The organism is Streptomyces sp. NPDC015032 (assembly GCF_043080425.1).
Lineage (GTDB): Bacteria > Actinomycetota > Actinomycetes > Streptomycetales > Streptomycetaceae > Streptomyces.
On sequence record NZ_JBIBVN010000001.1, the window covers coordinates 529266 to 586238 of the forward strand.

50 protein-coding genes, 1 tRNA gene and 4 pseudogenes (2 of these 55 running past the window's edge) are annotated in these 56973 nt (G+C 69.1%); 15 read left to right on the forward strand and 40 right to left on the reverse strand.

Translation table 11 applies throughout. From position 1 onward, the window contains the following. The 3 genes in view from ACF08M_RS02370 to ACF08M_RS02380 are tightly spaced (at most 12 nt apart) and all read left to right on the forward strand, a layout consistent with a single transcriptional unit that may run on beyond the window. A protein-coding gene (locus tag ACF08M_RS02370; RefSeq protein ID WP_392183355.1) for a helix-turn-helix domain-containing protein crosses the window boundary here: on the forward strand, positions 1-468 show its 3' portion. 141 nt of this gene lie to the left of the window's left edge; only the last 468 of its 609 coding nucleotides appear in the window; its start codon lies off the left edge, out of view; the stop codon is at positions 466-468. A 12-nt stretch (positions 469-480) separates the two neighbouring features. Then, positions 481-678 (forward strand): hypothetical protein, encoded by a 198-nt coding sequence (locus tag ACF08M_RS02375; protein WP_392183356.1) that lies wholly within the window; start codon positions 481-483, stop codon positions 676-678. A 4-nt stretch (positions 679-682) separates the two neighbouring features. Then, positions 683-2107, forward strand: coding sequence for an MFS transporter (locus ACF08M_RS02380; RefSeq protein ID WP_392183357.1), 1425 nt, complete (start codon positions 683-685; stop codon positions 2105-2107). Here the strand turns inward: ACF08M_RS02380 and ACF08M_RS02385 are convergent. The 4 genes from ACF08M_RS02385 to ACF08M_RS02400 all read right to left on the reverse strand — a co-directional run bounded on the left by ACF08M_RS02385 (position 2037) and on the right by ACF08M_RS02400 (position 7660). Continuing rightward, on the reverse strand, positions 2037-2825 hold the full coding sequence (locus ACF08M_RS02385; RefSeq protein WP_392183358.1) for a S16 family serine protease: 789 nt from the start codon (positions 2823-2825) through the stop codon (positions 2037-2039). The two genes, ACF08M_RS02380 and ACF08M_RS02385, sit on opposite strands and share 71 nt — an antisense overlap. A 53-nt stretch (positions 2826-2878) precedes the next feature. Continuing rightward, positions 2879-3520 carry an IclR family transcriptional regulator gene (locus ACF08M_RS02390; RefSeq protein WP_148838225.1) on the reverse strand — a complete coding sequence of 214 codons (642 nt, stop codon included), beginning with the start codon at positions 3518-3520 and terminating at the stop codon, positions 2879-2881. 337 nt (positions 3521-3857) lie between these two features. Further along, entirely contained in the window at positions 3858-5825 is a 1968-nt protein-coding gene (locus ACF08M_RS02395) for a hypothetical protein (protein ID WP_392183359.1), read from the reverse strand. A gap of 206 nt (positions 5826-6031) precedes the next feature. Beyond that, a complete protein-coding gene (locus tag ACF08M_RS02400) occupies positions 6032-7660 on the reverse strand; it encodes a hypothetical protein (RefSeq protein ID WP_392183360.1) in 1629 nt (542 codons plus the stop codon). 293 nt (positions 7661-7953) lie between these two features. Here ACF08M_RS02400 and ACF08M_RS02405 point away from each other — a divergent pair, with 293 nt between their 5' ends. Further along, positions 7954-8523 carry a hypothetical protein gene (locus tag ACF08M_RS02405; RefSeq protein WP_392183361.1) on the forward strand — a complete coding sequence of 190 codons (570 nt, stop codon included), beginning with the start codon at positions 7954-7956 and terminating at the stop codon, positions 8521-8523. 255 nt (positions 8524-8778) lie between these two features. On the opposite strand, the gene ACF08M_RS02410 is transcribed toward ACF08M_RS02405, so the two are convergent. The 4 genes from ACF08M_RS02410 to ACF08M_RS02425 all read right to left on the reverse strand — a co-directional run bounded on the left by ACF08M_RS02410 (position 8779) and on the right by ACF08M_RS02425 (position 12816). Further along, entirely contained in the window at positions 8779-10560 is a 1782-nt protein-coding gene (locus ACF08M_RS02410; protein ID WP_392183362.1) for a DEAD/DEAH box helicase, read from the reverse strand. 151 nt (positions 10561-10711) lie between these two features. Continuing rightward, positions 10712-11101, reverse strand: coding sequence for a type II toxin-antitoxin system death-on-curing family toxin (locus tag ACF08M_RS02415; RefSeq protein WP_392183363.1), 390 nt, complete (start codon positions 11099-11101; stop codon positions 10712-10714). Next, on the reverse strand, positions 11098-11298 hold the full coding sequence (locus ACF08M_RS02420; protein WP_026290595.1) for a ribbon-helix-helix protein, CopG family: 201 nt from the start codon (positions 11296-11298) through the stop codon (positions 11098-11100). The genes ACF08M_RS02415 and ACF08M_RS02420 overlap by 4 nt, the downstream gene beginning before the upstream one ends. Positions 11299-11337: 39 nt before the next feature. Further along, a complete protein-coding gene (locus ACF08M_RS02425; RefSeq protein WP_392183364.1) occupies positions 11338-12816 on the reverse strand; it encodes an MFS transporter in 1479 nt (492 codons plus the stop codon). Positions 12817-13025: 209 nt separating this feature from the next. On the opposite strand from ACF08M_RS02425, the gene ACF08M_RS02430 reads away from it, so the two are divergent. Next, positions 13026-13097: transfer RNA gene (locus ACF08M_RS02430), tRNA-Cys, on the forward strand. A gap of 82 nt (positions 13098-13179) precedes the next feature. Here ACF08M_RS02430 and ACF08M_RS02435 read toward each other — a convergent pair. From ACF08M_RS02435 to ACF08M_RS02455, 5 genes and pseudogenes are all read right to left on the reverse strand, one after another. Then, the gene (locus tag ACF08M_RS02435; RefSeq protein WP_392183365.1) at positions 13180-13908 is read right to left on the reverse strand and encodes a hypothetical protein; all 729 of its coding nucleotides are present in this window, start codon (positions 13906-13908) and stop codon (positions 13180-13182) included. Between the two features lie 52 nt (positions 13909-13960). Beyond that, positions 13961-14206: pseudogene (locus ACF08M_RS02440) on the reverse strand (hypothetical protein); the annotation flags it as partial. A gap of 102 nt (positions 14207-14308) precedes the next feature. After that, positions 14309-14923, reverse strand: a complete 615-nt coding sequence (locus tag ACF08M_RS02445; protein WP_392183446.1) for a hypothetical protein — start codon at positions 14921-14923, stop codon at positions 14309-14311. 87 nt (positions 14924-15010) lie between these two features. Then, positions 15011-17371 carry a hypothetical protein gene (locus tag ACF08M_RS02450; protein ID WP_392183366.1) on the reverse strand — a complete coding sequence of 787 codons (2361 nt, stop codon included), beginning with the start codon at positions 17369-17371 and terminating at the stop codon, positions 15011-15013. Positions 17372-17392: 21 nt separating this feature from the next. After that, a complete protein-coding gene (locus ACF08M_RS02455) occupies positions 17393-17827 on the reverse strand; it encodes a hypothetical protein (protein WP_392183367.1) in 435 nt (144 codons plus the stop codon). Between the two features lie 492 nt (positions 17828-18319). On the opposite strand from ACF08M_RS02455, the gene ACF08M_RS02460 reads away from it, so the two are divergent. Further along, a complete protein-coding gene (locus ACF08M_RS02460; RefSeq protein WP_392183368.1) occupies positions 18320-18862 on the forward strand; it encodes a hypothetical protein in 543 nt (180 codons plus the stop codon). Positions 18863-19390: 528 nt separating this feature from the next. On the opposite strand, the gene ACF08M_RS02465 is transcribed toward ACF08M_RS02460, so the two are convergent. The 4 genes from ACF08M_RS02465 to ACF08M_RS02480 all read right to left on the reverse strand — a co-directional run bounded on the left by ACF08M_RS02465 (position 19391) and on the right by ACF08M_RS02480 (position 21913). Continuing rightward, positions 19391-19906 (reverse strand): DUF1269 domain-containing protein, encoded by a 516-nt coding sequence (locus ACF08M_RS02465; RefSeq protein WP_392183369.1) that lies wholly within the window; start codon positions 19904-19906, stop codon positions 19391-19393. Positions 19907-20004: 98 nt separating this feature from the next. Then, complete coding sequence (locus tag ACF08M_RS02470; RefSeq protein WP_392183370.1) at positions 20005-20610, reverse strand: AAA family ATPase; 606 nt, start codon at positions 20608-20610, stop codon at positions 20005-20007. Between the two features lie 236 nt (positions 20611-20846). After that, a complete protein-coding gene (locus ACF08M_RS02475) occupies positions 20847-21095 on the reverse strand; it encodes a DUF397 domain-containing protein (protein ID WP_392183371.1) in 249 nt (82 codons plus the stop codon). Beyond that, on the reverse strand, positions 21092-21913 hold the full coding sequence (locus ACF08M_RS02480) for a Scr1 family TA system antitoxin-like transcriptional regulator (RefSeq protein WP_392183372.1): 822 nt from the start codon (positions 21911-21913) through the stop codon (positions 21092-21094). Before ACF08M_RS02480 ends, ACF08M_RS02475 begins: the two co-directional genes overlap by 4 nt. Positions 21914-21990: 77 nt before the next feature. On the opposite strand from ACF08M_RS02480, the gene ACF08M_RS02485 reads away from it, so the two are divergent. After that, entirely contained in the window at positions 21991-22416 is a 426-nt protein-coding gene (locus ACF08M_RS02485) for a hypothetical protein (protein WP_392183373.1), read from the forward strand. Between the two features lie 209 nt (positions 22417-22625). On the opposite strand, the gene ACF08M_RS02490 is transcribed toward ACF08M_RS02485, so the two are convergent. From ACF08M_RS02490 to ACF08M_RS02515, 6 genes are all read right to left on the reverse strand, one after another. After that, positions 22626-22823, reverse strand: coding sequence for a hypothetical protein (locus ACF08M_RS02490; RefSeq protein ID WP_392183455.1), 198 nt, complete (start codon positions 22821-22823; stop codon positions 22626-22628). Beyond that, positions 22771-23151 carry an alpha/beta hydrolase gene (locus ACF08M_RS02495; RefSeq protein ID WP_392183374.1) on the reverse strand — a complete coding sequence of 127 codons (381 nt, stop codon included), beginning with the start codon at positions 23149-23151 and terminating at the stop codon, positions 22771-22773. The genes ACF08M_RS02490 and ACF08M_RS02495 overlap by 53 nt, the downstream gene beginning before the upstream one ends. A gap of 51 nt (positions 23152-23202) precedes the next feature. Further along, positions 23203-24618, reverse strand: coding sequence for a type VII secretion-associated serine protease mycosin (gene mycP / locus ACF08M_RS02500; RefSeq protein ID WP_392183375.1), 1416 nt, complete (start codon positions 24616-24618; stop codon positions 23203-23205). A 1518-nt stretch (positions 24619-26136) separates the two neighbouring features. Further along, positions 26137-26625 (reverse strand): hypothetical protein, encoded by a 489-nt coding sequence (locus ACF08M_RS02505; RefSeq protein ID WP_392183376.1) that lies wholly within the window; start codon positions 26623-26625, stop codon positions 26137-26139. Positions 26626-26803: 178 nt separating this feature from the next. Beyond that, complete coding sequence (locus tag ACF08M_RS02510) at positions 26804-29140, reverse strand: xanthine dehydrogenase family protein molybdopterin-binding subunit (RefSeq protein ID WP_392183377.1); 2337 nt, start codon at positions 29138-29140, stop codon at positions 26804-26806. Then, entirely contained in the window at positions 29137-29709 is a 573-nt protein-coding gene (locus ACF08M_RS02515) for a (2Fe-2S)-binding protein (RefSeq protein WP_392183447.1), read from the reverse strand. The genes ACF08M_RS02510 and ACF08M_RS02515 overlap by 4 nt, the downstream gene beginning before the upstream one ends. A gap of 131 nt (positions 29710-29840) precedes the next feature. Here ACF08M_RS02515 and ACF08M_RS02520 point away from each other — a divergent pair. Next, positions 29841-30989, forward strand: a pseudogene (locus ACF08M_RS02520) (pentapeptide repeat-containing protein); the annotation flags it as partial. A 399-nt stretch (positions 30990-31388) separates the two neighbouring features. Here ACF08M_RS02520 and ACF08M_RS02525 read toward each other — a convergent pair. From ACF08M_RS02525 to ACF08M_RS02555, 7 genes are all read right to left on the reverse strand, one after another. Next, a complete protein-coding gene (locus tag ACF08M_RS02525) occupies positions 31389-32285 on the reverse strand; it encodes a xanthine dehydrogenase family protein subunit M (RefSeq protein ID WP_072484141.1) in 897 nt (298 codons plus the stop codon). A 321-nt stretch (positions 32286-32606) separates the two neighbouring features. Continuing rightward, on the reverse strand, positions 32607-34268 hold the full coding sequence (locus ACF08M_RS02530) for a beta-N-acetylhexosaminidase (protein WP_392183378.1): 1662 nt from the start codon (positions 34266-34268) through the stop codon (positions 32607-32609). Positions 34269-34272: 4 nt separating this feature from the next. Then, positions 34273-35121 (reverse strand): carbohydrate ABC transporter permease, encoded by an 849-nt coding sequence (locus ACF08M_RS02535; RefSeq protein WP_392183379.1) that lies wholly within the window; start codon positions 35119-35121, stop codon positions 34273-34275. After that, entirely contained in the window at positions 35118-36086 is a 969-nt protein-coding gene (locus ACF08M_RS02540) for a carbohydrate ABC transporter permease (RefSeq protein ID WP_392183380.1), read from the reverse strand. Before ACF08M_RS02540 ends, ACF08M_RS02535 begins: the two co-directional genes overlap by 4 nt. 2 nt (positions 36087-36088) lie before the next feature. After that, a complete protein-coding gene (locus ACF08M_RS02545; RefSeq protein WP_392183381.1) occupies positions 36089-37393 on the reverse strand; it encodes an extracellular solute-binding protein in 1305 nt (434 codons plus the stop codon). A 308-nt stretch (positions 37394-37701) separates the two neighbouring features. Beyond that, the gene (locus ACF08M_RS02550; RefSeq protein WP_072484142.1) at positions 37702-37995 is read right to left on the reverse strand and encodes a DUF3039 domain-containing protein; all 294 of its coding nucleotides are present in this window, start codon (positions 37993-37995) and stop codon (positions 37702-37704) included. A 29-nt stretch (positions 37996-38024) separates the two neighbouring features. Then, a complete protein-coding gene (locus ACF08M_RS02555) occupies positions 38025-38624 on the reverse strand; it encodes a YqgE/AlgH family protein (RefSeq protein WP_392183382.1) in 600 nt (199 codons plus the stop codon). Positions 38625-38913: 289 nt separating this feature from the next. Between ACF08M_RS02555 and murA the strand changes: the two genes are divergently transcribed. Beyond that, positions 38914-40254, forward strand: coding sequence for a UDP-N-acetylglucosamine 1-carboxyvinyltransferase (murA, locus tag ACF08M_RS02560; RefSeq protein WP_093900252.1), 1341 nt, complete (start codon positions 38914-38916; stop codon positions 40252-40254). A 195-nt stretch (positions 40255-40449) separates the two neighbouring features. Here the strand turns inward: murA and ACF08M_RS02565 are convergent, their stop codons facing one another. The 4 genes from ACF08M_RS02565 to ACF08M_RS02580 form a co-directional block, all read right to left on the reverse strand. Further along, positions 40450-40731, reverse strand: coding sequence for an HU family DNA-binding protein (locus ACF08M_RS02565; RefSeq protein ID WP_003968811.1), 282 nt, complete (start codon positions 40729-40731; stop codon positions 40450-40452). 389 nt (positions 40732-41120) lie between these two features. Further along, entirely contained in the window at positions 41121-42557 is a 1437-nt protein-coding gene (locus tag ACF08M_RS02570; protein WP_392183383.1) for an NAD-dependent malic enzyme, read from the reverse strand. Positions 42558-42991: 434 nt separating this feature from the next. Further along, a complete protein-coding gene (locus ACF08M_RS02575; protein ID WP_392183384.1) occupies positions 42992-45433 on the reverse strand; it encodes a HelD family protein in 2442 nt (813 codons plus the stop codon). A gap of 109 nt (positions 45434-45542) precedes the next feature. After that, positions 45543-46199, reverse strand: a complete 657-nt coding sequence (locus ACF08M_RS02580; RefSeq protein ID WP_392183385.1) for a CGNR zinc finger domain-containing protein — start codon at positions 46197-46199, stop codon at positions 45543-45545. 120 nt (positions 46200-46319) lie between these two features. Here ACF08M_RS02580 and ACF08M_RS02585 point away from each other — a divergent pair, with 120 nt between their 5' ends. After that, positions 46320-46892, forward strand: coding sequence for a GNAT family N-acetyltransferase (locus ACF08M_RS02585; protein ID WP_392183386.1), 573 nt, complete (start codon positions 46320-46322; stop codon positions 46890-46892). Positions 46893-47181: 289 nt separating this feature from the next. On the opposite strand, the gene ACF08M_RS02590 is transcribed toward ACF08M_RS02585, so the two are convergent. Further along, complete coding sequence (locus ACF08M_RS02590; RefSeq protein WP_392183387.1) at positions 47182-47748, reverse strand: GNAT family N-acetyltransferase; 567 nt, start codon at positions 47746-47748, stop codon at positions 47182-47184. A 251-nt stretch (positions 47749-47999) separates the two neighbouring features. Continuing rightward, positions 48000-49250 carry an FAD-dependent monooxygenase gene (locus ACF08M_RS02595; protein ID WP_392183388.1) on the reverse strand — a complete coding sequence of 417 codons (1251 nt, stop codon included), beginning with the start codon at positions 49248-49250 and terminating at the stop codon, positions 48000-48002. A gap of 78 nt (positions 49251-49328) precedes the next feature. Between ACF08M_RS02595 and ACF08M_RS02600 the strand changes: the two genes are divergently transcribed. Continuing rightward, positions 49329-50021 (forward strand): TetR/AcrR family transcriptional regulator C-terminal domain-containing protein, encoded by a 693-nt coding sequence (locus tag ACF08M_RS02600; protein WP_392183389.1) that lies wholly within the window; start codon positions 49329-49331, stop codon positions 50019-50021. A gap of 43 nt (positions 50022-50064) precedes the next feature. Here the strand turns inward: ACF08M_RS02600 and ACF08M_RS02605 are convergent. Both ACF08M_RS02605 and ACF08M_RS02610 read right to left on the reverse strand, forming a co-directional pair. After that, positions 50065-50298 (reverse strand): annotated as a pseudogene (locus ACF08M_RS02605) (IS30 family transposase); the annotation flags it as partial. Next, complete coding sequence (locus tag ACF08M_RS02610) at positions 50288-51040, reverse strand: glycosyltransferase (protein ID WP_392183448.1); 753 nt, start codon at positions 51038-51040, stop codon at positions 50288-50290. The gene ACF08M_RS02610 and the pseudogene ACF08M_RS02605, both read right to left, overlap by 11 nt. Positions 51041-51111: 71 nt before the next feature. Here ACF08M_RS02610 and ACF08M_RS02615 point away from each other — a divergent pair, with 71 nt between their 5' ends. Further along, complete coding sequence (locus tag ACF08M_RS02615; protein ID WP_392183449.1) at positions 51112-52740, forward strand: IS200/IS605 family accessory protein TnpB-related protein; 1629 nt, start codon at positions 51112-51114, stop codon at positions 52738-52740. Between the two features lie 241 nt (positions 52741-52981). Next, positions 52982-53161, forward strand: a pseudogene (locus ACF08M_RS02620) (LysR family transcriptional regulator); the annotation flags it as partial. Here the strand turns inward: ACF08M_RS02620 and def are convergent. After that, entirely contained in the window at positions 53136-53798 is a 663-nt protein-coding gene (gene def / locus ACF08M_RS02625) for a peptide deformylase (RefSeq protein WP_392183390.1), read from the reverse strand. The pseudogene ACF08M_RS02620 and the gene def sit on opposite strands and share 26 nt — an antisense overlap. 110 nt (positions 53799-53908) lie before the next feature. Between def and ACF08M_RS02630 the strand changes: the two genes are divergently transcribed. After that, positions 53909-54490 (forward strand): winged helix-turn-helix domain-containing protein, encoded by a 582-nt coding sequence (locus ACF08M_RS02630; RefSeq protein WP_392183391.1) that lies wholly within the window; start codon positions 53909-53911, stop codon positions 54488-54490. 1049 nt (positions 54491-55539) lie between these two features. Here the strand turns inward: ACF08M_RS02630 and ACF08M_RS02635 are convergent. Further along, positions 55540-56196 (reverse strand): hypothetical protein, encoded by a 657-nt coding sequence (locus tag ACF08M_RS02635; protein WP_392183392.1) that lies wholly within the window; start codon positions 56194-56196, stop codon positions 55540-55542. Between the two features lie 414 nt (positions 56197-56610). Here ACF08M_RS02635 and ACF08M_RS02640 point away from each other — a divergent pair, with 414 nt between their 5' ends. Beyond that, on the forward strand, positions 56611-56973 hold the beginning of the coding sequence (locus tag ACF08M_RS02640; RefSeq protein WP_392183393.1) for a GNAT family N-acetyltransferase. 741 nt of this gene lie beyond the right edge of the window; 363 of the gene's 1104 nt are visible here — the first part of the coding sequence; it begins with the start codon at positions 56611-56613; its stop codon lies off the right edge, out of view.

A 56973-nucleotide genomic window follows, 5' to 3' on the forward strand; every position in this document is an offset into this window, starting at 1 on the left:
GCCTCCGGCCTCGCGGACCGGCTCGGCGAGTCCAGCGGCGCCACCAGCTACCACCTCCGGCAGCTGGCGGCGTACGGCTTCGTCGAGGACGACCCGGAGCGCGGCAAGGGGCGCGAGCGCTGGTGGCGGGCGGTCCACACCGGCACCGCCTTCAACAGCGACCGGTTCCTGAGCCATCCGGACCCCGAGGTGCGCGGCGCCGTCGGCGTCGTACTCCACGAGATCGCCACCGCGCACGCCCAGGAGCTGAACACCTGGCTCGGCACGATGCACGAATGGCCCGAGGAATGGTGGCGCGGCTGGGAAGTCAGCGATTTCAAGATGCGCCTCACCCCGGAGCTCTCACTGGAGCTGGCCGAGAAGATCCACGACCTGGTCGACAGCTACCGCGACCGGGTCCCCGAAGGCACCGAGGGCTCGGCTGTCGTCCGCACCCATCTGCACGTGTTCCCCCGCCCCACCGACTGAGAGGAACCCATCATGCACCCCGACACGCACCTGCAGCTGCACGCCTTCCGCTCCACCGAACTGCGCCACCAGGCTGCCGAGTTCAACCTCGCACCCCGCATCCCGCGGGGGGACCTGCGGGCCCGACTCGGCTGGACCATGGTCGAGTTGGGCCTGCGCCTGATACCGGACCGGCCCACACCGGCACTCCACTCGCCGCGTACGGCCTAGCACGATGGACGGGGGGAGGAACGCGCAGGACACCACACCCGCGGGCATCCGTGACCGCAGGCCGCTCACTTCCGTGCTGGCGGCCAACTCCATATCCACAGCCGGGACTTCACTCACCCTCATCGGCGTCCCGTGGTTCGTGCTGGAGACCACGGGAAGTGCGGGAAGGGCCGGTGTCGTCGCCTTCTGCGCGACACTGCCGATCGTCGTCTCGGCACTGATCGGCGGGCCCGTCATCGACCGGATCGGGCGCCGCCGGGTCTCCGTCGCCTCCGACCTGGTGTGCGGCGCGGCCGTCGCCGCCATACCGCTGCTGCACTACGCGCACGCACTCGAATTCTGGATGCTCTGCGCACTGATGGCGGTCGGCGGACTCCTGCACACCCCGGGAAGCACGGCCCGCTACGTCCTCGTACCGGATCTCGCCGAGCACGCCGGCACCACCCTCGCCCGCGCCGCCAGCCTCTTCGACGCCGTCTCGCGCGGGGCCAGGATGGTCGGGGCGGCGCTGGCCGGCGTGCTGATCGCACTGGTCGGCGCCGAGACCGTCCTGCTGCTGGACGCCGCGACGTTCCTGACGTCCGCGCTGCTGATCGCGACGGGGGTACGCGGGGTACGCGCGGCCGAGCCGCGCAAGGCCGTGACACCCGTCTCGCTGCGGGCGTACCGCACCGAACTGCGCGAGGGTTACACCTACTTGCTGGGCAACCGGCTGCTGCTCGCGGTCGTGGTGATGGTCCTCTTCATGAACGGCACCGACCAGGGCTGGAACGCCGTCCTGCTGCCGGTGCACGCCTCCGCCGAGTTGGGCGGGGCCCGGGACATCGGGCTGCTCACCGCACTGTTCGGCGCGGGCGGACTGACCGGGGCGCTGTTGTACGGGGCGTTCGGACACCGCTTCTCGCGGCGGGCCGTGTTCACGGTGTGCGTGCTGCTGAGCGGCGCACCCAGGTACCTGATCGCGGCGCTGACCGGGACGACGCTGCCGCTCGCCGTGACCATGGCGCTGAGCGGCATCGCGGGCGGGGTACTGAACCCGATCCTGACCACGGTGATCTACCAAAGCGTGCCCGAGGAGCTCCGCAGCCGGGTCTCCGGGGTCCTCACGGCGGGCGGCGAACTGGCCATGCCGGTGGGTGGTCTCGCGGCCGGCCTGCTGGTGGAGAGCGCGGGTGTGCGGGATGCGCTGCTGGCGATGGGCGGGGTGTACCTGCTGGCGACGCTGAGCCCCATGGTGTTCCCGGTCTGGCGCACGATGGACGCGGCGGGAACCGGGGACGCGGCGGGAACCGGGGGCGCGGCGGGAACCGGGGACGCGGCGGCGGAGGCTGCCATACCGTCGCCGCCGGCCCCCGTGGTCAGCAGCTCGGGACCTTGCGCCCCTGATCCAGCGCCTGGAGCGAGGACACCGCGCTCTTCAGGGTCGTGACGGGGATCAGCTGGAGCCCCTTGGGCAGCTCGGCGCCCGCCTCCCTGCACTCGGCCTTCGGGACGAGGAAGACGGTCGCACCGTCACGGCGCGCGGCCTGAGTCTTCAGCGACACCCCGCCGACCGCCCCGACCTCGCCGTTCGCCTGGATCGTGCCGGTGCCCGCGACGGTGCGGCCACCGGTGAGATCGCCGCCGGAGCTGTTGCCTTCGAGCTTGTCGACGATGCCGAGCGCGAAGAACAGGCCCGCGCTGGGGCCGCCCACATCGGCGAGGTGCAGGGTGACGTCGACCGAGCCCTTGGGCCTGCCGAGGTAGTTCAGAGCCGCGTCGACGGCGGAGTTCTGCGACTTCTGCATGTCTTCGAGGTTGTGCTTCTCGATCTCCTTCTCGGAGCCGCCGGTCGGGTAGACGGAGCCGCGGGGCAGGACCGCGCGGTCCGTACGGAACCAGCCGTCGATCACATCGCCGACACCGACGTCGGCGGTGGGCCCGGTCGCGAGGATCGTCGTCATCCGCAGCTCGCCCTCGGTGGTCCGGGTGGGCGCGCCCTTGATGCTGATCACAGGGGTGCCATGATCCTTCCCGAGCACGTTCGCGGTCGTACCGGGCTGCGCCAGTGTGAACGGCAGCGGCGCGAAGGCGGCCACAGCGAACAGGGCCACTACGGGCAGGGCGCACAGGACGAGGGTGCGGGAGCGCGAGAGACGAGTGAGCACCCGCCCAATCTAACCACCGGGGCGGGTGATGCGGGCCGTGCCCCGCTCCGGCCCTACCTCAGCGCGTCCGCCACCTCACGGGCCGCGTCCACCACCCGGGGGCCGACCCGCTCGGGTACGGAGTCGGCGAGCATCACCACGCCCACGCTGCCCTCGACCCCGGTCACCCCCACCAGCGCGGCCGCCGCCCCGCTCGCCCCTGCCTCCAGCTCGCCGTGGGTGAGGGTGAAGGCCGTCTCGCCCACCGGCTTCTGGCGGGCGGCGAGGATCGCGCGGCCCGCGGCACCCCGGTCCAGCGGGTGGCGGAACCCGGCCCGGTAGGCCACGTGGTAGTCGGTCCAGGTCGGTTCGACGACCGCGACCGCCAGCGCGTCGCTGCCGTCGACCAGCGTGAGGTGGGCGGTGGCACCGATGTCCTCGGCGAGGGACCGCAGCGCGGGCAGCGCGGCTTCCCGTACGAGCGGATGCACCTGGCGGCCCAGGCGCAGCACGCCCAGGCCCACCCTGGCCCGGCCACCCAGATCGCGGCGCACCAGGGCGTGTTGCTCCAGGGTGGCGAGCAGACGGTAGACCACTGTGCGGTTGACGCCGAGTCTGTTGGACAACTCGGTGACGGTCAGACCGTGGTCGGTGTCGGCGAGCAGCTTGAGGACCCGTAGTCCCCGGTCGAGCGTCTGGGAGGTCTCCGCGGTCACGACGCCCTCTCCTCTTTTGGTGAGCGGCGGCGGCTGGTTCCCACGGAAGGTGCGCCGCCGGTCCCAGCGGCGACGCACGGAAAGGCCGCCGGCCTGGCCAAGGCACCGGCTGCGCTCCGCGGCGGCATTGCCACGGAGCGTTCATTTTTTGGGACAGTAGCGAGCCAGTCCGCTCAGCGGAAGACCTCGTCCAGAATCCGGGCGCCGGCGGAAGCGGAGTTGCGGTGAAGAAGCATAAGCGCCGGTCAGTGAGACACCGGCCGAAACCTGGACGTCTACGCGCGTCCAGGTCGGCCGACGCCTCGGCGACGCTCCGTATACCGGCAGTGAACGGGCGTTAGCTCACCGTGAACGACTGTTGCACAATTTTTCCGTTCACGAGCACCTCGCAGGCCCTGATCGCCCTCGTCGCCGGATCGCGGACGGTGAAGTTGAGGGCGAACGTGCCGTCGAGTCCGATGACCCGGGTGACATACGAGTCCGAGGTCTGCTTCCCGTCGGCGGTGCGGCCGGTCACCGACACCGTGGCGACGGGGGCGAAGCCCCGGCCGGTCACCTGGACCACCGTGCCGACGGGCCCCTCGGGCGGCGAGAGCGCGAAGGCCGGCCCGGCGGGGACGGTGCCGTCCTTCACGGTGAACGCCGCCGTCTCGGTGCGCGGGTTGACGAGGACCTCCCGGACCCGGATCGCGACCGTGTCGGCGGCGTTCACCGTGAAGGTCTGGGAGAACGCTCCGTCCAGCCCGACGACCTTCGTGCGGGCCGGGTCGGACGTCTGCGACCCGTCGGCCCGCAGTCCGACGATGGACACGGTGGCGACCTTCGCGAAGCCCTGGCCGAGGACGGTGACGGCGGTCCCCTTCGGCCCGGCCGACGGGGTGAGGACGACGAAGGAGGGGGCGACGGTCAGCGGAGTGAGGGCCTGCGCTCCCCCGGCGGTGACCTGGAGCGCGTACACGGCACGCGGGGTGGATCCGGCCACGGCGACCGTGCCGGCGAGTGTTCCGTCGGCGCCGATCCGGAGGGTGGAGCCGCTGATCCGCGCGCTGTCGCAGGCGGTGCCGTCGGCGGCGCAGAGCGCGGCGGCGGGCGTGGTGCCGGTCGGCCAGTCGCCGCCGGAGAGGGTGATCGTTCCGCCGGGTTTGACCTTCGCGGCGCCCGCGGAGAGCGTCGCGGAGGCATCGGTCACGGTGAACGGGGTGGTCAGTACGGTGGCCGGGTCGTTGCCCTCGTCGACCTGGATCGCGGCGATGGCCGGATCGGAGACGGTGAAGTCGGCGCTGAACGTGCCGTCGGAGGTGCTCTTCGCATAGACGGCGGTGTCGTCGAGCGTCGCCCCGTTCGCATCCAGGCCGACGGTGTTGATCCACCGGTCCTGGAAGTAGTTGCTGCCGGTGACCCGGATGATGCTGCCGACCGGCGCACCGGAGCTGGAGAGCGCGATGGCCCGGGGCCCGGTGGGCAGGTACGCCTTGACGGTCAGGGGTGCGGTCGCCTCCTTCGTACCGTCACCGACCTTCACCAGGTACGAGCCGTCGGGCACCGCGCCCGCCGCGGCGAGCACCGCGCTTCCGGTCAGCTCGCCCGAACCGCTGATCGTGAGGGTGCTGGAGGCGAACTTGCCGGTGTCGCAGCCGCCGCCGTCCGCCGCGCACAGCGAGGGCACGGGGGTGGCGCCGACGGTCCACAGGCTGCCGGACAGGGCGACCCCGGTGGACGGTCGCACGGCGGCGGTGGGCGCGTTCAGGGTCGCCGGATGGCCCGCGGTGCCCTCGGCGGTGACGGTGCCGATGGAGCCGCCGCCGCCCGTCACGTTGCACGGGGTCTCGTAGGTGGAGCCGAGCACCTTGGTACGCGTCAGATTGCGCACCGGGGTGAAGGAGATCGGTCCGCTCGCGTCGGCGGGGATGATGAAGTCCCCTTCGTACGGCGGGATCTCGATGGGTTTCCCGGACGGGATGTCGAGGTTGATCTGGGGGCCGGTGACGGTGACCGTGCCGGTCGCACCGCCCGACATGGCGAAGTCGATGCTGGGGGTGGTGGGCACGTTGCTCAGGCTGAGTCCGCTGGTGGCGGGCGACGGGCCGAGGGTGACCTTGGCGTGGACCTTGCCGCCCGGGTCGACGATGCCCGGCGAGAGGTCGACGCTCATCTGCTGCGGCCCGGTGGCCTCGCCCTGACCGGCGGGCAGGGTGCAGTGGACGGTCGGGGTGACGGTGCCCGCGTGGGCTACGGGGGCGAGGGCGACGGTTCCGCCGGTCCAGACGAGCACCGCCCCCGCGGTGAGGGCGACGGCCCGGCGCACCAGCGCGCCCGGCCGTCCCGGTCTTCTCGACGGCTTTCTCGACGGTCTTCCCGACGGTTTTCTCGGTCTCGGCCGTACAGACATCTGGCTCCTCCACGACTGCGGGAATTCTGCGCATACGATCTGCGCATACAAAAGGGCGGCGCCCGCCCGCTCCCTGCGATACGGAGCGGGCGGGCGTCTCCGGGTCCTTCTCCTGACGGCTCTCAGAGAAGAGTGAGGGTCAGGGTGGCGCTGTAATCTCCGGGCCGGGTGAATCCGGGCACCGTCAGCACGAGATCGGCGTCGGCGTCGAACCGGCCGCCGGTGAACGGGCGGGACCCGTCCGGATTCATCCGGCAGAGGCTCGCCGCCTCGCTGCCGAGCGCGGCGGGCGATCCGGCCACCGGCACTCCCTTGCTCCCGTTCTGCGCCGTGCACTTGGGTGTCCACCGGACGGCGCCGGCCGGGATGGTGCCCCCGTCGGCGCTGGTGAAGCCGGTGAGGGTGGCGGTCAGGGACCAGCCGCTGTTGACACCGCGGGCGTCCTCCACCTCGACCCGGTTGAGCCGGGAGCGCTGCACACCGCTGCCGGTGCCCAGGACCGTCGTACCGAAGTCGACGGTGTCGCCGTCCTGGACCATGGAGAGCGTCCCGGCCCGGACCGAGGTGTTCAGCTTCTGGTCGGCGGTGCCGCCACCCCCTCCCCCGTCCGTGGTGACGGTGAACGGGGCGGTCCGTACGGTGGCCGGGTCGTTGCCCTCGTCGGCCTGGACGGCGACGACGGCATCGGAGATCACGGTGAACTCGACGGCGAAGGTGCCGTCCGGGCCGCTCTTGACGTAGACCGCGCTGTCGTCGAGCCCGGTGCCCGTCGCATCGAGGCCGACGACATTGATCCAGCGGTCCGGGTTGTAGTTCTTTCCGCCGACCGTGATCACACTGCCGACCGGTCCGCTGCTCCGTGACAGGGAGATCTCGCGGTCGCCGGCCGCGACGGCCTTGACGGTGAGGGCGGCGGTGGCTTCCTTCGTACCGTCGTTGACCTTCACCTGGTACGCACCGTCCGGCACCGCTCCGGCCTCCGCGAGGGTGGCGGTGCCGTGCAGTGTCCCGTAGCTGTCGATGGTGAGGGTGTGGCTCTTGAACTTCAGCGGGTCACAGCCGCCACCACCCGCCGCACAGAGCGAGGGCACCGGGGTACCGCCCGGCGTCCAGCCCGAACCCCCCAGCTTCACCGGGGTGTTGGGACGTACGGGATCGGCGGGGGCGGTCAGGGTGGCGGGCTCGGAGCCGGTGCCCTCCGCCGTGACGGTGCCGATGGAGCCGCCCCCGCCGACCACGTCGCAGGGTGTCTCGAAGACCGAGCCGAGCACCTTGGTCTGCGTCAGCGTACGGACCGGGGCGAAGGAGATCTCCCCGGAGGCGCCCGCCGGGACCAGGAAGTCGCCCTCGTACGGCGGAAGTTCGATGGGCTTCCCGGCCGGGATGTCCATCGTGAACTCGGCCCCCCGCACGGTGACGGTGCCGGTGGCCCCGCCGGACATGGCGAGGTCGAGGCTGGGGATGGTCGGCACGTCGTCCAGCGCGAGAGCACTGGTGGCGGGGGACGGGCCGAGAGTGACCTCGGCATGGACCTTGCCGCCCGGGGCGACGACCGCGGGCGACAGCTCGACGGTCATCTCCTGCGGCCCGGTCGCCTCGCCCTGACCAGCCGGCAGGATGCAGTGGACGGTCGGGGTGACCGTACCGGCGGCCTGTTGCCCCGTCTGTCGCACGTCCGGCGGTGCGGCCTGGGCGGTGGCCCCGACACAGCTCAGGGACAGTACGAAGCAGGCAGCGAGCAGACCGGTCACGCCGGGTCTTCGTCGTCGGATCACCAGACACCCCTCCATGGCCCATTGATTGCGCACATTGAGGAGGTCGCGTGCGGAGAAGTCAAGAGAAAACCGAATGATCCTTGCCTGAAATGCCCGAAAGGCATTTCAGCACGCACTTTTCACTCACCTGCTGACATCTCTTGACATCTCCGAAGACCACCGTTTCACTGCACCCGACATGCCGGGCCCGGCACGCAGATCCGCAAGAAGATCGCACACGCCCATTTCTTCGAATCTGCGGAATTCAACCGGAAGGAGTTCTCCCCGTCATGTCAATCATTTCCGTACGGCCGCCGAGAGTACGGCCGTCGAACCGAAGACACATCCGCGTCCCGCTGGTACTGGCCGCGGCCTGTTCCGCGGCCGCCGCGCTCGCCCTGGCACCGACGGCCCAGGCGGTGACCCCGCCGACCGCGACGGCCACGTACGACTGCGGAACCTGGGGCAGCGGTCTCGCCACCCTGACCGCCGTCGACTCGGGCACGGCCAAGACCATCAAGATCACATCCTCGGCGATCACGATGCCGCCGGGCACCAGTGCCGACCCGAACAGCATCACGACGACGCTCAAGCTCACCAAGACCTCGGGCGGCATCACCAGCCAGGTGCAGTTCTCCGGAAAGACCAACCCCGGCATGACCAGCCCCAACCCGATCACCCTGGGGCCCCTGAAGCTCACCTCCGGCACCCTCGCGGCGGGCGACCGCACCGATTCCGCGGTGCTGCCCGGCCCGCCGAGCGCCACCAACTGGTCCCTGCAGATCGTGGCCTCGTCCCCGACGTCGGCCACGGTTCCGTGCGTGGCCACGGCCATCCAGTCCGCGGCGTTCGTCTGGTAGCCGTTCGCCCGGCATCCCGGCATCCCGATATCCCGGAAACTCCGGTACTCCGATAATCCGGCGTCCGGCAGTCGTGCATCCGCGCATCCGCCCGGTATCGATCCATCGGGTACCCGTTCATTCATCCGGGTACCGGACCGTCCGGCGCCCGACCCGCACCCGATCCGCACCAACGACGCCGGCCCGGGGCAGGACCGCAGTCCTCGCCCCGGGCCGGCACGTCACGTCACGTCACGTCACGTCACGTCAGCGCCCTCACGTCATCCGCGTGGCCCACTCCTGCACCTTCTGGATCCGCTGCTGGATCTGCCCCGCTGTGGCCTCCGCACTCGGCGGCCCGCCGCACACCCGGCGCAGCTCGGTGTGGATCACTCCGTGCGGCTTGCCGCTCTGGTGGGTGTACGCCGACACCATCGTGTTGAGCTGCTTGCGCAGCCCCAGCAGCTGCTTGTGGGTGACCACCGGCCGTGCCTCGGCCGGCTTCTCCAGCAGATCGGCGTCCTCGGCCGGCTTCTGGCGGCTGTGCGCGATCTGCCGGGTCTGCCGCTTCTGGAGCAGCAGCTGCACCTGGTCGGGTTCCAGCAGCCCCGGAATCCCCAGGTAGTCCTGCTCCTCCTCGCTCCCGGGGTGTGCCTGCATGCCGAATTCGGCACCGTCGTACAGCACCCGGTCGAAGACCGCGTCGGATTCGAGGGCCTCGAAGGGCAGCTGCTCCTCGGTCTCCTCGTCCTCCAGCTTCTCGGCGTCGGCGAGGAGCTTGTCCTCCTCCGCGAACGGGTTCTCCTCGTCGCTGCCCTTCTTGGGCTTGTCGAGGACGTGGTCCCGCTCGACCTCCATCTCGTTGGCGAAGTCGAGAAGCATCGGAATGGTCGGCACGAAGACGGAGGCGGTCTCGCCACGCCTGCGCGACCGCACGAAACGCCCGACGGCCTGCGCGAAGAAGAGCGGCGTGGAGATGGTGGTGGCGTACACACCCACCGCGAGGCGCGGCACGTCGACCCCCTCCGACACCATGCGGACCGCGACCATCCAGCGCGATCCGTCCTGGCTGAACTGGTCGATCCGCTTCGACGCCGCCTTCTCGTCGGAGAGGACCACGGTGGCCTTCTCGCCGGTGACCCTCTTGAGGATCTTGGCGTACTCGCGCGCCGATTCCTGGTCGGTGGCGATGACGAGCCCACCGGCGTCCGGAATGCCCTTGCGCACCTCGGTCAGCCGCTTGTCGGCGGCGCTCAGCACATTGGGGATCCAGTCCCCGGTGGGCGACAGGGCGGTCCGCCAGGCCTGCCCGATGGCGTCCTTGGTCATCGGCTCGCCGAGCCGGGCGGCGATCTCGTCACCGGCCTTGGTGCGCCAGCGCATGTTGCCGCTGTAGCTGAGGAAGATCACGGGCCGCACGACGCCGTCGGCGAGCGCGTTGCCGTAGCCGTAGGTGTAGTCGGCCGAGGAGCGCCGGATACCGTCGTTGCCCTCCTCGTACACGACGAAGGGGATCGGATTGGTGTCGGACCGGAAGGGCGTGCCGGTGAGCGCGAGCCGCCGGGTGGCCGGGTCGAACGCCTCCTGGCACGCCTCGCCCCAGGACTTCGAGTCACCGGCGTGGTGGATCTCGTCGAGGATCACCAGGGTCTTGCGCTGCTCGCACCGGTTGCGGTGCAGCATCGGCCGGACGCCGACACCCGCGTAGGTGACCGCGACGCCGTCGTACTCCTTGCTCAGCGGGCCCGCGCTGTAGTCGGGGTCGAGCTTGATCCCTATCCGGGCCGCTGCCTCGGCCCACTGCTTCTTCAGGTGCTCGGTCGGTGCGACGACGGTGACCTGCTGCACGACGTGGTGGTGCAGCAGCCATGACGCGAGGGTCAGCGCGAAGGTGGTCTTCCCCGCGCCGGGGGTGGCGACCGCGAGGAAGTCGCGCGGCTGCTCCTGGATGTACTTCTCCATGGCGCCCTGCTGCCAGGCTCGCAGCTTGCCGGCCGTGCCCCAGGGGGCGCGGCCGGGGAAGGCGGGTGAGAGGTGGTGGGAGGCGGTAGTAGTCACGGTCTCCGGTTCGGGTCTCTCGGGTACGTGGGGCGCTGTCCGTACGTGCCCGTCCCGGCCCGTACGCGATACGACAACCGGGCCACCTTACCGGGGGGCCGGGCGTGAGCCGCCTCGGACTACGCCGCCCCGCACGGAATTGCGATGGCTGTCACACGTCGTCGACGACCAGCTCACGCAGCCCCTGAGAGATCACTTTCACCTCGTCCATTTCCCCCGTGGCCACCGCGATGACCAGGCGTTCCGCGGCATCGATGTCCGGGCGCAGATCGATCCCGTTCATCGCGAGGAAGGTCACGCACGACAACCAGGCCGTCGGTTTGTTGCCGTCGAAGAACGGGTGGTTGATCGCCAAGGACTGCAGGAGCGCGGCGGCCTTGTCGATCGGATCCGGGTATGCCTCCTCGCCGAACATGGCCGCGGAGGGGCGGTGGGCCGCCGATTCGAGGAGCCCGGCGTCGCGCACGACGACGTGCATGTCCGCGCAGGCGTGTTCGGCGATGACGAGGATGTCCTCGGAGGTCAGGTAGACACAGGTCACTTGAGCCGCTCCATGAGCTCGCTCCACTTGGCCGCCTGCTCCTTGGCCGTCTTGCGGACGATGGCCTGCTGAGCGGTCCTGGCCAGGTAGTCGTCCACGGCCTGCAGCAGTATGGCGTGCATGCTGGTCCCCTCCTGCTCGGCGCGCTGCTTCAGTGCTTCGGTCTGATCGTCACGAAGACGCAGGTTCATAGCCATACCAAAACGGTACCGTCGGTGGGGCCAGAGTGGTACCAGCTATTGCGTCCGCACCCGCCCCGCCACCCACGCCCCCACCAGTGCCACCCCCGCCATCGGCAGGAAGACCGCCGCGAACGCCCCCGGGTGGGACCCGGCGCCCCCCGCCTCCACCGCCTCGTGCACGGCCCCCACCGCGCCGCCGCCGAGCGCCGCGAAGGCCGCCCCGCCCGCGGCGAGCAGCAGGACGTTCGACAGCCCGTCGGAGATCTGAAGGGCGGCCGAGTTCGCCCCCGCCTCCTCCGGCGCCGACAGCTTCAGCAGCAACACGCTCGTCGACGCGATCACCATGCCCATGCCGAAGCACCCGAAGGCCCAGGCCACGGCCACGGTCCAGACCGGCACCGAGTCGATCAGCACGGACGGCGCGGCCGCGATCGCCGCGGCGACCAGCACCATTCCGCCCACCATCAGGCGCTCCCGGTACGGCTCCAGGCGCGGCCGGGACTGCACGTACGAACCGAGGGCCCAGGTCCCGCCCCCGGCCGCGAGCGAGAGCCCGGCCATTGTCGGGCTCAGCCCGCGCTGGGTCACCAGCATCAGCGGTACGAACGACTCGGCGGCGATGAACGACCCGGCCGCCACCCCGCGCAGCAGCACCACCGAGGGCAGCCCGCGCGCCGCCCGGCCGGTCCCCGGGGGCAGCAGTCCGCGCACGGCGGGCACGAGCAGTGCGACACCCACGGCGGCCGGCAGCAGCGCGAACCAGTTCAGCTCCTGCCCGGCGTACTGGAGCAGCCCCGCCCCCACCGAGATCCCGAGCGCGAGCAGAATGCGCCGCCGGTCGTACGGCTCGACGGGCGCCGCCGGATCGGCCGGCCCGGACGCCCGGCGCCGGATCGCGGGCAGCGCGAGAGCCAGCGGGAACACCACGAGGACCGGGATGCCGATGAAGACCCACCGCCACCCCAGGTGCTCGGTCACGCTCCCGGCGGCGAGCGGCCCGACGACGGACGGGATCACCCAGCTCGCGGCGAACGCGGCCAGGATCGACGGCTGCAGACGCTTCGGATAGGCCCGGCTGATCACCACGTACAACGCCACGATCACCAGCCCGCCGCCGAGCCCCTGCACGGCCCGTCCCGCGATGAACATCCACATCGTCCCGGCGGTCCCGGAGAGCAGCAGCCCCGCCCCGAACGCGCTGATCCCGGTGGCGAGCGGCGCCAGCGGCCCGCGCCGGTCCGCCCACTGCCCGGACAGCACCATGGCGAAGAGGCTGGTGGTGAAGTACGCGGAGAACGCGAACGCGTAGAGCGGAACGCCGTGCAGCTCACGGGCGGCGACCGGCATCGCGGTCCCCACGGCCGTCGCCTCGAAAGCGATCAGGAACACGACGGAGACGATGCCGATGCTCAGCGCCCGATAGGTCCGCCCGAGCACGCCTTCGGATTCGGCGAGCGGGGCCGGTATCGCCGCATCGACGGCGGCGCGGGCGTCGGTTTCGGTACCGACGTCTCGTGGGTCCAGGGCACTCATGAGCCCAAGAGTAAGGGGCAAGATCTCATATGGCCCCTGTCGCGAGACGGTCCGCCGTTCCTCCGTTGGTCGTAGGACCACGACGTGCCGCACGGACGCCGACGGGCCACGATCGTGAACGCGGCATGGCAGTCGCGTTGCGGCCCGCCCCACACCCTTGAGTGGTCCGGACACCCGCCTCTACGGTCGAACCACAACGAGGAACACACGGCCGTGTGCCCGAGTGGTTCAGGGGCTCGACTGCAACTCGAGTTACACCGGTTCGAATCCGGTCACGGCCTCCGAGGAACACGGAACGGCCGCTCCCATGGCGCAGGGGCGGTCGTTCCGTACGTTCAGGATCCGGGCCGACGCCACCGCCGACTACTGCCGGAGCGGCTGCTTCGGGGTGAGCACGGGGGTCTTCGGCAGACCGCCGTTGTTCTCACATTCGAGTTCCTTCACCAGCTTGAGCGTAACCGCGTGCAGAATTTTCATATTCATGTTGCGGTATTCACGTGTATCAGGCGCATCACTATGACCGCGTCCGAAGCCGCCTCGAATCCGCATCGGCGTCTTGTCCGAACCATCCAACTGAGGACTCACACATTCGAAGTAAAGAGCTGCACCACCTCGTCCTACCGAAGACTGCACACCCATGGTGTACAACTCGCTACCATCCGGAACCCTGTCATCCTCCACGTCCTGCGGAGCATAAATGGAGTAGCCGATTTCTCCATCGTCACCCAGCCTGCCGCCCTTAGGAACCAACTCGCAAACATCGCCTCCCGAAGCCCATGGACGACCGGACTCATAACCCTCCTTGAGTGCCGCGACCGTTCTCTCCATACCTTTCGCATCCCGCCAGAAGAAGACCTTTTCCTCCGTCACCTTCTCCACCATCTCCGCCAACGGGCCGGCGAACAGACCACCGCATACCTCACCGGCCCCGACGAAATCCGGGCGCTCCTCCTCACCTGAAGCACACGCCACACCCCCGGTCCCCAGAACCAGAACCAGCCCAGCGGCCATCAGCGATCGCCGCACCCGCACACACTCACTTCGCCCGTCCCGCATCCGGTCCACCCCATCCGCCGCTTCGTAATCGTCCATTACCGCCAGCACCCTCGACTCTTCACGCAGTGCCGCCGGTTCAAGCCGCGTTGCCACCGTCAGCCACTCGACTCACGGGGATGCGCTCCGTGCCGAGCTTGCGCAGGCTGGGGCCCAAATCGGCGGTGAACGCCTCGTCCTGGGAGGCCCTCGCCAGGTCGAGGCCGAGATTCTTCTGGAGGTCCTGGACGTCCTTGAGCCGCTCCTTGTCGAGCTTCCCGTCCTCATACGTGTCCGTCGAGAGCTGCGCGAAGAACGCGAGCGCCCCCTCCGGTCTGAGCTTCTTGTAGAAGTTCTTCTGAGCAGAGCCGCAGTCCTGAGCGACTACCAAGTGAACACACGAAGGCAGCTAGACCCAGCCCTGCCACCGCCGGAAGCTTGGCCGGCGGCCCAGGCCGTGTCAGGTCCGGGGCTTCAGCACAGGCTTCTCGGGCAGCCCGCCGTTGTTCTCGCACTGCAACTTCTTTGCCACGGCAAGGGACGCAGCATGGACAACCGTGAGATTCACTTCCCGGGATTCAGGCATGTTCTGCTCGCGGTCCTTCGGTCGGCCAAAGGTTCCGAGTATGCGCATCGGACGCTCCTTCGACCCCTTGAACTGGGGACTCACACACTCGAAGTAGAGAGCAGCGGACCCGGGAGTCGCCTCGGACTGCTTCCCCATGGTGTAGAGCCGCCCGCCCACCGGAAGGCGCAGATCGCCCACGTCCTGCGGCGCGTACATGGAAAACGCGACTCCTGCCCGGCTCGTTCTCCCACCGCCCTTCGGGGAGATTCGGCACAACGTGTCACCTCCGGCCCAGCGATGACCGGACTCGTACCCGGCCTTGAGTGCATCGACAACTTGGTCCATACGATTCGGATTAGTCCAGGCGAACGACGTCGCTCCCGTGACGGACTCGATCGTCTTCGCCAGAGGGCCCTTGAACAGGCCATCGCACACCTCCTCCGCGCTAACGTAATCCGGCGTCTTGTCCTCGTCGCCGCACCCAGTCGCTCCCACACCGACAGCCATCACCAAGCCGGTGATGCACCATGCCCGCCTCAACTGCCCCGCTCCCATACGCCTCATCTTCGGGCCCCCTCCTGCACCATTCCTGGCTCAGTCCCCGGTCTCGGGATCACTGCCCTGCTGATTCTCACGGCTATTGCCCTGCACATAGCCGAGCCCCATGGACTCAATCATGTCCTGACGAAAAGCATTGTTCTCTTTTCCGGTTGCGTGACGTTCGAGGAAGCTTTCCATCGGAGCCTCAGCCATGGACTCGCCGGACCTATAGATCTTGTTCCATTCTCCTCGGGTGAGTTCCTCGGCTTTTTCCTTACTCTTGTCCACCGAGTTGTCCGAGACATCTCCGACGACCTGACCGATGACCTGCTCCGCAGCTCCGGTGGCTGTGTCGGTTGCCAACGTAACGAGCACGGCGGCTGTGCCCACGGCAGCCGTCGCAGGCAGGAACGCCACGCCGGCCGCGACACCCGCCACAGCGCCGAACTCCACCCAGCCCGCCCGCTTGGCCACGGCCTTCTCGAAATCCTCGTGGGTCTTCATGTGATCCGCCTGGACCTGGTCCGCACGGGACTGGTCGAGCATGCCCTGCACCTCGGCGCCACGGAACACCGCCGACCTGGCGGCCCCGGGGTCGGGCTTCCCGTCGGGGCCTACCTGAGCCTCCAGTGCACTGGCCGTATACACCTGCTCAGCGGTGGACAGCGTGGCGTACGCATCCGGGTGCTGGCCCAGGACGCTGAGAAATTGACGCGCGACGTCTCTTCCGTTGTCCCTGATGCCGTCACTGTTCTCGGTGGAGAAGTCGAGGTGCCCTTCCGGGTTCTTACTCGGAGCGAAGATGCTGTCCCCTTCGTTCTTGTCAAGCGACCAGTTGATGTCGTTGATGTACCCGGCACCCATGACCCCAAGGCTGTCGGCCATCGCTTCTTGTTTTTTGAGCAGGCCTGCATCCGCGCCGTACTTCTCCATGACGTCCCGCATGACGCCGGCGTTGTCCGCGTCCCGCACAACTGCGGCGTCGGGACTGTCGTACGGATACCCGAGGGCCGCTGACTCCAGTGCATGCCCAAGCGCGTCCGGCATGTAGGCGAGCGATCTCTCCATCTCCTTCGGGGTGTGTGTGTCGACATCCCCGAAGTTCTGCCACTTCTCGTTGCCGAAGAAGTCGAGATAGTTGTCGATGTCCACGCCGTCCCCCTTGCCCAGGTCCGCCGTCGCCCCCTTGTTGACCGTGCCGTCCTCGTTGTACGCGGTCGGCGGGTCGGAAAAGAAACGCTTCGACGCGTCCGGGCTGTGCCCCAGCGCCTCCAGCATGGAGACGGTCGGGTCGAAACCGGAACCGTTCACCCCGGACGGGTTGAAGGGGTTTCTGCCGGGGATGGTCACCAGACTGTTCCCCCGGAACATGTCCGGGTTCTTCTGGTGCAGCTGCGCCACGTGCTCGGCCATCGGGTTGAGGAACTTCGCGTCGTAGTTCCCATACCGCATGATCCCGCCGAGCAGCTGGTAGCCGAACGGTCCGTTGTTGTCGTACTTGCTGAGTGGAATTTGCTCGGTGCCGAGCTTACGCAACTCCGGCCCCCACTCAGCTGTGAAATTCCTGTCGTGCGAGGCGGTGGCCAGGTTGAGGCCGAGATTCTTCTGAAGGTCCTGGACGTCCTTCAGGCGCTGTTTGTCGACGTCGGGATAATGGAACGTATCGGTCGAGAGCTGACCGAAGAACGCGAGCGACTTCTCCGGGCCGAGCTTCTTGTAGAAGTTCTTCGCGAACTCCTCCGACCCGCTGTTGTCCTTCAACAGCTCGTTGAGCGCCTGGAGCTCCTTGTGCGTGAGATCGCGGCCCTTGGCGGCCAGGCGGGCCGCCCGGGCGGCCTCCTCCTGGTCCATCTTCGTGTACTTGGGGGCGGTGAAGTCCTTGCGGCCGGTGACATTGGCTTCGAGAGAGTTCTTTAAGGACACGTCGGTGTCATTGCAGTTGTCGACGATGAGGTCGATCTTCTTCTGCCACGACCCGATGTTCTTCCTCTCCTGCTGGAGCATCTCGGGGTAGTCGGGATCGTGCCCTGCCGCCGGGGTCTCCGCCACCGGGCGCCGCGCGGTGACCTTGCCCTTGTCGTCCACCCTGATCCCGGCCGCGGGTCCTTCGTGGTCCCGGATGTTGATCAGGTCGTCCTTGGCCTTCTTGATGGCCGCGTGCCCCTCTTCGAGGATCATCTTCACGCCCTTGGCCTCGGCTGCGGCGTCCGCGAACTCCTTGGCCGTCTTGGTGACGAACGCCTTGGTGACGCCCGCGTTGAGGCCCTCCCAGTCCGCCTTGTCCGACTTGACCTTCATCCCTTTGGCCGCATCATCGGCGAGTTTGTCCAGGTCACTCGCCATCTTTTCCCAGTCGTCGACCGCGGTCTTCAGTTTCCCCACCGGGGCATCGACGATGTCCTCGTACTTCAGCATGTGCGTACTTCCCCCCGACCCCTACTTCATGTATTCCGTGAGCTTGGAGATCGGTGCCAGATCCCCCTCGACCTTCGCTTCGTCCTTCGCATGCTGAGCCTTGGTGTAATCCAGGTGATTCGAAATGTGCGCGAGGGAATCCAGCAGCGTCTTCACATGGGTCTTCCAGAAGTCGTGCACCTTGAGCACCGCCGAACCACTCGCGAAGTTGCCGTTGGTCAGCGCGATCGCCGCGTCGAACGTCGTGGGACGGGCCCGGTCCCCCTCCCGTGACAACCGAATCCGCAGGTCGTAGGCGTCGTTTCCGATGGCGCCGAGGGAGTCCCGGTTGACCACCAGGTCGGGGGCGCCACCCGCGCCCCCGCCGCCCTCGGCCGGGACGCTGTTGATCTGCATGGCACTCCGCCGCGCGGCCGCCGCGTCACGAAGCTCCGCCCATTCCTCATCGAACGACACGAACTCCCCCAAGTATCCCTCTTGTTGGCCACCCCATCCGAGAACGCGGCCACCGCCCCGGTCACCGTATCGGTTCCTTCTCCATCGGCGCCGAACATGGCTGCGGAGGGATGGTGTGCCGCCGATTCGAGGAGTCCGGCATCGCGCACGACGGCCGCGGCGACCCCGGCTCTGAACTCCATCCAGCCGGACCGTGCGGCCACGGCCTTCTCATCATCCTCTTGCGTCTTCATGCGCAATGCCACAACCCGATCCTCATGGGACTGGTCGAGCATGCCCTGCACCCCTCGGCACCGGCGCTCACCATCGCCCGCGCAGCACCGGTCTTGATCTCGCCGTTCGAGTCCACCTGACGCTCCAGCATGCTGGAGCGTCAGGAGCACAGACGGTTTGGACTGTTGAGGAGCTTCGTGTCAACTGGAGTGCTCAGTAAGGACAGTTCGCACGGACAGTGCGCTCCTACTGTGCGAGCGGCTCTCTATCGTGGCGGGCATGGCTGATCGCACAAACCACGGCGTCGCCCCGCAGACCCACCCCGACCTGCTGACATGGCTGACCGAACGCGCCCAGAGCTTCGAGCACTGGGCCGAGGACACCAGTACCCCCGAGACATGGGACTTCTCCCCCCAGTCCCTGGACACGCTGGAAGACCTCATCCACAACCAGTACAGCAGCAACGCGGAGAGCCTCACAGCGCGACGCAACGCATTCCTTCAAGGGGCGTGCTGGTACATAGGGGAAGTGGTTTGCCGCACCCGGGGGGCGGTGTGGAAGTTCGAGCCGTTCGCCGTGAAGGGCGCCGAACTGCCATCCCTGTTCGGGGAGGCGGATCCGTCAGGGGTCATCGACGAGCCCTGTGTGGGGGCGCCCGAAGAGGGCACGGAGGAGGCCATCTATCCGATGGGCGCTGTGCACGGACTGTTCTCCACCGAAGACGAGCTGGGCAACCCCATCGCCCAGCGCCTCTCCGACGTGCTGGGCGACTTCGACGAAGGCGAAGACGACGAAGGCGAAGACGAAGACGACAACGAGTAGCCGGGGTGCCGCCGCGATCGCGGCCGGTGGGTCGAATATTCCGAGCACGGCGGAGAATTACGCCGATCTCGTCGTCATGCCGCAGCGTCCAGGACATCACCCCGGGCATCCGGGCCACATCCGCGATCGACCAGGCCCATTGCAGTGCCTCGCATCGCCAGGCCAGTCTCTCCGGCCACACAGACGACCGTAGGAGTTGACGCAGCGGAAACCGCAAGCCGGAACCGGCGTTCGCCTCCCCGGTCATGGTCCTGCGGACCTCGGCACGTATCGCCTCGCTGTTCACGTCCACCGACAGCACCGCCACGTCCGTGATCGGCGGGAACAGCAACTACTCCAACCGGAGAACCGTCTTGAGCAGCAAGCGGGCCACCCCACCGCAGTCGCTGCGCCAGTCAGGGAACCTTCCCAGCCCCATGCGCATAGAGCGATTTCCACCGACCTGAATCTGCACCCGGTCCCCACATACGAAAGGCGACCACCCTGCGCACGGCGCGGGCAGTCGCCTTCTCTCGTATGGTCCGGAGATCAGGAGGCGATCGTCGTCTCTTCCTTGAGCGCTTCCTTCACCATCTCCTGCAGGTGTGCCTCGTCCTCCTTGCTGAGCGAGGTCTGCACGAGCTGACCGCCGAACTTGACGATCTCGGGGATGACCTTGTCGCGGACGGACGTCTTGACGAGCACGAAGACGGCGGCGGCGCCGGGCCGGAGATTGGTGCTCAGCTCCTTCATGAAGTCGTCGTTGACACCGGTGTCGACGGCGGACCCTCCGGCGGCGCCGGCCGCGGCGCCCACCGCGGCACCGAGGAACGGCACGAGGAAGAGCAGCCCGATAACGCTCCCCCACAGCGCGCCGCCAACGGCACCGTTACCCACGTGGTTGACGGCCTGATGGAGCTTGATCTTGCCGTCCTTCTCACGCCGCTCGACGACGACGACGTCCTCCAGATCGACGAGGTGCTCGCGGTTCATGGACAGCAGCTTGTCCCGGACCTGGTCGGCGGTGGCGAGATCGTCGTAGGCGATGACGAACAGATTGCTCATGCGGCTGACTCCTCCTGGTGGTGCTTTACCGCACCAACCATAGAGGAACTGTTGATAAATAAGACATTAGGTCCGAATGCGTCGACCCTCCAGCCGCTTCAGCTCTCCACCGCCCCCGCCACCCGCGCCCGGCCGAGCCCCGCGAGCACCGCGTCGACCGTCTGCTCCACGGTCTGCCCGGTCGTGTCCAGCCAGAGCCCGATCCGCGGCGTCTCGTCCCGCAGCACCCGGTCCAGCGCCTCCACCGTCCACCCTGCCCCGTATCCGTTCTTGCCCCGCCCGGCCTCCCGCTCGGCAACGGTTCGCGGCTCGGGGGCGAGCACGACGACGTACAGCGGCCGGGTCCGTACGAGATCGACGTACCCGGCCAGTTCCTCCCCCAGCACCACGTCCTGAACGACCGCGGACCAGCCCTCGTCTGCGTACGCGTCGGCCGTCATCGCGGACAGCCGGTACCGGAGCCGGAGCTGGGCGGCGGCCTCCTCGTATGCCCCCGGCACCATCTCGGCCCGCCCGGTCACCACCATGCGCCGGAAGACATCCCCCCGCACATGAACGGCCCGCGGCAGCCGCTCGGCGAGGGCCTGGGCGACGGTGGACTTGCCGGAGGCCATCACTCCGGTGATGAGGACGACCGCGGGACCGAGGTCATCACTGTTCGGATCCCGTTGGCCGTGTGCAGGAATCACCGCATCGTTCTTCATCGTTCCCCCTGAGGTTCAAAAGGCCGTTCAGGCCGTCGGCCGTCGGCACCGCTGGACTCCATGGCGGTGCGACGACCTCGGACTTCTTCACACACGTGCCGACCGCAGACATGCACCGGCAGCTGATTCCGGTACGCCTCGCCCCTGGCGCCGTCCGCATCAAGTCGGGCAGGGGCAGGCAGACAGACCCGCTGCCCGGATCAGCAGCTCGGAACAGGCCCGCGATCAGCCCGCGATCAGCCCGCGACGGCACCCGCCAGGAAGGCGGTCCAAGCAGCGGGACCGATGGCGAAGGTGGGGCCGTCGGTGACCTTGGAGTCGCGGACATGGACGGTGTGGGGGCAGGCGGCCACCTCCACGCAGGCCTCACCCTCGTTGTTGCTGTAGCTGGACTTGCGCCAGTCGTAGGCGACTTCGACGCAGGCGCCGCCTTCGTTGTTGCTGTAGCTGGACGTGAACCAGGAGAGCTCGGGCCCGGTGGTCACAGTTGCCTCGCCTTCGTTTCGATGATCTCCGCCGACTTCCAGGGGTTGAGCGCCTGGGCCCGCAGGATGCCGAAGAGGTCGAACATGTCGCCCACCTGCTCCGGCCTGGCGATCAACCTATCGCCGCCCTGGCTCTCCGCGAAGACCAGATTGCGGCCTTCCGCCGTGCACATCAACTGCATCGGCCCGTTCAACCCCGCGTGCGTGTGCTGATCCGTGGGCATCACCTGCTCGGTGAGGTGGTTCATCCGCCGCATGCAGTCCAGCAGATGCAACAACTGCTCCTTCAACACCGCCGCGCCACCGAGCGTCCGGCTCAGGATCGACTCCTCGATGACGAACCCGACATACGGCGGCGGCGTACGCATCAGCACCGCCTGCCGTTCCAGTCGCGCCTCGACATGCCTGACGATCTCGTCCTCGGTGTACGCGGGTTTGCGTGCCCGGTACAAGGCGTACGCGTACGCCTCCGTCTGGAGCAGCCCCGGGATCAGCATCGTCTCGTACGCGCTGATGACCCGCGCCTGCCGCTCCAGCCGCGCCCAGTCCAGGAACTTCGCCGGGTACTTCTCCTCATCGATCAGCTCGATGCACGCCTTCAACGCGCCGCCCCCGACGAAGACCCGGTCCGCGTCGGCCAGCAGTTCCAGCGACGGAATGCGCTCCGCCCGCTCGACCGCCCCCATCAGCGACTCCGAGATCAACAGCTTGTCCGCCGCGTCCTTCTGCGTGAGCCCAGCCCGCACCCGATGGATACGGATCAAGTCGCCCACGAGCCGCCGGACCTGCGACAGCTCCCCACTCGTCCCCACAGCCACCTCACTCTCCCCACATCGCGTCGATGTGGACCGCGTCCTCCTGGTCACGCTACGCAGCCGTGGTGATGCTTGGAGTCATGACGAGCAAGAAACGCCCCGAATGGGTACCCGCCGCCGGCCTCCAACTCCACCTGACCGGCATCTACTTCGATGCCATCCGGCTGCGGGGCGTACGCGGCGAGGCGGTACTGCAGCACCTCGGCACCCTCACCGACGGCGAACCGGGCCCAGTCGTACGGGAGATCGCGGGCGCCCGGTGGACGTACTTCCTGATCCCACCCGGTTCGAGCAAGGAGTACGACTGGCCTCCGGGCGCCAGGTGCTTCGGGCGGGCCGCCTGTGACCAGTACGTGGGCATTCCCGCACCCGACGGCAACACGTACCCGCTGAGCTGGCGGTGCGGGGCGCCGGGGGAAGGGGAGTTCGTGGATGTGGAGCTGCTGTACGGGCTGGTGATGGCGCAGTTGGCGCCGGACGGGCACGAGGAAGATCGCACGACATGAACGGTGGACGCACCGCCGACGAACCACTCAGGTGGAGATCGCGGCCGACCTGCATGGCGGTGCGAGAGCCGTCGCAGACCGCGGCCCCCACCGCCTGACGCAGGGCCCGGGTGGTCCGCATCCCTGCGGGCACCGCGCGTATCGCCTCTGTAAACGAGCCGCGTGGGATCACGCCCGGATCTCGCGCCGACGGCACGTGGGGCCAGCTGTCACACGTCCGCGGGCGCCGGACCGTTGGCGGGCGTCGTGACCGCGACGCGCACCGCGCCGGTGGTCGAGGCTGCGACCTGTGCGATCGTGCCCGACCCCGGGCGCCTCCCGGCGGGCACGTCGAAGGCCACGCCACCGAAGTCGTCAGAGACCGGGTCGGTTCCGTGAACGATCGAGTGGTCGTCGAAAAGCTCCATGTGCGCATTCGGATTGAGGGGGCCCGGGGGCCTGCCGGCGGCGGGCAAGGTTGATGAGGTCGTTCTTGGCCGCGGCCGCAAGGACATGGTCCGCCGGGACGTTCGGGTCCTTCGCGTGCTCCACGCCCACGCCCGGACTACCCACCTTGATCGCGTTGCCGACCGGCAGGTCCATGTGGGTGCTCATCGTCTGGCCTGCCACCAGGGACCCATAGCTGTGGCCCAGGAGCGTCTGGTTCACATCGCGATGGCTGGCTTCCTCAATGCCCTGCAGGAAGTTACCCAGCGGCTCCTTCGGGCTTGTCGGCCCACTTGGTCTCCGTCGCATCGGTCCTGATGGCCTGCGGGGCGTCGTAACCGAGCCACACGATCGATTGTTTCAGGTCGACCTCTCTCCGTATGACGGCCCCCCGTGCGGCGAGTTGGAGCCGGGGGGAGCGGTCGAAGGGGGTGCGTAGGCCGGGTGTGTGGGCTGCTGCTGAGGCTGGGACTGCTGGTACGGGTTGGAGTGCGGAGGCTGGTCCGGGTACGCGGGCGGTGCCACTGCGGCGGCGGACTTGCGACGGCGGGAGCGGATGGCGAGGGCGGCCGCCGTTGCACCGACGAGAGCGACTGCGCCGATACCGAGGCCGATCCAGAGGCCGGTTTTGCTGCCCTTGTCGTCAGACGCGGGAGCTGTTGCGGCGAGCTTGTCGGTGTCCGTCGAGCCCCCGGCCGCCTTGGAAGGCTTGGCGGAGGGGGAGGCGCTGGGGCTCTCGGCCGCCGCGAGATCGGGTAGCGGGTACACGTCGGCCGGGCCGGGGTCGCCCGGGGTCTTCAGGGCGATGCGGGGGCGGACCGCACCGTATCCGACGTAGTCGTTGCGCTTGGCGCCACTGGTCGGGCCGCCGGCCGTGTTCAACATGACGCGGAGGACCTGGTTGTTGGTCCAGTCGGGGTGTTTGGACCAGATGAGGGCAGCAGAGGCGGAGGCAAGGGCGGTGGCGTCGCTGGTTCCATGGGACTTGCACAACTGAGTTCCACCGGTGCATGGGTGGACCATATCGATACCAGGTGCCGAGAGGTCTACCTGAGCACCATGCTGAGATTCTTCAGTCTTTTTTATATTTCTATCAAGCGCCCCGACACCAACAACACCAGGAGTCGCCGCCGGGTACTCCAGACCATTTTCTTTATTTCCACTGTTTCCAACTGCAGCAAAAATCAGGGACCCTTTTCCGATGGCATACTTTACCGCATCCGAAAGCTCCCGCGAGTCACTTTCGTCACCTTGTGAAATATTAATAACCTTGGCGCCATTGTCCACCGCAAAGCGAATGCCTGAAGAAACGTCCTTACTGAAATTCACACTCCCAGTTGCACCGTTAACCTTTCCGGTGTCGTTCCTCAATCGAATGGGCAGGATTTTGGCTCCCGGAGCGAGCCCGAAGGCACCGTCACCCCCACCCGATTTTCCCGTTCCTGCAATCAGACCAGCCATGGACGTTCCGTGACCTTCATAGTCAACTCGCTCGTCACCAGGCGATCCGTGTGCCAGATCCAGCCCTTTGAGTACCTGCCCAAGGAGGTCAGGGTTTGAGGCGTCCACACCAGTGTCAATGACTGCAACTTTCACGTTCCGACCAGTGCTCGACTTCCACATCTGGTCAGCCTTCATTACATCCAGATGCCATTGATCTGATCGAACAGAATCTGCAGATGCGGGAATAGAGCCAACCAGCAGCAGCCCCAGCGCGGCGGACACCGCAGTTCCGCAGCGAGCAGCCCCCGCCGTACGGATGCCACTGATATTCATTCAGATCCCTTTCAGCGAATTCTCGCCACTCAGTCGATGACTGGAGGCACTACAGGACGCCCGTTCCGCCAAGTCGCCTCATCCTCTGTGAGGTAATTCGGCCTCTCCTCGCTCTCATCGCGTCGGGCATTGCCCTTGCGCTGCGGGGCAGTGCCCGACCGCCCTGTCCGACTGCTGACGCCCGCACCCTCAGCACTCCGCACCAGCCCTGTACCGCCCGGCGTGAAGGGCCGGGCACTCGTGCGTCCAGGCTGCTGTGGGCGGCCACCGACAACTCCGCCTGTCTCACCTGCCGAGCGCCGACCGCCAACTACACCATTCTGACCGCCGCCAAGGCCGCCCGTACCCATGCCGTGCATCATTGGCCCGCGGCTGGAGTGGGTTCCCTCGCCACCGACTACGGTGCCTCGTGGAAGGCCACCCGTCGGCCGGCCGGAAGCTTGCGGAGCAGGGCGGCCACCAACGATGCCGCTTTCGCCTGCCGGTCGGCCAACCGGTCCAGGTGCCTGACTCACCCTGCCTGAAGAGATCAATGGCAGGCGCCCCCCTCCCGGGGTCCTATTGCTGCCGGTCGTCGGCGAGACGGGGCTCGTGCTGACGATGGGCGGAAATCCGCCGGGGCCGGGAGGAGTGCCACGGTCGACCGTTCCTCCAGTGGGCAAACTTGGGGGCGTTACGGTCGGCACCGCTGAAGTTTCCGGCAACACGGCAACACTGTCCACGTCCATGCCCACGGGGCGCGGCACCGCGTGAACCGCCGATGAGGGCGCGCTCACCGTCCCAGCCTGTGCTGCCTCTCTGCCTTCCGATTCAGGACCGCGTGCGGACACGGTGGCATTACTCGCATAACCTGCTGCCGCGTTGGATATTCCTCTCCGTCGGTCGTAATCGCTCCTCCCTCCCGCCTTGTCTTCGGCCCTGCCTGGCGCGATCACCTGCGGCACGGCCGGGAACACCGGCTTCGCCAGAGCCGTCATCTGCGACGACGAGAAGGTGTACGTCTGCGCCAGCTTCCGCATCTGCGCAGCCGCCTCTTCGCGGTCCTTCTCCTTAGTTGCGATCAGGGTCTTGGCCAACGCCACCGCATCGGGATCGTTCCGCGCAGCCAGGGCTGCGTCCAGGTTCGCCTGATCCCCCGCGTGGGGCCGAGGAATCGACGCCTGAGCCAACGCGACCGCATGCGATGCCTCACCCAGGCACTCAGACGCGGCCTCGCTGTAATCCCCGAGCCGCAGCGTCGCGTTGGCCAGGTCCGCACTCCATGTGCGGAACGCTTCGGCCCCTTCGCCCTTCCACTCCACCCACTGCGGGCGGATCTTCAAGTCCTGGGCGATCTTGTGAATTTCCGACGCCGCGCTCTTCAGACGATCAGCAGCCCCTTGGATCTCACCGCTGCTGGCCTGGTCCAGCCACTTCAGCATCTCCTCGTGAGTCCTGTTGTCGAAATCTGTACCCATGACGCTGTCCCTCTCCCCGTCCCCGTCCTTCGCGCGCAGAGAACATCTCCATCGGCATCAATCAGGCATGGCCGCCCGACGTGTCCACTGACTCCTCCGACTTGGCCGAAGGCTTGTGCGCATCCTTCGCCGCAGCATCCGCCGCGGCCTGTTCGACCTTACGGTGCTCCTCCGTGCTGCCCTGGATCGCGAGCATGCGCTGACGGACGTCCAAGTCGACGTGCTCGTAGCCCTTGTGGGATGCGAGGACAGCGATACTCATGCCCTCGATGGAGTCCGAAAGCAGCTTGGACAGCTGCTCCAGCTCCTTGATGACGGTCGAGTACGACTTGTACAGGCCGTCCGCCTCCAACCACTCGCCCCTGCCGCCGCCGAACTTCTCACGTAGCACGGCGTCTTCGCCGACCTTCCCGGGCCCCGCCGGAGACGCCTTGAGGTTGCGTAACAGTTCATCGATGCGGTTGCGGAACCTTGTGAACGACGACAGCTCGGTGACCAGTTCGCCAACGGCCTGCGGTGCCACCGCGCCGATCGCTCCGATGCCGCCCATGACAGCCAATGGATACGCCGAAGACTCCGCCCCCGGATCGCCCCGCCCCACAGTGCCCTCCCCCGTTCGGCAACAGCCGATTACCGCCTCAGCTTCAGGGCTCACCTTAGTCAGCAACGGTGACAGTGGGCAGCTCCGGGTTTCACCCGCAACCCGGATCACGCCATCCGTACAGGGCTCAGGACTTGGGCGCTGCCACCGCCGCCTGGGGTCGGATCGGGAGGCGGTTGATCGGGCGGCCGGTGGCGGCTCGTACGGCTGCGGCCACGGCTGCCGGGGAGGTGACCACGGGGACCGCCGAGGCCGGCTTGGCGCCGAAGGGGGCTACTACGTCGCGTTCTTCGATGAGCGTGACGATGCGGATGTCCGGTACGTCCAGGGCGGTCGGGAGCGCATAGCCGGTGAGGTCGGGGTGGCGGACCAGGCCGCGGGCGCTGCGGAGATTCTCGGTGAGGGCGGCGCCGATGCCCTGGGTGATGCCCGCCTCGATACGGGTCGCCAGTTGGGACGGGTTGAGGATCCGGCCGACGTCCTGGGCGACCGCCATCTCCACGACCCGTACGGAGCCGATTTCGATGTCGACGTCCACCACCGCGCGGATCGCGCAGAAGGCGAGGCCGACGAAGGCATCGCCCTGGCCCGACTCGTCCAGGGGCTCGGTCGGGTGGGGCCGGCACTGGGCGGTGGCCCAGAGTTCCTTGCCGTCCATCGCTTCCGTGACCGTCGTGGACAGCACCCCGTCGTAGGAGGTGATCTTGCCGTCGGCGATCTGCAACAGCTCCGTGGACATGCCGAACTTGTGGGCCAGGGGCTGGAGCAGCTGCGTACGGACCATCCTGGCCGCGCGTTCCACCGCTCCGGCCGAGACCCAGGTGTGGCGGCCGTGCGCCGCCGGACCCGCCGGGGGCTGGTCGGTGTCGACGGACGCCACATGGACCTCTTCGATGCCCAGTGTCTCCTGGACCACCTGGCGGGCGAGGGTCGAGAAACCCTGTCCCGTCTCGACCGCGGCGCAGATGACGGTGGCGATGCCGTCGTGGACCCGGACCGTGGCCGTGGAGACCTCGTCGGCGCCCTCCGCGCCGAGCATGTGCACCATGCCGAGCGCATAGCCGACGCCCCGGCGCACCGCGCCGGGTTCGCCCGCGCCCTCCAGGCCGCCGGGGAGCAGCCAGTCGTCCTCCGAGGCGTCCTTGGGGAGAACGGGGAGAGGGAAGTCCCGTACAGCGGTGAGGAGTTCGGACACCGGTGCCGGGCAGGTCACCGTCTGGCCGGTGGGCAGGATGTCGCCGGTGGCCAGGACGTTGCGCAGGCGCAGCTCGGCCGGGTCGATGCCGAGCTTGGCGGCCAGCTTGTCCATCTGGCCCTCGTATGCCGCGCAGACCTGCATCGCGCCCTCGCCGCGCACGTGGCCCGACGGCGGATTGTTCGTACGGACCGCCCAGCCCTCGATGAAGGCGTGCGGGACGACGTACGGGCCACAGGCGAACGCGACCGCCGCGGCCAGCGACTCGGACGAGGAGTCGGCGTACGCGCCCGCGTCGAGCAGGATCTGCGCCTCGACCTTCACCAGCCGGCCCTCGGCGTCCGCGTGGTGGCGGTAACGCAAAAGCGTGGGGTGGCGGTGGGCGTGGCCGAGGAAGGACTCCTCGCGGGTGGCGACCAGTTTGACCGGGCAGCCGGTGCGCAGGGCGAGCAGGCCCAGCGGGAGCTGGAAACCGGGGTCCTCGCGGTCGCCGGTCGCGCCGGGGACGCCGGTGACGACGACCTTCACCCGATCCGGTTCGAGGCCGAAGCAGGCGGCGGCGAGATCGCGGTCGGTGTGCGGGTCGGTGGAGGCGGTGTAGATCTCCACGCCGCCGTCGGGGCGGGGCACGGCGAGTCCGGCCTCGGCACCGATCGGGGCCGGGTCCTGACGGCCGATGCGGTACAGGCCCTCGACGACGACCTCGCCGGTGACCTCCGGGTCGCCGTAGCACAGCGGGATGTGGCGGATGAGATTGCCGTCGGGGTGCAGCGGCTCGGCCTCGAACGCCTTCTCCGGGTCGGTGACCGGTTCGAGGACCTCGTACTCGACGGCGATGGCCGCGGCGGCGAGCCGGGCCGTATCGGGGTGGTCGGCGGCGACCGCGGCGATCGGCTCGCCGTGGTGGCGGACCAGTTCGGACGCGAAGACCGGACGGTCGACGACCCTGCGCCCGTACACACCCTCCCCCGGGATGTCCTCGTGCGTGACGACGGCCCGGACCCCCGACATCTCGACGGCACCCGAGGTGTCGATGGACAGGATGCGGGCGTGCGGGTGCGGGGAGCGGAGCACGGCCGCCCACAGCAGGCCCTCGGCCCAGAGGTCGGCGGCGTACGGGAAGGTGCCCTCGGTCTTCGCACGCGCGTCGGCGGGCTGGAGGGAGACACCGAGACCGAGCGCGGACGGCTCGGTGTCGGATTCTTCTGCCGGCAGGGGGGTGATCCGTGTGCTGGTCGCGTTGGCAGCGGTGGCTGCATCGTTGCTCACGCCATGCCTCCGTCCTGCGGATGCGGCTGAACGCTACGGGCGCCCAGGGCCGCCTGGTGGGGGATGCGGGCCTCGTCGGACTCCGGGGACGAGAAGTCCGACGAGGTGTCGGGGTCGACGCTTGCCTCACGGCCCGCGATGACCTCGTTCACGGCGTCGAGGACGCCTCGGTAGCCGGAGCAGCGGCAGAGGTTGCCGCAGAGCGCCTGACGCGTCTCCAGTTCGCTGGGGGCGTGGTTGCCCTCCAGCAGGTCGTGGACGGTCATCGCCATGCCGGGAATGCAGAAGCCGCACTGGACGGCTCCGCACTTGGCGAGGGCGCGCTGGACGTCGGACGGCTCGCCGTCCACGGCCAGGCCCTCGACCGTACGGACCTCGCTGCCGGCCGCGGTCGCCGCGGGGACCAGGCAGGAGGCGACCAGACGGCCGTCCACCTGGACGTTGCAGGCACCGCACTCACCTTGTGAGCAGCCGTCCTTGGCCCCGGCCAGGCCGAGGCGCTCGCGCAGCACGTACAGGAGCGACTCGCCGATCCAGGCATCGGTGACGGGGCGGTCGGCGCCGTTCACATGCAGGACGTAGGAGGCGGCCGGGTGCTCGCTGGGGACGTCGAGGGGCTGAGCCTCGGGGAACTGAGCCTCGGGGAACTGGGCCTCGGGAAGCCGGTCTTCGGGAAGCCGGTCTTCGAGGGGCGGTCCTTCGAGGGGCTGTCCTTCGAGGGGCTGTCCTTCAAGGGGCTGGGGCTCGGGGAGTTGCCCATCGGGAAGCTCTTCCTCGGGGAGCTTCCCCTCGGGATCCTGCCCCTCCGCAGGCCGTCCTTCGGAGAGTTCCGCTTCGGGGAGCTGTCCTTCGGAGAGTTCCGCTTCGGGGAGCTGTCCTTCGGAGAGTTCCGCTTCCGCTTCGGGGAGCTGTCCTTCAGGGAGCTCTGCTTCGAGCGGAGGGGCGTCCGGCGGGGTGTTCAGTGGCGGCGCGTCGGGCGACTGTTCTGCCGGGCGGTTCTCGGACGCGGCCTCCGCCGGGTGTTCGGCAGGGGTGCCCTCCGCCACCGCGGTGTCGGGGGCCGTGGCCTGCGCGAGGTCCGCTCCGGGCACGGGGGTGTCTCCCGTGTCTCCGGCAGCGGGTACGGGGCCGTCCTCGGCGGCCGTCTCCGGTGTTGCCGCCGCGGAGTCGCGGAGAGCGTCCTCGTACACCACGGAGTGCGGCGTCGAAGGCGTCTCGGAGGGCTCCGCCGCGGGCTCCGTCGCGGGCTCCGCGGCCGACGCGAAATCGGCTCCGGGCGCGTGCTCCGGTTCGATGTCCGCACCAGGTTCCGGCTCCACCGCGGGCTCGGGCTCCGCGGCCGGCTGCGGGGTCGCCCACGGCGCGGGGGCGCCGCCCGGCAGCGTGGCCGGTGGCGTCCGGTCCGCGTACCACTGGGCGGCCAGAGCCGATGCCGCGAACTCGCCGGACTCCTCCGGAAGGTCGCCGTCGGCGACCGGGATCGTCCACTGGCCGGTGTGGCCGGGCTGAACGGCGTGGTCGACGTGACCGGTGTGGTCGGCGTGGTCGACGTGACCCGTGTGGTCGACGTGGCCGGCGTGGCCACCGTGGTCGACGTGACCGGCGTGGTCGACGTGACCCGGCTGAACGCCCTGGTCGAAGTGACCGCTCTGGCCGCCGTGGTCGATGTGACCGGGCTGGCCCCCCTGGCCGACCGCGCCGAAGTGACCGCTCCGGTCGCCGTGGTCGATGTGGCCGGGCTGAATGCCGTGGTCGGTGTGGTCGGTATGGCCGGGCTGAACGCCGTGGTCGGTGTGGTCGGTGTGGTCGGTGTGGTCGGTGTGGCCGGCGAACTCCGCGGACTCCGTGAAGTTCCACTGGCCCGTCGCGGTCTGCGTCTCCCCGTACTGCTCCTGGTGCGGGTACGCGTACCCGTACGGCGTCTGCTGCTGGTTCGGGTCCGGCCAGTGCACCGCGTCGGGTGCCGGCTGCTCCGGCCCCGTGGCCTGTTCCTGCTGGTTCTGCGTCTGTACGACCCAGCTGCCGTTGGCCGTCGGGTCGAGGCCGGCCACGGGGGTCAGCGGCAGGATCATCGGCGGTACGTAGCCCTGACCGGGCGCGGCCAGCGGGATGTTAGCCAGGTCCTCCGGCGGCAGGTGGACGAAGGCGGTCGCCTCGATGTCGAACTCGCCGCCCTGCGGCGTCGGCTGCCAGCCCCCGTGCTGCGGCCGCTCCCGCTGCCCGTGCTGTTCGTTGTGTTCCTCGTTGCTCACGACAGTGCCCTCCCCAGCGCGCGTCGGGCCAGCGCGGCGACGGTACGCCGCAAGTGCAGTACGGCGGGGGGCAGCGGTGGCGCCTCTCCCCCGTCGGCAGGCGGTGCCTGGTCCGGGATGCAGGCCGCGGCGACGTACTCGCCGAAGGCGGCCAGCGCGTCCGGTGCCAGGCCCCGTTCGCCGTCCCAGTCGATCAGTGAGGCGATCCAGCGTTCGGCCTCCAGCGGCCGCAGCGGCATCGGCGCGATGGCACCGACCGCGCAGCGCACCCCGCGCCGGGCCGGGTCGAGGACGATCGCCACGGACGCGGTGGCGCGGCCGGGACCGGTGCGGCCGGTGGCCTTGAGGAAGACCTGGGGGGCGTGCAGCAGCGGTACCCGGACGAAGCCGATCAGTTCGGCGGGTTCGAGCATGTCGCGGCCGGCCAGCAGGTGCGAGACCGGGATCTCGCGGCGGGCACCGCCCGGGCCCGCGATGACGAGTTCGGCCTCCAGGGCGGCGAGCACCGGCAGGGCGTCGCCGGTCGGGGCGGCGGTGGCGATGTTGCCGCCCAGCGTGCCGGCGTTGCGGATCTGGGGCGGGCCCGCGGCGCGCGCGGACGCGGCCAGGGCGGGGATGAGGGCGGCGAAGTCGGGCCGCCCCATGCGTGCGTGGGTGAGTCCGGCGCCGAGCAGGGCGTGGCCGTCCTGGTAGTGCCAGCCGCGGAGCTCGCTGATCCGGCCGAGGCCGACCAGCCCCGAGGGACGCAGCAGCCCTTTGTTGACGGCCGACATCAGGTCCGTCCCGCCTGCCACGGGAACGGCGGCAGGCATGGCGCCGAGTGCCGCCACGGCCTCGTCGAGCGAGGCCGGCAGCGTCACGGACTGCGTCGCCTGCGGTGCGTGCGTGGTCAACCCAGCTGCCCCTTCCCGGTGTCCCGGCTGTCCGGCTCGTTTCGCCGTACGGTACGTGCTCACAGCCCGGACGTGGCAACTCTGGCACATCTTCCGATCGGACCGACGCGAGGGTCCACGAAGGGCGCATCCGTCCCCGCTCAGGGTGATGGTCCCGATTCGCCCCACTTCGACAGGGAGCACGAATTGCCACTGTTCGGCGAGCCTTGCGCGGGTTGCCCCGTTCCGGCGGGGGCGCGCTCCAGGGGCGCGTTCCGGACAATGGCCGCCGGCCGCCACGCTCCCGTGAGCGTGACGGCCGGACCCGGGGCGCAGCCGGAATCACACGTTCGGGGGCGGTCCCTCAAGCGGGCGTCCGAGGACGCCGGGGCGCTGCTGCCGGGGCAACGGCCCGCTCGGCGGCCGGTAGTCGACGCCGAGGGCGTCGAGCCGGGCGTAGTGCGTGGCCATGCGCCGTTCGAAGTCCGCGAAGTCGCGGTCGGCGGAGGCGGGCAGGGACGACCAGGCGACCTCGGCGAACGCGGCAAGGCGCGGGAAGACCTGGTAGTCGACGCGGGACCGGTTCTGCATGACCTCGGTCCAGACATTGGCCTGGGTGCCGAGGATGTGGCGGGCCGCCGCCTCGGAGAGACCCGGGGGTACGGGTTCGAAGCGGTAGACGTCCTCCAGGGTGCGGACGAAGCCGATGGGCATCGGCTCGTCGGGGCCGCCGTCCTGACGGTGGTCCAGGTAGACGTGCTGTTCCGGGCACATCACGACGTCGTGGCCGGCCTCGGCGGCCGTGATGCCTCCCCCGTATCCCCGCCAGGACGACACGGCGGCGCCCGCCGGGAGGCCGCCTTCGAGGATCTCGTCCCAGCCGATGAGCCGGCGGCCGCGGGCGGTGAGCCAGGTGTCGAAGTGCCGGATGACCCAGGACTGGAGCTCGTCCTCGTTGGCGAGGCCGAGTTCGCCGATCCGGGCCTGGGCGGCCGGGGACTCCTTCCACTGGTCCTTGCGGCACTCGTCGCCACCGATGTGGATGAACGGCGAGGTGGCGGCGGGGAAGAGCTCCAGGACCTCTTCCAGGACGCCCTCGAAGAAGCGCAGGGTGTTGTCAGTGGGGGCGAGTACGTTCGCGTTGATGCCCCAGGTGTCCCAGACGGAGAGGGTGGTGGTGTCGATGACGTCGGTGTTGCCCAGTTCGGGGTACGCGGCGATGGCGGCCTGCGAGTGGCCCGGGATGTCGATCTCGGGAACGACCCGGATATGCCGCTCGGCCGCGTACGCGACGATCTCGCGGATGTCGTCCTGTGTGTAGTAACCACCGTGCGGGGTCTCGTCCCAGAGCTCGGAGGCCCGGTGTCCGTGCTTGGTACGAGAACGCCAGGAGCCGACCTCGGTGAGCCGCGGGTAGCGCCTGATCTCGATGCGCCAGCCCTGGTCGTCGGTGAGGTGGAAGTGGAAGACGTTCAGCTTGTGCGCGGCGAGGAGGTCGAGGTAGCGCAGGACGTCGTCCTTGGGCAGGAAGTGCCGCGCCACGTCGAGCATCATGCCGCGCCAGGGGAAGCGGGGTGCGTCCTCGATGTCCGTGAAGGGGACGACGGGCCCGTTGCCGGGGCTGATGGGCGCGCGGCGGAAGGCTTCGGGCCCGAGGAGCTGACGGAGGGTCTGCGCGCCCCAGAAGACTCCGGCGGCGCTCCCTCCGGTGATCTCGACACCGGTGGCCGGTCCCGCGCCCAGCCGGTAGCCCTCGGGCTCCAGGGCCGGGTCCAGGCGCAGCCGGATGGTGTTCGCGGCGCCCTCGGCGTTCCTGTCGCCCGGTGCGAGCGGCAGACCGAAGGCGGCCCCGAGCGCGGAGCGCAGCCAGCGTTCGGTGTTCTCGGTGCCCGGGGCCGCCGTGATGGTGGTGGACGGGTCCAGCAGGAGTCCGGCCCGCGCCTCGTCACCGGTATCGGCAAAGTCACCGATGCGCGCGGGTGCCGGAATCAGTTCCATGTCCATGGGGTCAGTCCTTTACCGCTCCGCCCAGTCCCGAGACCAGGCGGCGCTGTACGAGTACGAAGAAGACCAGCACGGGAATGGTCATCACCGTCGAGGCCGCCATGATCCCTCCCCAGTCGTTCTCGTCGGGTTTGAAGAAGACCAGCAACGCCATCGGGAGCGTCGACTGGGAGGTGTCGCTGATGATGAACGACTTCGCGAACAGGAAGTCGTTCCAGGTCGAGATGAAGGAGAAGACGCTGGTCGCCACCAGGCCGGGGAAGACCAGCGGGAAGAGGATCTGCCACAGGAAGCGGGTGCGGCTCGCGCCATCGATGTACGCGGCTTCCTCCAGCGCCTCCGGCACGGCCTTGACGAAGCCGCGCAGCATCCAGATCGCGAACGGCAGCGAGAAGGCGAGGTGCGGAAGGATCAGCGAGCCGAGCGTGTTCAGTTGGCCGAAGTCCCGCATCAGGAAGAACAGCGGGATGGTCAGCGCCTCGACCGGCACCATCTGCGCGACCAGGAACATGATCAGCAGCGTGGTGCGGAAGCGGAACGTGAACCGGGTGACCGCCGTCGCCGCCAGGAAGGCGATCAGCGCGGAGAGGACGACGACCGTACCGGCGACGATCAGGCTGTTGAGGAAGTACCGCCCGAAGTCGTGCTGCTCGAAGACCCGGCGGAAGGAGTCCAGGGACGGTGACAGCGTCCACGGGCGGGGGTCGGTGGACTGGATCTCGCCGGCCGGTTTGAGGGCGGAAAGCACCATCCAGTACAGCGGGAAGGCGACCGCCGCGGCGATCAGCAGGGCCGCGGCCTCGGCGGCCAGGCGGCCGGGACGGCGGACGCGCAGCATGTTCCGTGCGCTCACAGTTCCTCCCCCTGACGCCGTACCAGGCGCAGATGGACGAGCGTGACGGCCAGCAGGATCACCAGCATCACGACACCGATCGCCGAGCCGAGGCTGTACTGCGAGGACGCGAACGCCTTCTGGTACGCGTACACGTTGAGCACCAGGTTCTGGCCGGCGATGCCGCCGCCGTTCGTCATGACGTAGATCTGGGTGAAGATTTTGAAGTCCCAGATGATCGACTGGATGGTCACGACGACGAGGATCGGCCGCAGCATCGGGGCCATGACCGACCGCCAGATCCGCCACTGCGAGGCCCCGTCCAGCGCGGCCGCCTCCAGCACCTCGGTGGGGATCGCCCGGATGCCCGCGTACACGGTCACCATCACGAACGGGAACGAGCACCACAGCACTTCGAGGAGCACCAGGGCGAAGGCGCTGTAACGCCCGTACGTCCAGGAGAAGTCACCGAGTCCCAGCACCCGGTTGACGGGGCCGAAGTCCGGGTCGAAGAGAAACACCCAGACGGTGGAACCGGTGATCGCGGGGGTCGCCCAGGCGCCGAGCGCGGCCAGCATCAGCGCGAGTCGCGGCACGGCCCGGACCCGGGTCAGCAGGACGGCGAGTACGCAGCCGACCAGCAGGGTGGCCAGTACGCAGACCGCGGCGAAGACCACGGTCGCCAGGAGAACCTGCCAGAACTGGCTGTCGCCGAAGAGCGTCGCGTAGTTGCCGAACCCCTGGAAGGTGGTCGGTTCGCCGCCGCTGACCTGGGCCTGGGTGTACTCCAGGAGGGAGATCAGGCCGAGTTGGCAGATCGGGTAGACGAGCAGCCCGCCCAGGAGGACGAGCGCGGGCAGGAGGTAGAGCCAGGGGGTCCGGCCGGAGCGGCGCGCGGGCGAGGCCGGGCGGCGGGACGCCCGGGGGGAAGTGCCGCCCGCCCCCGGAGTGCCGGGCGCTTTGTGCGCCGTACTGTTCGCGGTCATCGTCAGCCCGCGTCGATGAACGCCGCGTCCATCTTCTTCGCCGCGTCGTCCGAGGCCTTCGCCACGTCCTTGCGGCCGCTGGCGATCTCCTGGAACATCGTCGGCAGGACCAGTGAGGAGTCGATCCGGCCCCAGCCGGGCGAGGCCGGGACGGACTTGGCGCCCGCGCCGAGCGTCCTGACGAACGGTTCGACGAACGGCTCCTTCTTCGCGGCCGCGGCCCGTACATCGGTGTACGTGGGCAGGAAGCCCATCGCGTCGAACATCTTCCCCTGTGTCCGCTTGCCGGTGAGGGACTTCATCAGCTCGACGGCGAGGGTGCGGTGCGAGCTGCTCTTCAGTACGCCGATGTTGTTGCCGCCCGCGAAGGCCGGCGCGACGGAGCCCTCGGCGACGCCGGGCAGCGGCACCACCGCGTACGTGCCCTTCACCGGTCCCGCCTCGACGGCGGTGTGGCTGAAGTCGCCGCCGATCGCCATGGCGGCCTTGCCGGAGGCGAACGCGGTGATGGTCGCGTTGCCGCCCATGGCCGCGCACTTGGCGGCCGGGCAGTTGTCGTCGCCGAAGAGCGAGGTGTAGGCCTCGATACCCTTGCGGGCCTTGTCGCTGTTGATGGCCGCCTGGTAGACGCCGCCGCTCTCGTCGGCCAGCTCGCCGCCGTTGGCCCAGATGAACGGCAAGGCGCCGTAGGTGTAGGCGCCGCCGACCACCAGCCCGTACAGGTCCGGCTTCTTCTTGTGGATCTTCTTCGCGGTGGAGATCAGCTCGGCCTGGGACTTGGGAGCCTCGATCCCTAACTCCTCGAGGACATCGGTGCGGTAGTACAGCGCGCGTACGCCGACGAAGAGCGGCGCCCCGTAGACCTTGCCGCCGACCGTCACGGACTGCCTGGCCGTCGGGTCGGTGTCCTCGGCCTCGTCCCAGGCGGCGAACTCCGCGCTCACATCGGCGAGTCCACCGTCCTTGACGTATCCGGCGGTATCCGTGTTGCCGTACTCGATGAGGTCCGGGGCGCTCTTCGGGTCGTTGAACGCCGCCTTGATGCGCTGGGCCCGGGTGTCGACCGGTATGTACTCGACCTCGGCCTTCGCTCCCCTGTGGGCCTTCTCGAACTCGGCGACCGCCGCTTCGACGACCTGTTCCTTGGGCTTGTTGCCGACCTCCTGGAACAACCAGACCCGCAGCGTGCCGGTCTTCTCGTCCCCCTCGGCTCCGCCGTCGGAGGTCTGCGGCGCGCAGGCGGTGGCGGTGAGACCCGCCAGCACAAGCGCCGCGGCCGGGGCGGCAATTCGGGCAGACAGCTTCATCCGGTATCCCCTACCGATAGGCGTTGCAACATACGCAACGTACGTTTCGTTATGCACAACTGGCAGGAGAGTAGGTGCGCGCACAGACGCCGACAAGTGGTCTCGACCACTCTGTGACCCGGCGACGCGGCCCGTGCAACGCGAAGACCCCGAAGGAAGACCCCGAAGAACCCCGAACCGCGAAGAAACCCGGAGGGCCCCGGGCGGGGGCGGATTCAAGGGGCTGCGTGCAACGAAAAGGGCCCCTGGGGCGCGCGTCACGCGCGCCCCAGGGGCCCGGAAGCAATGGTGGCCGGACAGCCCCCGGACTACTTCTTGTCCTTGCCGCCCTTGCCCTTGTCCTTGTCGCCGCCGGCGCCCATGGACTCGTAGATCTCCTTGCACATGGGACAGACCGGATACTTCTTCGGGTCGCGGCCCGGTACCCAGACCTTTCCGCACAGTGCGACCACGGGGGTGCCCTCCAGGGCACTCGCCATGATCTTGTCCTTCTGGACGTAATGGGCGTAGCGCTCGTGGTCGCCGTCGCCGTTCGACACCTGCGGCGTCGGCTCTACGAGGGTGCCCGTACCTGCCCCGCGCTCGGGCTCAAGAGTGCTCATAACCGCCAGGGTACTGAAAGCCCGGCGGATCAGTTCAGCGAAGGGTCGTCCGGATAGGTGGCGATCATCGCCAGTTCGCTGCGCTGGCGGCGCAGGACCGCCCGCCAGAGATGCTCCGGACGCGGGGAGGAGACGTCTCCGGGCTCGGACTCGACGACGTACCAGGCCCCCTCGGACAGTTCCGTCTCCAGCTGCCCGGGGCCCCAGCCGGCGTACCCGGCGAAGATCCGCAGCGAGCCGAGCGCCGCGGCCAGCAGCTCCGGCGGGGCCTCCAGATCCACCAGACCGATCGCCCCGTACACCCGGCGGAAGCCTACGGGGTCCCCCCTGTTCGGGCGGGGCCGTGCGCTCGGGGAGGGGCCCTCGTCGCCGGGGATGACGGCCACACCGAGTGCCGAGTCGAGCGAGACCGGGCCGCCCTGGAAGACGACGCCCGGTTCACCGGCCAGACCGGCCCATGACGTGAGGATGTCACCGACGCCCACCGGGGTCGGCCGGTTCAGGACCACGCCGAGTGAGCCCTCCTCGTCGTGGTCGAGGAGCAGCACCACCGCGCGGTCGAAATTCGGGTCCGCGAGCGCGGGTGTGGCCACGAGTAGTCGCCCTGTGAGCGAGGACACCTCGGTCATGGCAGAAATGATCCCGCATCTTCGGTCCCCGCGGGCACCAGGCGGGCCGACCGGTCACCGGGGAGAGCCGCGCCGGGCTCGGGGCGCAGCTCAGGGCGCACGGACGCATGGGGAGCGCACCCCCTGGGAGGCCTTGCGGACGGTAACCCTCCGCAAGAGTTGGGGAGCAGAGCGTGTTGTGGCGAATTCATGACGTTCGCGCAGCCCCCGTCCCTCTTACGGTAGGGGGGCCGTGGGCCATTACCCTTTCGTTTGGCCCCCTGCCCGACCACTCCGGAACGCGAGATTCATGACCGGCACAGACGATGTCCTGCTTGTCCACGGCGGAACCCCGCTGGAGGGCGAGATCCGTGTCAGAGGCGCCAAGAACCTGGTGCCGAAGGCGATGGTCGCCGCGCTGCTCGGCAGCGGGCCCAGCCGGCTGCGCAATGTGCCCGACATCCGCGACGTGCGGGTGGTGCGGGGACTGCTGCAGCTGCACGGTGTGACCGTCCGGCCGGGTGACGAACCGGGCGAGCTGATCCTGGACCCGACCCATGTCGAGAGCGCCAATGTCGCCGACATCGATGCCCACGCGGGCTCGTCGCGCATCCCGATCCTCTTCTGCGGCCCGCTGTTGCACCGGCTGGGCCACGCGTTCATTCCGGGGCTCGGCGGCTGTGACATCGGCGGCCGGCCGATCGACTTCCACTTCGACGTGCTGCGGCAGTTCGGCGCGACCATCGAGAAGCGGGCGGACGGCCAGTACCTGGAGGCCCCGCAGCGACTGCGCGGCACGAAGATCCGGCTGCCGTACCCGTCGGTGGGCTCCACCGAGCAGGTGCTGCTGACGGCCGTGCTCGCCGAGGGCGTCACCGAACTGTCCAACGCGGCCGTGGAGCCGGAGATCGAGGACCTCATCTGCGTACTGCAGAAGATGGGCGCGATCATCTCGATGGACACCGACCGGACGATCCGGATCACGGGTGTCGACCGGCTGGACGGTTATACGCACCGGGCGATCCCGGACCGCCTGGAGGCGGCCTCCTGGGCGTCCGCGGCGCTGGCCACCGAGGGCAACATCTACGTACGGGGCGCACAGCAGCGCTCGATGATGACGTTCCTGAACACCTTCCGCCGGGTCGGTGGCGCGTTCGAGATCGACGACGAGGGCATCCGCTTCTGGCACCCGGGCGGCGCGCTGAACGCCATCGCCCTGGAGACGGACGTGCACCCGGGTTTCCAGACCGACTGGCAGCAGCCGCTGGTCGTGGCCCTGACGCAGGCGTCGGGCCTGTCCATCGTCCACGAGACGGTGTACGAGTCCCGGCTCGGCTTCACCTCCGCCCTCAACCAGATGGGCGCGCACATCCAGCTCTACCGCGAGTGCCTGGGCGGCTCCGACTGCCGCTTCGGACAGCGCAACTTCCTGCACTCGGCGGTCGTGTCCGGGCCCACGAAACTTCAGGGCGCGGATCTGGTCATCCCGGACCTGCGCGGCGGATTCTCGTACCTGATCGCCGCCCTGGCGGCGCAGGGCACGTCGCGGGTGCACGGCATCGACCTGATCAATCGCGGCTACGAGAACTTCATGGAGAAGCTGGAGAAGCTCGGCGCGAAGGTGGAGCTGCCGGGCGGCGCGCTGGTCTGAGACGGGCGGCCGCAGGACTGCTGACGGGGGTTCGGGGCGCTGCCCCGGGCCCCCGTTTCCCGTCCCCGGCCGGGGACGGGGCGTAAAGGCCCGCTCGACGAGGGCGGCAGAGCCCCGGAACGGGCCCTCTCGGGCCGGTACACGGAAGGGCGGTCACCCTGGTCGGGTGACCGCCCTTCGTCGCGCCTGTGGGGCTTACTTGCCCTTGGCGGCTTCCTTGAGCTTGGAGCCCGCGGAGACCTTCACGCTGTAGCCGGCCGGGATGTTGATCGGGTCGCCGGTCTGCGGGTTACGAGCGGTGCGAGCGGCACGGTGGGTGCGCTCGAAGGTCAGGAAGCCGGGGATGGTGACCTTCTCGTCGCCCTTGGCGACGATCTCACCAACGGTCTCGGCGAGGGCGGCCAGCACGGCGTCGGCGTCCTTGCGAGTCACCTCGGCGCGGTCGGCCAGGGCGGCCACCAGCTCACTGCGGTTCATGTTGTTACTCCCGTGTTCTTCTTGCCTGTGAGGCGTGAGATCGAAGCCGATGCTGCCAGGGCCCTCGGACAGTCCCCGGACCCGGGTCTGTCTCCAGACCCTCGCGCCCGATTACGCATCCTGCCCCCACCTGCGGCGGGAAAGCCAATCCGGCACCCTCCGGAGTCGCACGAAAGGCACCCTCGCCTCATCGTGGTGACGTTCCGTCGACTCCCCGAAAGCGGTCCGCAGCGGATGCGGGGCTCTGCGGGACGCGCCGCCCGCCCACCCTAAAGGGGCGTTTGGGGCGCCGCGACCCGCGACGCGCCGTACGTCGGGCCAACGTGAGGGGCGCCACCACCGTGCGCACCGCTTGCGCGGCCGTGACGGGCCCGGCGGGCGGGCCGGTCTCAGCCGAGGTCGCCCGGGGCCGGTGCGGCGACGCCCGCCGCCTTGGCCGCGTCGCGGACGGCACCGGCGACCGCTCCCGCGACCCTGTCGTTGAAGACCGACGGGATGATGTAGTTCGCGTTCAGCTCGTCCTCAGCGACGGTCTCGGCGAGGGCGCCCGCGGCGGCGAGCATCATCTCCGTGTTGACGGTGCGGGACTGCGCGTCCAGCAGGCCGCGGAAGACACCCGGGAAGACCAGCACGTTGTTGATCTGGTTCGGGAAGTCGGAACGGCCGGTGGCGACAACTGCCGCCGACTGGCGGGCGATTGCCGGGTCCACCTCGGGGTCCGGGTTCGCGAGCGCGAACACGATCGCACCCTCGGCCATCGCGGCGACATCGGTGCCGTCCAGCAGGTTCGGGGCGGAGACGCCGATGAAGACGTCGGCACCCACGACGGCCTCCTTGAGGGTGCCGGTGACGGACTCGGGGTTGGTGTTGTCCGCGATCCAGCGCAGCGGCGAGTCGGCGTCGGCGGAGACCAGGTCCTCGCGGCCCTCGTGCACCACGCCGTGGATGTCGGCGACGACCGCGTGCTTGACACCTGCGGCGATGAGGAGCTTCAGGATGGCCGTACCGGCCGCTCCGGCGCCGGACATGACGACCCGTACGTCCCCGATTCCCTTGTTCACCACGCGCAGTGCGTTGGTCAGCGCGGCCAGGACCACGATCGCGGTGCCGTGCTGGTCGTCGTGGAAGACGGGGATGTCGAGGGCCTCGCGCAGCCGTGCCTCGATCTCGAAGCAGCGGGGTGCGGAGATGTCCTCCAGGTTGATGCCCGCGAAGCCGGGGGCGATCGCCTTGACGATCTCGACGATGGCGTCGGTGTCCTGGGTGTCCAGGCAGATCGGCCAGGCGTCGATGCCGGCGAACCGCTTGAAGAGGGCGGCCTTGCCCTCCATCACGGGCAGGGCGGCCTTCGGCCCGATGTTGCCGAGGCCCAGCACCGCGGAGCCGTCCGTCACAACTGCGACGGAGTTGCGCTTGATGGTGAGACGGCGGGCGTCCTCGGGGTTCTCGGCGATCGCCATGCAGACCCGGGCCACACCCGGGGTGTAGATCATCGAGAGGTCGTCACGGTTACGGATGGGGTGCTTGGACGCCATCTCGATCTTGCCGCCGAGGTGCATCAGGAACGTACGGTCGGAGACCTTGCCCAGTACGACACCCTCGATGCCGCGCAGGTTTTCGACGATCTCGTCGGCGTGCGCGGTGGAGGTGGCCGCGATGGTGACGTCGATCCGCAGCTTCTCGTGGCCGGAGGCGGTCACGTCGAGGCCGGTGACCGAACCGCCGGAGGACTCCACGGCCGTGGTGAGCTGGGAGACCGCTGTGCCACTCGCGGGCACCTCCAGCCTGACCGTCATCGAGTACGAGACGCTGGGCGCCGTTGCCATGGCCGAGTCCTTCGCTTTCCTTAGCTTCATTGCCGCGCGGCCGGGGCGCTCACCTCGGTCACGCTTTCCGATCGTCGCACCTACTGGCCGGTAGCCGGTAATGACTGCCACGGTTCGGAAAGCATTTTCCACCATACGAGATAGGGTTAGTCCGGCGGAACCCGTAACCAAGAACAGACCCGCGTCACCGGAAGGTGACGCGGGTCTGTCTTCTTGGTCGAGCGGCACCGACCCGCCATGCTCGCCTCGCGGCAAGTGGTCGCTCGAAGCGACGAAGGTTGGGCCCGGGGGCTTGGATCGAGCCGGTGCCGACACCAGGCTAACAAAGACCCCGGAGAAGTGATTCCCGGCGGACGGATCGGTACGGAAATCCGTCCGCCCGGTGGTGCCTCCGCTTCCTTGCCCCGGGTCTGCTCCCCTGCCCCGGGGCTGCCTCAGTCCCTCAGCAGGTCCGGGACGCCGTCCTCGTCGGGCAGGTCCCGCTGCCCCGAAACCACCGTGAGCTGCTGCGTCGCACGCGTCAGCGCCACGTACAGCACCCGCAGACCGGCCGGGGACTCGTCCGCGATCTCCGCGGGCGAGACGACCACCGTGGCGTCGTACTCCAGCCCCTTCGCCTCCAGGCTGCCCAGGGCCACCACCCGCTCGCCGAGACCGGCCAGCCAGTCGCGGGCCTGCGCCCGGCGGTTCATCGCGACGACCACCCCCACCGTGCCGTCGACCTCGGCCAGCAGCCGCCGCGCCTCCTCACGCACCGAAGCGGCCAGATCGCCGTCCTGCACGGTCTCGAAGCGCGGCTTCACGCCCGTGGAGCGGACCGCGGCCGGTGACTCCATTCCGGGCATCGCGAGCGCCAGGACCTTCGAGGCCAGCTCGGCGATCTCCGCCGGGTTGCGGTAGTTGACCGTGAGGGTGAAGCGGCGGCGCGGCCGGTTGCCCAGCGCCTCGTCGCGCGCCCGGGCGGCCTCGTCCGGATCGGACCAGGAGGACTGCGCGGGGTCTCCGACGATCGTCCAGGTGGCGTGCCGGCCACGGCGGCCGACCATGCGCCACTGCATGGGCGTGAGGTCCTGCGCCTCGTCGACGATGACATGCGCGTACTCCGTACGCTCCGCGGCCAGCCGCTCGGCCCGCTCGCGCTGGGTCTCCTCGCGCTGCGGCATGAGCTCTTCCAGGCCGGAGAGCTGGTCCAGCGGGTCGAGTTCGCGCTTCTTCTTCGGCCGGTGCGGGGTGCCCAGCAGCGTCTGCAGCTCGTCGAGGATCGCCACGTCGTGCACGGAGAGCGGTCCGTCGCCCTTCTTGTCGAGCCGCTTCAGGGAGCGGGCCAGGCGGCGCACCTCGCCCTGGTTGAGCACCCGGCGCGCCCAGCGCCCGAGCCGCTTCTCGTCGGCCATCGCGGCGAGCACCCCGCGGGGGGTGAGCTCGGGCCACCAGGCGTTCAGGAAGTCCAGGAAGGGGGCCTCGGTGGCGACGTCCTCGTCGAAGGAGGAGCGCAGTTCGGCGGCCAGCTCGGGGTCGGTGTAGCGGCCCCGGCCGGAGGACTTGTTCCACAGGGCGTCCAGGAGCATTCTGCGGGCGCGCGGGCGCAGCAGGTTGACCGGGGCGGTGCCGCCGAGGACGGACTGCCGGATGCGGTGCAGTTCGTCGGCGTTCAGCTCGACCCGGGCGCCGAAGGCCACGACCCGCAGCCGGGTGGGGGTGGCCGGAGCCCCGCCTGCTCCCTCTGCTCCCTCCGCCCCCTCTGTAACGTCTCCTCCCTCTACTCCCTCTGTTCCCTCCGCTTCGTCGCCGAAGGACAGCTGGCCGTTCCGGTCCGCCGCCCGGCGGGGGGTGCCGGGCTGTTCCAGTGCGCCGCGTGACGCCTTGCGCAGCACCTGGAGCATCCGGGAGGAGCCCTTGATCCGGGCGACGGCGGGTTCGTCGTACGTGGTGGCGCCCGCGACGCCGGCCGCCTCGTCGGAGAGCGAGCCGACCGCGCGGATCGCGACCTGCCCCTCCTCGCCCAGCGAGGGCAGCACGCCTTCGGTGTACGCGACGAGGAGCGGGGTCGGCGAGACGACGAGGATGCCGCCCGCGTATCGCCGCCGGTCCTGGTAGAGGAGGTACGCGGCACGGTGCAGGGCGACGGCGGTCTTGCCGGTGCCGGGGCCGCCGGAGACCTCGGTGACGGAGGCGGCGGGGGCCCGGATCACCAGGTCCTGCTCGGCCTGGATGGAGGAGACGATGTCCCGCATGGTGTGGCTGCGGGCCTGGCCGAGCGCCGCCATCAGGGCGCCGTCGCCGATGACGGGGAGCTTCTCGCCGCCCAGGTAGGCGGTCAGCTCGGGGCGCATCAGGTCGTCCTCGACGCCGAGGACCCTGCGGCCCTTGGAGCGGACGACCCGGCGGCGCACCACCCGGCCCGGCTCCTTCGGCGTCGACCGGTAGAACGGGGCGGCGGCCGGTGCACGCCAGTCGATGACCAGCGGCGCGTAGTCGGAGTCGAGGACTCCGATCCGGCCGATGTGCAGCGTCTCCGCGATGTCGGCGGACCGGTCCTCGCGTACGGCGTCGTCGGCCGGCTCGACGGAGGTGTACGCGCCGTCCGGGCCGCGTTCACCGTCCTTGCCGAGCAGCAGGTCGATCCTTCCGAAGAGGAAGTCCTCGAACTCGCTGTTCAGCCGGTTGAGGTGGACTCCGGCCCGGAACACCTGGGCGTCGCGCTCGGCGAGCGCTCCCGGGGTACCGACCTGGCCGCGCTTGACGGCGTCGTTCATGAGAAATTCCGCCTCGTGGATCTTCTCTTCGAGGCGGTGATAGACACGGTCGAGATGTTCCTGCTCGACACCGATTTCCCGGTCCCGCAACGAATCGACAGCGGCATCCTGCGCGGCCACCGAGGCCCCCTTCTGACGTGCATTGGGCAGCCGTCAACCTTATGCGAAGGGGAGCCCGCCGCGCACCTGCCGCGCCTATCGAAATACTCGCCGGTCCTCGACACCGCGGTCACTTCCGGTAGGGCGCTCCCGTGTCCGCCCCCTCCACCGCGGCCACGGCCGCGGCCGCGTCCACGGCTGCCACCGCCGCCGCCCTGCGCCGGTGCCGGGCCACCCGCTCCCGGTTCCCGCACACCTCGCTGGAGCACCAGCGGCGTCGGCGGCCGCGCGAGGTGTCCAGGTAGAGGCGGCGGCAGTTGTCGGCCTCGCAGCGGCGCAGCCCGGCCCGCGCCACGGGATCGGTCAGGAGTTCGACGACGTCGCGGGCGACAGCGGCCAGCAGCGCCCCGCACTCGGGGTCGGCGCTCAGTGCCCGTACCAGCGTGCCGCTCCTGCCGCGCACGGCCCGCAGCCCCGGCGGGGCGGCCGCGGCGAGCGCGTTGACTCCTTCCAGGGCGCCCTCGGCCCCGCGGCCGCCGAGCTCGGCGGCCAGCAGACGCTCGACGCCGCTCCTCAGCTGCCGGAAGCGCACCACCCAGGTGTCGTCCACGGCGTCGAGTCGGGTGCCGCTCGGTACGAGTCCGGAGGCGACCAGCCACTCCGCGAGTTGCTCGGCGCCGTCGAGCAGTTCGCCGGCGCCGGAGGTGCCGGTCCCGGTGGCCACCAGATCCAGGCAGGGGCGCCCGGAGCCGAACCGCCAGTCGTACGAGCGCTTGCCCGCCGCCATGCGCAAGTCACCGCCTCGGGGTCTCCGGTCGAGGACTCCCCCAGAGTGCCCCTCGGGGCGCCGCCCCGGAACCCCTGCTGCCACGTGGACCGGCAGGTGCCGGGCCCGTACAGTGTGCCGATGGACCACCACGATCTCCGCTCCGCCGGCCCCGAGGCCGGCCCGCTCCTGCTCAGGCCTTGGCTGCCCGCAGACCTGCCGGCCCTGATCGAGGCCTACCGCGATCCCGCGATGCGGGCCATGCTGGCCTCCCAGGTCACGGACGAGGCGGAGGCGCGGCTCTGGCTGCGGGTGCAGCAGGAGGGCCGGGAAGCCGGTACCCGCTTCAGTTTCGCGGTGGTCGATCGCGATCGCAGTGACGAGCTGGTCGGCCAGGTGGTGCTCAAGTACCCCGCCCCGGGCTCCGGCAGCGCGGAGGTCGGGTACTGGACAGTGGCATCGGCGCGCGGCCGCGGGGTCGCGCCCCAGGCGCTCGGGGCGCTCACCGACTGGGCGTTCGAGGCGTTCGCCGGGGACGGGCTCGTGCAGCTGAACCTGCTGCATCAGATGGACAACGAGGCGTCCTGCCGGGTCGCGGAGAAGAGCGGTTACGGCTTCGCGGAGATTCTTCCGGCGCGGCCGCCGTGGCCGCTCGACGGGCACCGGCATGTGCGGGTGCGTACCGGTCGCCCCCGGCAGCCGCTCCGTCCGTAGCCGCCCCGTCCCCGGGCTGCTCCGTCCGTAGCCGCCCCGTCCCCGGGCTGCTCCGTCCGTAGCCGTTCCGTCCCCGGGCTGCTCCGTCCGCAGCCGTTCCGTCCCCGGGCTGCTCCGTCCGCAGCCGTTCCGTCCCCGAGCCGCTCCGTCCGCAGCCGTTCCGTCCCCGAGCCGCTCCGTCCGCAGCCGTTCCGTCCCCGAGCCGCTCCGTCCGTAGCCGCCCGGTCCCCGGGCCGCCGGGCGACCGCCCGCGCAGCTCGTCCGGGGATCGACGGGCCCCGGACGGACCTCACGCCGTCAACGACGAACCGTCGTACAGGATCCGCTGGAACAGCCGGTGGTCGCGCCAGTCGCCGTTGATGTGCAGGAAGCGCGGGGCCAGTCCGTACTCCTCGAAGCCGCACTTGGCGAGCACCCGCTGCGACGCCACGTTGTCCAGCGCCGTCCCCGCCTCGATCCGGTGCAGGCCCAGCCCGTCCCTGGCCACCTCGCAGACCCGCTGCACGGCGGCCGTGGCCAGACCACGGCCCGTGTACTCGACATCGATCCAGTAGCCGAGAATCGCGCTGCGGGACGGCCCGAGCACCATGCCGGTGAGGTTGAACCCACCCACCGCGCGGTCCTGTTCATCGGCGAGCACCCACGGCATCGCCCGGCCCGCCTCCCGGTCCGCGAGCATTCCGCCCAGCCGCTCCTGCTGCCCCCGCTCGGTGTAGAAGGAGTCGGGCCGCTCGGGCTCCCAGGGCCGCATGTACACCCGGCTGCGGGTCAGGGCCTCGGCGAGGGAGGCGGCGTCGGCCGGGGCGGCGGGACGGAGCCGTACCTCCGCGTCGATCCGGTGTATGCCATCGATCATCCGATCACGCTACATTCCCGTGCAGATGCGCTGGTACATCCACCGCGGAGTGGCCTGTCCAGGCACCGCCACACCGACTGCCGCGCCGGGGCTGCGACAGCTACGCGACCCGCACACGGATGAAGGTGATGACGACTGCGGGCAGGAGTGAGCGGCAGGAGTCGACAGGGCGCTGATCACTCTGCGGACCAGTGCCTTCCTTCTTGTCGTGCTACTCGCAACGGCCATCGGCCCCCGATGTCTGACCGCTTTCAGACGGCGCTGATCGTCGCCGGGTTCTCGGGGAGCTGCCAGCTGCCGCCGCGGTCCTCCTTCGCAAGGCGCGCGGCGAGACCGGGAACGTGCAGAAAGCAGGCCAGTGCGGTGGCGGCCTGGAAGGCGTCGATCGCACGCTGGGTCATCGGCATGCCCAGGCGCAGGAGACGCGGATTCACTTCGCCCTGGATCTCGTCGACGAAGGGCCGCAGCACGCGGTCGTAGTTTGCCAGTGCGGTCGGCAGGTCGCCCTGGTGCCGGCTGATCTCGCCCGCCAGGACGTAGGCGCCCACCAGGCCGCCGGAGATGCCCATGCCGCTGTACGGGGAAGCACAGTGGGCGGCGTCGCCGGCGAGGACCACGCGGCCCTGGGACCAGGTGTCGGTTCGGACCTGGACGATCTCCTGGGAGTAGAAGAAGGGGCTCGTCCGCATGCCGTCGATGAAGCGCTCGGTCTGCCACCCCGCGTCGCGGAACCTGCCGGCCCAGAACTCCCGCTGGCGCTCGACGGGCTCCCGGTGGACCGCCGAGGCCTCCTCGGACTCCTCCCGCATCACGAAGTACACCTGGGTCTCGGCCGGGTTGTGGCTGCGGCGCATGATCTGACGGCCTCCCGGGACCATGTAGGTGTCCCGGATGTTGCTGTCGGACGCTGTGCGCGGCATGAACCAGTAGGCCATGTGGATGCCGATCCGCCAGTACGGGTCGAAGTCCGCGGGGAGGATCGCCCGACGGATGCGCGATCCCTGCCCGTCCGCGCCGACCAGGAGGTCGAACTCGCCGGAGGAGCCGTCGGAGAAGTGCGCGACGACCTTCTGTCCGTCCTGTTCGAAGCCGTCCACGCTCACGCCGAAGATGCACTCGGTGTCGTCCTTGGTGGCGTCGTGCAGGATGCGTACCAGGTCACCGCGCATGATCTCGTACTCGGACGTGAGGCTCTGCCGGCCGCGGCCGGAGGTGTTGGCCATGATCGTCGCCCTGGCCCTGCCGCGCGCGTCGACGAAGGCGACACCCGCCTCGTCCACCAGCTTGCCGCGGACAGCGTCCAGCAGCCCCATCCGCTCGACGGCCTCGATGCCCTGCCCGCGGAGGTCGACCTGCGCCCCGGTGGCCCGCAGCGCCGGAAAGCGTTCGGCGACGGTCACCCTGTGGCCGCCCCGCGTGAGCCAGAAAGCCAGCGCCTGGCCTGCTATCCCGCCGCCGACAACAAGGACCCGAAGGGGGCGCGCTCCCGATCCGTAGGCCATGCCTATCACCCCAAAAAATCTATCAGTGAATGATTCCTCTTCAGAGTCATCTCATCTATCAGTGATAGATTTGTCAACGTGACCAAGGTGAACCGGGAGATCGTCGTCTCCGAAGCGCTCGACCTGCTCGACGAGGTCGGGCTGGACACGGTCAGCACACGGCGGCTGGCAAAGCGGCTGGGCGTCGAACAGCCCTCGCTCTACTGGTACTTCCGCACCAAGAAGGACCTCCTCGCGGCCATGGCGGAGGCGGCGATGGCACCGCATGCGGCCGCCCCGCTGCCGATGCCCGACGACGACTGGGGCGACTGGTTCCTGGACAACACGCGGAGCTTCCGGCGCACCCTGCTGATGCACCGGGACGGCGCACGCCTCCACGCAGGCAGCACCCCTGCGGGCGACCTCGATCGGATCCGCCGCAAGATGGACTTCCTGGTCACCTCGGGAGTGCCTGAGCGGGACGCGCAGATGGCGATGCTGGCTGCCGGCCGATTCACGGTCGGCAGCGTCCTGGAGGAACAGGCGGACGCCGGCTCCGGCGACGACTCGGATCCGCAGGCGGACATGCCTGTGATCGACCACGAGTCGGCATTCGAGGCCGGTCTGACCCTCATCCTGGGCGGCCTGGTGCACCGCACTGCGATGCGGGCCGCCTCCCTGTCGGCAAACGATGGCGAGCCCAAGCGGTCACCGCATCACCGCTGTTCAGGAGGTCAGCGTAGACCTCTGCCGGAGTCCGGTGGCCATGGAACGTGCGCGGACGGTGGTTGAGCTCGTGGGCGATGGCGTCCACAGCGGCCTGGTTGAACGTGCGAAGGTCCGCGCCCTTGGGCAGGTACTGCCGAAGCAGCCGGTTGGCGTTCTCGTTGGTGCCGCGCTGCCACGGGCTGCGCGGCTTGCAGAGGTGGATCGGCATCCCACTCTCGGCGGTGATCGCCTGGTGCTCGGCCATTTCCCGGCCTCGGTCCCAGGTGAGCGTCCGCCGCAGCTGGGGCGGGATGCCGAGGAGACTCCTGGTGAGGTGCGGAGTGACCTGCTCAGCCTTGATGCCATCCGGTAGCGCAACGACGGCCGTGCAGCGTCCACTGTTCGATGAGGTCGAGTGGTGGCAGTTGGGACAGTTCGGCGTCGGCGGTGCGCATGGCGGCGGCGTACTGCGGGGTGCCGAGCACGGCCGTGATGGCTTCGGCGATCTCGACGCGCGTCGCCGTGAGGTCCAGCGCGCGCCCGAGGTCGCGCCGGGCGAACGCGGTGGCGTTGTCGGGCTGGTCGGCGAGAATGCCCATGACCAAGACGGGCGTTGCGCCCTGCACCGCGTCGAGCAGGGATGCCCGGCCGCCGTGCGTGACGAACAGGTCGGCGTGGCGCAGGAGCGCGGTTGCGGGACGTGTTCGACGACCTTGATGCGGGGGTCGGTGCTTCGCGAGGTTGCCCGCGGACACGATCGCGTCGCAGTCGATTGCGGAGAGCGCGGCCATGATCTCCCGGTATGCACTTCCCACGACGGTACGCAGATCGGTCATTGCGGTGGTCAAGGTGCCGAGGCTCACGTAGACGAGCGGACGGGAGGAGGGAGAGCGGGCCGCCAGCCACCTGGGCAGGACGGTTCGGAATTCGGCGACGGTGCGTCGGACCGCGCGCGCCGAGAGCGGCGGAGCCGGGTAGAACCACGCGACGGGCGCGGGGGTGTGGACTGCTGTTGGTTTGCTGCGTTGAAGTGGGTTGTGGTGAGCAGGGGTGGGTGCTGGCGGTGGGTTCGTGGGGTGGGAACGGGGGTTCTGGGGTCGAATGGGTGACCTTTGCGGTTGGTGCTCGTTGGGCTGGGTGGTGGGTGTCCGGTCTTGTGGGAGGGGGTGTTGTGGTGGGTGGTGTGCGGGAGTTGGCGGCGCCGTTCGTGGTGGCCGGGCCGTGCGGGGTGGCGGTTCGGGACCGTCTCAAGCACCTCACGCCCCGGGACGAGGAGGTTCTGCGTGCGGTCGGTGAGCACCAGGGCCGTCTGGCTTCCCGTGATCTGAAGGCCCGTTGTGCGGACGGTCTGGAGCACAGTGCGCAGACCTGGGCGTCACGCAAGCGGGACCTGACCGGGGTGTCGTCGTCGCGGATCGCCGGTGCGATCACCAAGGCCACCCATGACCAGTGGGCACTGGCCCGGCGCTGCCAGGCGGCGCACGTCCAGACGCTGGAGGCCGGGATCGGGACGCTGCGGCACCGCCTGTCCCTCCCTATCGGCGCGCCGGGAACGAAGCGGGCCCCGGGTGGTTACCGGTCCAGGGGTGAGTGGTTCCACAAGTCCCGCCGCCTCGCGGCGCTGGAAGCCCGGCATGATGCTGCGGTCCGTGACCGGCAGGCCGGACGCGTCCGGGTCGTACGGGGCGGCAAACGCCTCCTCAACACCCGCCACCACCTCCCCCAGGCCCACCTCACCGAGGAGCAGTGGCGGGAGCGCTGGGAGGCGGAACGCTGGTTTCTTGCCGCGGACGGTGAGTCCGGGAAGCGGTTCGGGAACGAGACCATCCGCGTCACCCCGGACGGCGAAGTATCGATCAAGCTGCCCGCCCCGCTCTCCCACCTGGCCAACGCCAAGAACGGCCGGTACACCCTCACCTCGACCGTAAGGTTTGCGCACCGGGGCGTGGAGTGGGCCGACCGCATCACCACGAACCGGGCCGTCGCCTACCGCATCCACCTCGACACCGACCGCAGCCGCTGGTACCTCACCGCATCCTGGCAACGCCCCGCCGTCCAGACGATCCCACTGGCCACCGCCCGCGCCCGGGGCATGATCGGCGTCGACACCAACGCCGACCACTTCGCCGCCTACCACCTCGACCCACACGGCAACCCCACCGGCGAGCCCCGGCACTTCCCCTACAACCTGTCCGGCACCGCCGCTCACCGCGATGCCCAGATCCGCCACGCACTGACCCGCCTGATCAACTGGGCCAAGCAGGCCGGTGTTGCCGCGATCGGCATCGAGGACCTCGACTTCACCACCGAGAAGACCCGCGAGAAACACGGCCGCAGGAAACGGTTCAGGCAGCTGATCTCCGGCATCCCGACCGGGAAGCTCAAGGCCCGGCTCGTCTCCATGGCCGCCGAACAGGGCCTGAGCATCGTCGCGGTCGACCCCGCCTACACCAGCATCTGGGGTGCCCAGCACTGGCAGAAACCACTGACCACCCCCAAACGAAAGATGTCCCGTCACGATGCCGCCGGCATCGCGATCGGACGACGCGCCCTCGGACACCCGGTCCGGCGTCGGACGGCACCGCCCCCACACGACCGGAGAGATCGTGCGGGGCATCGGACCGCCCAGGCCAGGCCAGGCACCCGAGGACGTGAGGGAACCCGCCCACCCGCCACGGACCACGCCCCCAAAGACGTGCCGCCGAACGGGACGAGAAAGCGGCAACCCAGCGCATCCAACACCGTTCGGGACGCGCCCAGCACACATGACTGGGTCCAGGACCCACTCATGCACACTGGCTAGGAACGGTATCGGCTCAGCGGTATAAGGCCACAGACACTCCAAAGTCTTCGTCGATGTAGGACGTGGTGATCTGATCACGTCGCAACCAATTGCTCTCGGTCGCCAGTTGTCGCCCTGGTCGTTGTCCCTGTCGCTGTGGGCCGCGTGGGCGCGGGTGTTCCCCTGCGACGCCGGGCAGTGCTGTGACCGGGAAGGTTTGCCGGGCGTCGCGAGCCGGTGAACCTTCCCTGTCACCGAAGCCGCCCGAGCCCTCGGCATTCACCAATCGACACTGACAACCCAGATCAACCGGCTCGAAAAGGACCTGGGCCGAACCCTGATCGAACGCGCTGAACGGGGCCGCAGAATGCGGCCCACGCCCTTCGGAAGAAAAGTGGCCGCTGCCGCCAAGCGTCTCATTGGCCCAGGCGGGCGGCCTTGATCGCGCGTTGGGCGAAGACCTCCTCCCGGCGGTCTTCCATCTGCCGCAACGCGTCCTTGCGGTCCCGTTTGGAGAGCCGGTCAAGATACGTGTGGCCCACGAGGTGATCGGTCTCGTGCTGCAGACACCGGGCAAAGTACCCCAGCCCCTCGATGACGAGAGGGTTGCCATCCTTGTCGACCCCACGGGCGACAGCACGATCGGCGCGGGGGACCGCCATGCCCGCACCGGGCACGGACAGACATCCCTCGTAGTCGTCAACGAGTCGGCGACTACTCGGATCGGGCAGGTCCAGGACGGGGTTGATGATGTGGCCGACATGCCGGATTCCATAGTCGTCCGGGCAGTCGTACACGAATAGGCGCAGGTCAAGGCCAACTTGGTTGGCAGCCAGGCCGGCGCCGTCGGCCACATACATGCTTACGAACATGTCGTCGATCAACGCCGACAACTCCGGAGTCCCGAACTCGGTCACCTCCCGGCACGGACGGCTCAGCACCTGCTCACCGACCACCGTGACCCTGCGAACCGAACCCCGTCCCGCCTCCGGCGGCAGAGCCGGATAGGTATCCACCGGGCGGCCTTGCACACGGACTCGTCGGTCGACGGAACGGGACCGCTCGTCACGAACAGACATGGCTGTCTCCTTTTTGCGCACGCCACAGATGCCGCGGAGGCCACCGCGGCTGATGCCTTCAGCCGTACTGCTGCTTGCGAAGTTCTTTGCAAAGTAGCAGACTTTGCAAAGTGACTGAAGATGACGTCAACACCCCGGACGACCAGGCAGCCAGCACCGGCGAAGAACTGCGCCGGCACGAAGTCCGCACGGCCCTGCTGGACCTGCTGGCCGAAGTCGGCACCGTCACAGCGACCGAAGCCGCCTCCCGACTGGGCTACAGCTCCGGCCTCTGCTCATTTCACCTACGGCAGCTCGCACGTCACGGATACATCGAAGAGGCCCCCCACAGCGGGGGCCGCGCACGGCCCTGGCGTCTGAAGCAGCACACCCCCGCTGCCGACGGTCCCATGGCGGAGGAGCAGTTCGGCGATCTGGCCCGCGGGCTGGAGGACGAAAGCTGGCAGCGATGGCTGACCCAGCGGGATGAAGCGCCGTCCGAATGGCGCCATGACGAAGCCTTCAGCGCCGTCGCCTACCTGACACCCGAAGAGATGAGCCGAGTCGCGAACGTGATCCGACGGGCGCTCGCGCCCTACCAGGACCGCGAACAACGCCCCCTGGCCCGGCCCGACGGAGCTCGACCGGTGGCCCTCATCACCCGACTGTTTCCCCTGCTTCCTCACACAGCAGACGACGCGGACCAGGACTGAGGAGCCGTCAGCCTTTTGCACCCGCCTGAGGAAATGACACGAAGCTGAGACAACAGGCAGGCAACACGACGTCATAGTTCGCAGTTCCCGCGTTGCACCCTTCGTCCCCTTCGGCGGGGAACCCGTTGCGTGCACTGCTGACTGCCCAGCCTGACATCCTCGGCGAGAACCGCCGATGCCCCGGTCCGCGTCTCCGGGGACGCCCCCGACTCCTCAAGATCTGCCAGTGCGGCCCGGCCGCGATCCGACGCTCCCAGCCGGTCTCGTACGATCTGTGCGACGGCGGCCCCAGCCTGCTCGCCCATGCTGGTCGCTGTTCCCGTGATCACAGCTGCCAGGACCCCGACAGCGGCCGCAGCGAGTTCATCCGCTCCCATGACGCCCCCGAATCACCCGGCCACCAGGCAACTGCCCCTGTTCCCTCATCATGCCAGCGAGACACCGGATCACATCCAACTCCTCACTGTTAGCTGAAGGTTGCACAGTCGTCGAGTGGGTGGTGCGGGTGACTGAGGGCAGGATTGCCGCAGTCGAGGGCAACCCCGGCGGACCGCAGCGAACGCCCCCGGCCCGCCTCGGTGCTGGTGACAGGACGGCTGCCGCATGAGCACCTGTGACAAGCCGAATGCCTCATCGGTGACAACTGGGCTGCCTCGACCGGTCCTGTCCGCCGGTTCAGACGGCTTTGCCGGTGACAACTCACACGCTTCGGCTCAGCTGCCGAGGCCAGGGCGTTCCAGTGCCGCGGAGGACCGATGCGGGCAGTGCGCGCAGGCGGTGCCGATGAACGCACGGTCTGCCGCAGCGACGTCACGACCGGTGAGAGGTGCGGCCGCGGCCAGCGATACCGAAGAGAGCCAGGGCGTCCAACGAAACCGCCGCAAAGCCCTGTTCAGGACGTTGCGCTGGTCTCTGCGTAGTGAGGGTCAGGTCGCATAGATGCCGAGACGTCTCCTCAAGCACCTTCTTGGCTTCGGTATTTCGGGGGGTCGACCGCAAGCAGACGAGCGGCCGCGTTCATCGAGCGCAGCCGCTCAGTGTTCTCGGCATCAGCAGGAAGAGGCCCCGGTCGGGGTCTGCAGGTCGTATCGGACGATGCTCGCGTTGTCCTTGAACGAGATCCCCACGTTCCCGAGGGCGCCGCTCTCCTCGTACTGCGACCAGCTGATGGTCTTGATGTCGCCGGGCCCCACCCGCTTGCCGAGCGACATGATCACCAGAAGCCCGGTGCACGAGGAGGAGGAACTGCCGCCGCCGGAGGGCGGGTTCGCCTTGACCAGCGCTGAGCCGTCAACGGTGAACTGCTGCCGGTCGACCGTCTCCACCGTGTAGCCCTGCTTCAACTTCGCCCCGTCCATGACGGTGGTGAAGAAGACGTCGAAATAGCCGACGTGGACGGTCACCGGCTCACAGAGCTTCGGCGGCCCGCCGAACTCGATGGGCAGGTAGCCGGTCACGCTGCGCCCACGCAGATTGCTGTCCAGCCAGTCCTTGTCACCCCGGACGCAGGAAGGCGTGGGGGACGGAGGCGCCGCGGGGGTGGCCGCGATGGAGGCAGACGGACTCACCGACGTGGACGAGGGGGCGCCCGGGGCGGCGGCGTCGCCGCTGTCACCACTGCCGCAGCCGGAGAGGCCGAGTGTTCCCGACAGGGCGGCGAACAGGGCGATGGCCCGTAACAGTGACGGTCCCGCCTGGTCTGTCATCCATCCATGCTGACCGAACGGCACAGGCGAGTCAACGGCGCCCACGCCCCCGCAAGACGTATATCGAGGCCCGGGACATCGTGGTGACCCTGGCCGTGGACACGAGCGCGTCCGGATCGCCCGGCGCACCGTTACGGCCGGCGGCACCGGTCGGGCCCGGGGATGCCGACGGCCCGGACGGTGTTGGTCCTGGGGTCGTAGCCGTGCGGGTTCTCGGCCGGGACTGCGGAAGCTGCGGCGACCCGCACACGGATGACGAGACGGGCAGTGACGACGAAGACGGACAGCCGCGGTGGCTCTGTACGCGAAGAAGGGGTTCTGGCTCAGCTTCCGTGCAGCGGTTACTGTGCGCGATGAAGGCGACATGATCTGCGCATCGACGATGGGCAGTAATCCCGAAGCTATGGTGCAGCGATGAGCAACAACTCCCTCCTCGGCCGCGCTGTCCGTCTCGTTCCGCTGTCCGTCGATCGTGCAGAGGCGTTGTTCCCCTCAGCGTCGGATCCTGAGGTCTGGCGTTGGATGCCCCGGCCTCGACCAGGCTCCGTGATAGAGACGCGGGAGATGATCAGGCAGATGTTGGCGGATCGGGCGAGGAGATGCTTCGCCGTCCAGCGCCTCACGGACGAGACAGTGATCGGCTCGACCAGCCTGTATGAGCTTGACCTCGCGGAGAGTCGTGCGGAGATTGGTGCGACTTGGTTCGACCGTTCTTGTTGGGGCGGTCCCTACAATGCCGAATCCAAGCTTCTGCTGTTGGCCCACGCCTTCGACGAT

What these genes read in the sequence shown, in the direction of transcription:
- ACF08M_RS02450 (WP_392183366.1), bottom strand. Translation starts at nt 17,371, where the DNA reads ATGCTGAAGTACGAGGACATCGTCGATGCCCCGGTGGGGAAACTGAAG.
- ACF08M_RS02555 (WP_392183382.1), bottom strand. Translation starts at nt 38,624, where the DNA reads ATGACCGAGGTGTCCTCGCTCACAGGGCGACTACTCGTGGCCACACCC.
- ACF08M_RS02425 (WP_392183364.1), bottom strand. Translation starts at nt 12,816, where the DNA reads ATGAGTGCCCTGGACCCACGAGACGTCGGTACCGAAACCGACGCCCGC.
- ACF08M_RS02590 (WP_392183387.1), bottom strand. Translation starts at nt 47,748, where the DNA reads ATGATCGATGGCATACACCGGATCGACGCGGAGGTACGGCTCCGTCCC.
- ACF08M_RS02540 (WP_392183380.1), bottom strand. Translation starts at nt 36,086, where the DNA reads ATGACCGCGAACAGTACGGCGCACAAAGCGCCCGGCACTCCGGGGGCG.
- ACF08M_RS02445 (WP_392183446.1), bottom strand. Translation starts at nt 14,923, where the DNA reads ATGGCTGTCGGTGTGGGAGCGACTGGGTGCGGCGACGAGGACAAGACG.
- ACF08M_RS02375 (WP_392183356.1), top strand. Translation starts at nt 481, where the DNA reads ATGCACCCCGACACGCACCTGCAGCTGCACGCCTTCCGCTCCACCGAA.
- ACF08M_RS02505 (WP_392183376.1), bottom strand. Translation starts at nt 26,625, where the DNA reads ATGGGCGGCATCGGAGCGATCGGCGCGGTGGCACCGCAGGCCGTTGGC.
- mycP (WP_392183375.1), bottom strand. Translation starts at nt 24,618, where the DNA reads ATGAATATCAGTGGCATCCGTACGGCGGGGGCTGCTCGCTGCGGAACT.
- ACF08M_RS02485 (WP_392183373.1), top strand. Translation starts at nt 21,991, where the DNA reads ATGACGAGCAAGAAACGCCCCGAATGGGTACCCGCCGCCGGCCTCCAA.
- ACF08M_RS02530 (WP_392183378.1), bottom strand. Translation starts at nt 34,268, where the DNA reads ATGGACATGGAACTGATTCCGGCACCCGCGCGCATCGGTGACTTTGCC.
- murA (WP_093900252.1), top strand. Translation starts at nt 38,914, where the DNA reads ATGACCGGCACAGACGATGTCCTGCTTGTCCACGGCGGAACCCCGCTG.
- ACF08M_RS02565 (WP_003968811.1), bottom strand. Translation starts at nt 40,731, where the DNA reads ATGAACCGCAGTGAGCTGGTGGCCGCCCTGGCCGACCGCGCCGAGGTG.
- ACF08M_RS02635 (WP_392183392.1), bottom strand. Translation starts at nt 56,196, where the DNA reads ATGACAGACCAGGCGGGACCGTCACTGTTACGGGCCATCGCCCTGTTC.
- ACF08M_RS02595 (WP_392183388.1), bottom strand. Translation starts at nt 49,250, where the DNA reads ATGGCCTACGGATCGGGAGCGCGCCCCCTTCGGGTCCTTGTTGTCGGC.
- ACF08M_RS02550 (WP_072484142.1), bottom strand. Translation starts at nt 37,995, where the DNA reads ATGAGCACTCTTGAGCCCGAGCGCGGGGCAGGTACGGGCACCCTCGTA.
- ACF08M_RS02435 (WP_392183365.1), bottom strand. Translation starts at nt 13,908, where the DNA reads ATGGACGATTACGAAGCGGCGGATGGGGTGGACCGGATGCGGGACGGG.
- ACF08M_RS02460 (WP_392183368.1), top strand. Translation starts at nt 18,320, where the DNA reads ATGGCTGATCGCACAAACCACGGCGTCGCCCCGCAGACCCACCCCGAC.
- ACF08M_RS02585 (WP_392183386.1), top strand. Translation starts at nt 46,320, where the DNA reads ATGGACCACCACGATCTCCGCTCCGCCGGCCCCGAGGCCGGCCCGCTC.
- def (WP_392183390.1), bottom strand. Translation starts at nt 53,798, where the DNA reads ATGTCTGTTCGTGACGAGCGGTCCCGTTCCGTCGACCGACGAGTCCGT.
- ACF08M_RS02405 (WP_392183361.1), top strand. Translation starts at nt 7,954, where the DNA reads ATGTCAATCATTTCCGTACGGCCGCCGAGAGTACGGCCGTCGAACCGA.
- ACF08M_RS02580 (WP_392183385.1), bottom strand. Translation starts at nt 46,199, where the DNA reads ATGGCGGCGGGCAAGCGCTCGTACGACTGGCGGTTCGGCTCCGGGCGC.
- ACF08M_RS02495 (WP_392183374.1), bottom strand. Translation starts at nt 23,151, where the DNA reads ATGCGACGGAGACCAAGTGGGCCGACAAGCCCGAAGGAGCCGCTGGGT.
- ACF08M_RS02420 (WP_026290595.1), bottom strand. Translation starts at nt 11,298, where the DNA reads ATGGCTATGAACCTGCGTCTTCGTGACGATCAGACCGAAGCACTGAAG.
- ACF08M_RS02470 (WP_392183370.1), bottom strand. Translation starts at nt 20,610, where the DNA reads ATGAAGAACGATGCGGTGATTCCTGCACACGGCCAACGGGATCCGAAC.
- ACF08M_RS02490 (WP_392183455.1), bottom strand. Translation starts at nt 22,823, where the DNA reads ATGGAGCTTTTCGACGACCACTCGATCGTTCACGGAACCGACCCGGTC.
- ACF08M_RS02545 (WP_392183381.1), bottom strand. Translation starts at nt 37,393, where the DNA reads ATGAAGCTGTCTGCCCGAATTGCCGCCCCGGCCGCGGCGCTTGTGCTG.
- ACF08M_RS02465 (WP_392183369.1), bottom strand. Translation starts at nt 19,906, where the DNA reads ATGAGCAATCTGTTCGTCATCGCCTACGACGATCTCGCCACCGCCGAC.
- ACF08M_RS02570 (WP_392183383.1), bottom strand. Translation starts at nt 42,557, where the DNA reads ATGGCAACGGCGCCCAGCGTCTCGTACTCGATGACGGTCAGGCTGGAG.
- ACF08M_RS02380 (WP_392183357.1), top strand. Translation starts at nt 683, where the DNA reads ATGGACGGGGGGAGGAACGCGCAGGACACCACACCCGCGGGCATCCGT.